At 53.4% G+C, this 55,242-nt stretch carries 50 protein-coding genes and 1 rRNA gene (1 of these 51 running past the window's edge); 16 read left to right on the top strand and 35 right to left on the bottom strand.

Annotated features, from left to right (window positions below):
* Together rrf and JOE09_RS16345 are read left to right on the top strand one after the other, a co-directional pair.
* Window positions 1–89: ribosomal RNA gene (gene rrf / locus JOE09_RS16350) — 5S ribosomal RNA — on the top strand; the annotation flags it as partial.
* 373 nt (window positions 90–462) lie between these two features.
* Window positions 463–1,755 carry an MFS transporter gene (locus JOE09_RS16345; RefSeq protein WP_205066494.1) on the top strand — a complete coding sequence of 431 codons (1,293 nt, stop codon included), beginning with the start codon at window positions 463–465 and terminating at the stop codon, window positions 1,753–1,755.
* On the opposite strand, the gene JOE09_RS16340 is transcribed toward JOE09_RS16345, so the two are convergent.
* The 5 genes from JOE09_RS16340 to trxC all read right to left on the bottom strand — a co-directional run bounded on the left by JOE09_RS16340 (window position 1,756) and on the right by trxC (window position 7,631).
* Window positions 1,756–2,076: a YfiM family lipoprotein gene (locus JOE09_RS16340; RefSeq protein ID WP_205066493.1), complete on the bottom strand. Its 321-nt coding sequence runs from the start codon at window positions 2,074–2,076 to the stop codon at window positions 1,756–1,758.
* A 56-nt stretch (window positions 2,077–2,132) separates the two neighbouring features.
* On the bottom strand, window positions 2,133–3,488 hold the full coding sequence (gene pssA / locus JOE09_RS16335) for a CDP-diacylglycerol--serine O-phosphatidyltransferase (RefSeq protein ID WP_205066517.1): 1,356 nt from the start codon (window positions 3,486–3,488) through the stop codon (window positions 2,133–2,135).
* A gap of 99 nt (window positions 3,489–3,587) precedes the next feature.
* Window positions 3,588–6,257 carry a bifunctional acetate--CoA ligase family protein/GNAT family N-acetyltransferase gene (locus JOE09_RS16330; protein WP_205066492.1) on the bottom strand — a complete coding sequence of 890 codons (2,670 nt, stop codon included), beginning with the start codon at window positions 6,255–6,257 and terminating at the stop codon, window positions 3,588–3,590.
* A 91-nt stretch (window positions 6,258–6,348) separates the two neighbouring features.
* Window positions 6,349–7,077, bottom strand: a complete 729-nt coding sequence (locus JOE09_RS16325; RefSeq protein WP_205066491.1) for a tRNA-uridine aminocarboxypropyltransferase — start codon at window positions 7,075–7,077, stop codon at window positions 6,349–6,351.
* A 134-nt stretch (window positions 7,078–7,211) separates the two neighbouring features.
* Window positions 7,212–7,631: a thioredoxin TrxC gene (trxC, locus tag JOE09_RS16320; RefSeq protein ID WP_105593345.1), complete on the bottom strand. Its 420-nt coding sequence runs from the start codon at window positions 7,629–7,631 to the stop codon at window positions 7,212–7,214.
* Window positions 7,632–7,897: 266 nt separating this feature from the next.
* Between trxC and JOE09_RS16315 the strand changes: the two genes are divergently transcribed.
* Window positions 7,898–8,938: a tRNA/rRNA methyltransferase gene (locus JOE09_RS16315; RefSeq protein WP_205066490.1), complete on the top strand. Its 1,041-nt coding sequence runs from the start codon at window positions 7,898–7,900 to the stop codon at window positions 8,936–8,938.
* A gap of 75 nt (window positions 8,939–9,013) precedes the next feature.
* On the opposite strand, the gene emrB is transcribed toward JOE09_RS16315, so the two are convergent.
* The 14 genes from emrB to JOE09_RS16245 form a co-directional block, all read right to left on the bottom strand.
* The gene (gene emrB, locus JOE09_RS16310; protein WP_205066489.1) at window positions 9,014–10,552 is read right to left on the bottom strand and encodes a multidrug efflux MFS transporter permease subunit EmrB; all 1,539 of its coding nucleotides are present in this window, start codon (window positions 10,550–10,552) and stop codon (window positions 9,014–9,016) included.
* 14 nt (window positions 10,553–10,566) lie between these two features.
* Window positions 10,567–11,739: a multidrug efflux MFS transporter periplasmic adaptor subunit EmrA gene (emrA, locus tag JOE09_RS16305; RefSeq protein WP_105593346.1), complete on the bottom strand. Its 1,173-nt coding sequence runs from the start codon at window positions 11,737–11,739 to the stop codon at window positions 10,567–10,569.
* A gap of 168 nt (window positions 11,740–11,907) precedes the next feature.
* Complete coding sequence (gene mprA / locus JOE09_RS16300; protein ID WP_105593133.1) at window positions 11,908–12,438, bottom strand: transcriptional repressor MprA; 531 nt, start codon at window positions 12,436–12,438, stop codon at window positions 11,908–11,910.
* 82 nt (window positions 12,439–12,520) lie between these two features.
* Entirely contained in the window at window positions 12,521–12,868 is a 348-nt protein-coding gene (ygaH, locus tag JOE09_RS16295; RefSeq protein WP_205066488.1) for an L-valine transporter subunit YgaH, read from the bottom strand.
* Window positions 12,865–13,608 carry an AzlC family ABC transporter permease gene (locus JOE09_RS16290; protein ID WP_205066487.1) on the bottom strand — a complete coding sequence of 248 codons (744 nt, stop codon included), beginning with the start codon at window positions 13,606–13,608 and terminating at the stop codon, window positions 12,865–12,867. The genes ygaH and JOE09_RS16290 overlap by 4 nt, the downstream gene beginning before the upstream one ends.
* Before the next feature lie 139 nt (window positions 13,609–13,747).
* The gene (locus JOE09_RS16285; RefSeq protein WP_105593136.1) at window positions 13,748–14,932 is read right to left on the bottom strand and encodes an MFS transporter; all 1,185 of its coding nucleotides are present in this window, start codon (window positions 14,930–14,932) and stop codon (window positions 13,748–13,750) included.
* 264 nt (window positions 14,933–15,196) lie between these two features.
* The gene (gene proX, locus JOE09_RS16280) at window positions 15,197–16,192 is read right to left on the bottom strand and encodes a glycine betaine/L-proline ABC transporter substrate-binding protein ProX (protein ID WP_200545668.1); all 996 of its coding nucleotides are present in this window, start codon (window positions 16,190–16,192) and stop codon (window positions 15,197–15,199) included.
* Between the two features lie 66 nt (window positions 16,193–16,258).
* The gene (gene proW / locus JOE09_RS16275; protein WP_205066486.1) at window positions 16,259–17,464 is read right to left on the bottom strand and encodes a glycine betaine/L-proline ABC transporter permease ProW; all 1,206 of its coding nucleotides are present in this window, start codon (window positions 17,462–17,464) and stop codon (window positions 16,259–16,261) included.
* Window positions 17,461–18,657, bottom strand: coding sequence for a glycine betaine/L-proline ABC transporter ATP-binding protein ProV (proV, locus tag JOE09_RS16270; RefSeq protein WP_200561512.1), 1,197 nt, complete (start codon window positions 18,655–18,657; stop codon window positions 17,461–17,463). Before proV ends, proW begins: the two co-directional genes overlap by 4 nt.
* A gap of 391 nt (window positions 18,658–19,048) precedes the next feature.
* Window positions 19,049–20,008: a class 1b ribonucleoside-diphosphate reductase subunit beta gene (gene nrdF, locus JOE09_RS16265; RefSeq protein ID WP_205066485.1), complete on the bottom strand. Its 960-nt coding sequence runs from the start codon at window positions 20,006–20,008 to the stop codon at window positions 19,049–19,051.
* Between the two features lie 86 nt (window positions 20,009–20,094).
* Window positions 20,095–22,221 (bottom strand): class 1b ribonucleoside-diphosphate reductase subunit alpha, encoded by a 2,127-nt coding sequence (gene nrdE, locus JOE09_RS16260; RefSeq protein WP_338049365.1) that lies wholly within the window; start codon window positions 22,219–22,221, stop codon window positions 20,095–20,097.
* Window positions 22,218–22,628 carry a class Ib ribonucleoside-diphosphate reductase assembly flavoprotein NrdI gene (gene nrdI / locus JOE09_RS16255; RefSeq protein ID WP_205066483.1) on the bottom strand — a complete coding sequence of 137 codons (411 nt, stop codon included), beginning with the start codon at window positions 22,626–22,628 and terminating at the stop codon, window positions 22,218–22,220. The genes nrdE and nrdI overlap by 4 nt, the downstream gene beginning before the upstream one ends.
* Window positions 22,629–22,632: 4 nt before the next feature.
* Window positions 22,633–22,875 carry a glutaredoxin-like protein NrdH gene (nrdH, locus tag JOE09_RS16250; RefSeq protein WP_105593143.1) on the bottom strand — a complete coding sequence of 81 codons (243 nt, stop codon included), beginning with the start codon at window positions 22,873–22,875 and terminating at the stop codon, window positions 22,633–22,635.
* Between the two features lie 267 nt (window positions 22,876–23,142).
* Entirely contained in the window at window positions 23,143–23,466 is a 324-nt protein-coding gene (locus JOE09_RS16245) for a DUF883 family protein (protein WP_200545662.1), read from the bottom strand.
* Window positions 23,467–23,615: 149 nt separating this feature from the next.
* On the opposite strand from JOE09_RS16245, the gene JOE09_RS16240 reads away from it, so the two are divergent.
* Window positions 23,616–23,951, top strand: coding sequence for a DUF2002 family protein (locus tag JOE09_RS16240; RefSeq protein WP_105593145.1), 336 nt, complete (start codon window positions 23,616–23,618; stop codon window positions 23,949–23,951).
* 79 nt (window positions 23,952–24,030) lie between these two features.
* On the opposite strand, the gene JOE09_RS16235 is transcribed toward JOE09_RS16240, so the two are convergent.
* From JOE09_RS16235 to JOE09_RS16195, 9 genes are all read right to left on the bottom strand, one after another.
* The gene (locus tag JOE09_RS16235) at window positions 24,031–24,897 is read right to left on the bottom strand and encodes a nucleoside-specific channel-forming protein Tsx (protein ID WP_105593146.1); all 867 of its coding nucleotides are present in this window, start codon (window positions 24,895–24,897) and stop codon (window positions 24,031–24,033) included.
* Between the two features lie 413 nt (window positions 24,898–25,310).
* The gene (locus JOE09_RS16230; RefSeq protein WP_239553114.1) at window positions 25,311–26,471 is read right to left on the bottom strand and encodes a DUF4056 domain-containing protein; all 1,161 of its coding nucleotides are present in this window, start codon (window positions 26,469–26,471) and stop codon (window positions 25,311–25,313) included.
* A complete protein-coding gene (locus JOE09_RS16225; protein ID WP_239553113.1) occupies window positions 26,468–27,475 on the bottom strand; it encodes a BamA/TamA family outer membrane protein in 1,008 nt (335 codons plus the stop codon). The genes JOE09_RS16230 and JOE09_RS16225 overlap by 4 nt, the downstream gene beginning before the upstream one ends.
* 131 nt (window positions 27,476–27,606) lie before the next feature.
* Complete coding sequence (locus tag JOE09_RS16220) at window positions 27,607–28,650, bottom strand: hypothetical protein (protein WP_239553112.1); 1,044 nt, start codon at window positions 28,648–28,650, stop codon at window positions 27,607–27,609.
* Window positions 28,651–28,937: 287 nt separating this feature from the next.
* Window positions 28,938–29,504: an RBBP9/YdeN family alpha/beta hydrolase gene (locus JOE09_RS16215; RefSeq protein ID WP_205066481.1), complete on the bottom strand. Its 567-nt coding sequence runs from the start codon at window positions 29,502–29,504 to the stop codon at window positions 28,938–28,940.
* Window positions 29,505–29,565: 61 nt separating this feature from the next.
* Complete coding sequence (locus tag JOE09_RS16210; RefSeq protein WP_105593151.1) at window positions 29,566–30,069, bottom strand: Lrp/AsnC family transcriptional regulator; 504 nt, start codon at window positions 30,067–30,069, stop codon at window positions 29,566–29,568.
* Between the two features lie 7 nt (window positions 30,070–30,076).
* A complete protein-coding gene (locus JOE09_RS16205; RefSeq protein ID WP_205066480.1) occupies window positions 30,077–31,447 on the bottom strand; it encodes an aspartate aminotransferase family protein in 1,371 nt (456 codons plus the stop codon).
* Window positions 31,444–32,511, bottom strand: a complete 1,068-nt coding sequence (locus tag JOE09_RS16200; RefSeq protein ID WP_239553111.1) for a phosphotransferase — start codon at window positions 32,509–32,511, stop codon at window positions 31,444–31,446. Before JOE09_RS16200 ends, JOE09_RS16205 begins: the two co-directional genes overlap by 4 nt.
* Before the next feature lie 35 nt (window positions 32,512–32,546).
* Entirely contained in the window at window positions 32,547–33,212 is a 666-nt protein-coding gene (locus JOE09_RS16195; RefSeq protein ID WP_200545654.1) for a haloacid dehalogenase type II, read from the bottom strand.
* A gap of 535 nt (window positions 33,213–33,747) precedes the next feature.
* Between JOE09_RS16195 and JOE09_RS16190 the strand changes: the two genes are divergently transcribed.
* The 3 genes from JOE09_RS16190 (at window position 33,748) to JOE09_RS16180 (ending at window position 39,072) form a co-directional block, all read left to right on the top strand.
* Entirely contained in the window at window positions 33,748–35,193 is a 1,446-nt protein-coding gene (locus JOE09_RS16190) for a VasL domain-containing protein (RefSeq protein ID WP_338049363.1), read from the top strand.
* Between the two features lie 485 nt (window positions 35,194–35,678).
* Window positions 35,679–36,962: an HlyD family secretion protein gene (locus JOE09_RS16185; RefSeq protein WP_200561527.1), complete on the top strand. Its 1,284-nt coding sequence runs from the start codon at window positions 35,679–35,681 to the stop codon at window positions 36,960–36,962.
* Entirely contained in the window at window positions 36,955–39,072 is a 2,118-nt protein-coding gene (locus JOE09_RS16180) for a peptidase domain-containing ABC transporter (RefSeq protein WP_205066479.1), read from the top strand. Before JOE09_RS16185 ends, JOE09_RS16180 begins: the two co-directional genes overlap by 8 nt.
* Window positions 39,073–39,160: 88 nt before the next feature.
* Here JOE09_RS16180 and JOE09_RS16175 read toward each other — a convergent pair whose 3' ends face one another.
* Together JOE09_RS16175 and JOE09_RS16170 are read right to left on the bottom strand one after the other, a co-directional pair.
* Entirely contained in the window at window positions 39,161–40,615 is a 1,455-nt protein-coding gene (locus tag JOE09_RS16175; protein WP_205066478.1) for a UbiD family decarboxylase, read from the bottom strand.
* Window positions 40,616–40,651: 36 nt separating this feature from the next.
* On the bottom strand, window positions 40,652–41,203 hold the full coding sequence (locus JOE09_RS16170; protein WP_205066477.1) for a non-oxidative hydroxyarylic acid decarboxylases subunit B: 552 nt from the start codon (window positions 41,201–41,203) through the stop codon (window positions 40,652–40,654).
* A 96-nt stretch (window positions 41,204–41,299) separates the two neighbouring features.
* Here JOE09_RS16170 and JOE09_RS16165 point away from each other — a divergent pair, with 96 nt between their 5' ends.
* On the top strand, window positions 41,300–41,761 hold the full coding sequence (locus JOE09_RS16165) for a MarR family winged helix-turn-helix transcriptional regulator (protein WP_105593159.1): 462 nt from the start codon (window positions 41,300–41,302) through the stop codon (window positions 41,759–41,761).
* 5 nt (window positions 41,762–41,766) lie between these two features.
* Window positions 41,767–42,795, top strand: coding sequence for a GlxA family transcriptional regulator (locus JOE09_RS16160; RefSeq protein WP_105593160.1), 1,029 nt, complete (start codon window positions 41,767–41,769; stop codon window positions 42,793–42,795).
* A 33-nt stretch (window positions 42,796–42,828) separates the two neighbouring features.
* On the opposite strand, the gene JOE09_RS16155 is transcribed toward JOE09_RS16160, so the two are convergent.
* The gene (locus JOE09_RS16155) at window positions 42,829–44,217 is read right to left on the bottom strand and encodes an MFS transporter (protein WP_205066476.1); all 1,389 of its coding nucleotides are present in this window, start codon (window positions 44,215–44,217) and stop codon (window positions 42,829–42,831) included.
* A 340-nt stretch (window positions 44,218–44,557) separates the two neighbouring features.
* Window positions 44,558–45,469 carry an aromatic amino acid DMT transporter YddG gene (gene yddG / locus JOE09_RS16150; RefSeq protein WP_105593162.1) on the bottom strand — a complete coding sequence of 304 codons (912 nt, stop codon included), beginning with the start codon at window positions 45,467–45,469 and terminating at the stop codon, window positions 44,558–44,560.
* Window positions 45,470–45,859: 390 nt separating this feature from the next.
* Here yddG and JOE09_RS16145 point away from each other — a divergent pair, with 390 nt between their 5' ends.
* The 3 genes from JOE09_RS16145 (at window position 45,860) to JOE09_RS16135 (ending at window position 49,269) form a co-directional block, all read left to right on the top strand.
* Entirely contained in the window at window positions 45,860–46,759 is a 900-nt protein-coding gene (locus tag JOE09_RS16145; RefSeq protein ID WP_205066475.1) for a dihydrodipicolinate synthase family protein, read from the top strand.
* A gap of 9 nt (window positions 46,760–46,768) precedes the next feature.
* Window positions 46,769–48,271: an aldehyde dehydrogenase gene (locus JOE09_RS16140; protein ID WP_205066474.1), complete on the top strand. Its 1,503-nt coding sequence runs from the start codon at window positions 46,769–46,771 to the stop codon at window positions 48,269–48,271.
* A 326-nt stretch (window positions 48,272–48,597) separates the two neighbouring features.
* Window positions 48,598–49,269, top strand: a complete 672-nt coding sequence (locus tag JOE09_RS16135; RefSeq protein ID WP_105593164.1) for a GntR family transcriptional regulator — start codon at window positions 48,598–48,600, stop codon at window positions 49,267–49,269.
* 30 nt (window positions 49,270–49,299) lie between these two features.
* Here the strand turns inward: JOE09_RS16135 and JOE09_RS16130 are convergent, their stop codons facing one another.
* A complete protein-coding gene (locus JOE09_RS16130) occupies window positions 49,300–50,136 on the bottom strand; it encodes an alpha/beta fold hydrolase (protein WP_105593165.1) in 837 nt (278 codons plus the stop codon).
* A 454-nt stretch (window positions 50,137–50,590) separates the two neighbouring features.
* On the opposite strand from JOE09_RS16130, the gene JOE09_RS16125 reads away from it, so the two are divergent.
* Both JOE09_RS16125 and JOE09_RS16120 read left to right on the top strand, forming a co-directional pair.
* A complete protein-coding gene (locus tag JOE09_RS16125) occupies window positions 50,591–50,938 on the top strand; it encodes a DUF6404 family protein (protein ID WP_205066513.1) in 348 nt (115 codons plus the stop codon).
* Between the two features lie 360 nt (window positions 50,939–51,298).
* The gene (locus JOE09_RS16120; protein WP_105593166.1) at window positions 51,299–51,781 is read left to right on the top strand and encodes an Hcp family type VI secretion system effector; all 483 of its coding nucleotides are present in this window, start codon (window positions 51,299–51,301) and stop codon (window positions 51,779–51,781) included.
* Window positions 51,782–51,803: 22 nt separating this feature from the next.
* On the opposite strand, the gene JOE09_RS16115 is transcribed toward JOE09_RS16120, so the two are convergent.
* Both JOE09_RS16115 and JOE09_RS16110 read right to left on the bottom strand, forming a co-directional pair.
* Window positions 51,804–52,181, bottom strand: coding sequence for a hypothetical protein (locus JOE09_RS16115; protein WP_205066473.1), 378 nt, complete (start codon window positions 52,179–52,181; stop codon window positions 51,804–51,806).
* Entirely contained in the window at window positions 52,162–52,674 is a 513-nt protein-coding gene (locus JOE09_RS16110; protein ID WP_205066472.1) for a DUF2778 domain-containing protein, read from the bottom strand. The genes JOE09_RS16115 and JOE09_RS16110 overlap by 20 nt, the downstream gene beginning before the upstream one ends.
* Before the next feature lie 116 nt (window positions 52,675–52,790).
* On the opposite strand from JOE09_RS16110, the gene JOE09_RS16105 reads away from it, so the two are divergent.
* Together JOE09_RS16105 and JOE09_RS16100 are read left to right on the top strand one after the other, a co-directional pair.
* On the top strand, window positions 52,791–52,988 hold the full coding sequence (locus tag JOE09_RS16105; RefSeq protein WP_205066518.1) for a hypothetical protein: 198 nt from the start codon (window positions 52,791–52,793) through the stop codon (window positions 52,986–52,988).
* Window positions 52,989–53,225: 237 nt separating this feature from the next.
* Window positions 53,226–55,242, top strand: the 5' portion of a protein-coding gene (locus tag JOE09_RS16100; RefSeq protein WP_205066471.1) for an ATP-dependent nuclease. 56 nt of this gene lie beyond the right edge of the window; 2,017 of the gene's 2,073 nt are visible here — the first part of the coding sequence; it begins with the start codon at window positions 53,226–53,228; the stop codon falls past the right edge of the window.

Below are 55,242 nucleotides of genomic sequence, written 5' to 3'. Positions count from 1 at the left end.
CCTGACCCCATGCCGAACTCAGAAGTGAAACGCCGTAGCGCCGATGGTAGTGTGGGGCCTCCCCATGCGAGAGTAGGGAACTGCCAGGCATCAAACAAAGCAGAAGGCCATCCGAAAGGATGGCCTTTTTGCGTTTAGCATTATCAATATTCCTCTGACGAAATCCCCACGGTACAGATAGCCATTTTTTACTATCCGTGTACCTGCCTTCTGCCAGTTCCTAACAACGTTAACCACTCCGAATAAGACATTGTTAGCCAACCGTTTCACCACTCATAACAGTAAAAATCGCTAAATCCACTGTATTAGATGTCCGAATAATTTCCTCAGGTTATGCCATAATCGAACTGCGTATAAAAGGCTGTATGCCATATAAATCATAATGTTATAAACACATCATCATCACTACCAACAGCTTTCTTTGGCACTAAAGTTGGCGAGGAAAACTTACGAGGATTTTACATGGACTCAATTACCGAAAAGCAGCAGGGAGACACGCTGACTGCACGGCAACGAATCTGGGCAATAGTGGGAGCATCGTCCGGCAACCTGGTTGAATGGTTTGATTTTTACGTTTACTCATTCTGCTCGCTCTATTTTGCCCATATCTTCTTTCCTTCGGGCAATCCAACTACCCAGCTGTTACAGACTGCCGGTATTTTTGCCGCTGGATTCCTGATGCGGCCGATCGGCGGTTGGCTGTTTGGTTACATTGGTGACAAGCACGGGCGTAAGACTTCTATGCTGATTTCCGTCTGCATGATGTGCTTTGGTTCGCTGGTTATCGCCTGTTTGCCGGGCTACGATACCATTGGCGTCTGGGCTCCTGCGCTGCTACTGCTGGCGCGTCTGTTCCAGGGGTTATCAGTAGGGGGAGAATATGGTACCAGTGCGACCTATATGAGTGAGGTCGCGGCAGAAGGGCGTAAGGGTTTTTACGCTTCGTTTCAGTATGTTACGCTGATCGGTGGTCAGCTAATGGCACTTCTGACGGTGGTCGTGCTCCAGCAAATTCTTTCCGATCAGGAAATGCGCAGCTGGGGATGGCGTATCCCGTTTGCACTGGGCGCGGCACTGGCCATCGTGGCACTTTATCTGCGTCGTTCACTCAATGAAACCTCAGACAGCGCCTCACGCGAGAGCAAAGATGCCGGATCGCTGAAGGGATTATGGAAGCATCGCCGTGCGTTCATTATGGTACTGGGTTTTACCGCAGGTGGTTCACTCAGCTTTTATACCTTCACCACCTATATGCAAAAATATCTGGTCAACACCTCGGGGATGGACCATAAAACGGCCAGCGGTCTGATGACCGCCGCGCTGTTTGTGTTTATGCTGCTGCAGCCTGCTATCGGCGGCTTATCGGATAAAATTGGTCGCCGGAGCTCTATGCTGATCTTTGGCGGGCTGGCTGCCGTATGTACGGTGCCAATTTTGACTCTGTTGCAGAGCGTACATAATCCAATTATTGCATTTGCTTTGGTGATGTTGGCGCTGGTGATAACCAGTTTTTACACCTCCATTAGCGGTATCCTGAAAGCCGAGATGTTTCCACCAGAAGTCAGGGCGCTGGGGGTCGGGTTGTCCTATGCGGTAGCCAATGCGTTGTTCGGGGGATCTGCGGAATACGTCGCCCTGTCGCTGAAGGCGGTGGGCAGTGAAACCACCTTCTTCTGGTATGTCTCCCTGATGGGTGCTGTGACTTTCCTGGTATCACTGATGCTACATAAGCGGGGAAGAGGTCTTAAGCTTTAACTAGTGGCCGATATTCCATAACGTATAGCCGGTGGCAGCACCGGCTACATCCCAGGCAAAATCCTTCCAGCTCCATCCGGTTCCCCCTTCCCGACTGTCGTACAGCTCTTTCGCGGCTCCAAGGGAGATGGCAAACGTCAGGCCAAAACTGGCACTACGACCTTCGCTCCAGTTTTGTCGTTCACCGTAGGCATTTCCCGCTGCCGCCAGAAAGGCGGAAGAGATAAAATGCTGGGCTTTATCACGCCCGGTCCATTCATCCTGGGCCAGATGAGTGCAGCCGCTACAGCAAAGTAAAACCAGGGGCAAACATATGCGCATCGTTGACTCCGGTTAAAAAAAGCCCCGTAAAAACGGGGCTGTATAACAGGTCAAAACTACAGAATACGACTAATCAGTCGGTCAATACGAATGCGCCGCAGGCGACGGATCAGCTTGCGGACCTTAACCGGATAGTCGGCAATGCTCTCAAGATCGCGGAAGTGCTGAACGACCGTAGTATGCTGACGAATCAGACCCAGCTCACGATCGCGTTGTTCACTTAGTTGCTGAAGAGGATCGTGGATCAGGACCGCGTTTTCCAAATCGAGGCGCCAGGCGCGTGGATTCAAATTATTGCCGGTGACCATAATCCATTCTTCGTCCACCCACAGTCCCTTAAGGTGATAGCTGTTCTCACCGTCTTTCCATAAACGCACCGTAAGCTGCCCGACATCAATGTAATACTGCAGGCGGCTTAAGAAACGGCGCAGGTTGATTTCATACAGGTAAGGAAGCGCACCGATGATTTTAAACGGCTGATCTTCAGGGATATAAAAATCATTCGCCGTCTTATCGCCAATGATAATCTCAACCTCTTTACCCCGGCGCAGCAGCCAGATGATATTCCTCACCAGAATTGCAGGCAGATTGAAATAGGGGGTACAGATTGTCAGCTTACGTTCGGCGCAGGGCATCAGATGATAGATGGTTTTATTCAGCAGACTGCGCTTGCCCAATCCGACCAACGGCGTGACCGCCAGTTGCTCATTATTGGCATTGCCGGTGAACTGATAGTCAAATCCACGCAGATCCTGGCGGAACTGGCGTGTTTCATTTTTGATTTCCGGGCTTTTAGGGCGCTGATGGCGATCGAGGCGATGAACCGCTTCGGCCTGGATCAGATTTTTATCGATCCACTTGAACATCGTATCGGCCAGCTCGCGGTTGGTAATGAGCTGATAGCGGTCATAGCGGTATCGGTCACGCTGATGCAGATAGACATCGTTGAAGCTGGCACCGGTATACAGCACCGTATCATCGATAATCGAACCTTTCAGGTGCAGCACGCCCAGCGCTTCACGGGTATTGACTGGAATACCGTAAACCGGGATCGCGATATCCTCGTTCTGGCTGGCCATTTCACAGTACCAGTCGGCGTTCGTTGCCGAGGCTGCCGCGCCAATTCGACCGCGCTGAGCACGGTGCCAGTCAACCAGTACGCAGATATCCAGCGTGGGGCGCAGGCGTTTAGCCGCGTAAAGCGCTGAGAGAATCGCCTGGCCGCCTTCATCATTTTCCAGATAGAGGGCCACGATGCAGATACGCCGTGTCGCCGTGGCAATTTTTTCCAGCAGCGTTTTGCGAAAATCCGCAGGCGAATACAGCGTCGTGAAATCAGCAACTGACTGAGACAGTTTAGGCAGTTGCGCAAGGTGCTGTTGGTGTTTATTGCGTTTAAAATTTGACAACATCACAGTGCGTTTCTTCTCTGTTCATAGAATGGCCTTTATCCGTAAAATCATGACCCTAACCGAGAATAATACCATTAGTTTGTACGAAAGGCGTTAGATTTACTTTTCATTGCCACCTTCCTGTTCGCCCAGCGACAGCGACAAACCAACAATATCGTCTTCCAACTGCACGTCGACGACAAACCCCAGTTTGCGTGCCAGTGCCAGCATGCCCTGATTACGCGGCATCGTAATACCATTTAACTGCTGCAGGCCGTGATCGCGGGTGTAAACAATCATTTTCTCCAGCAGGCGTCGGCCAAGCCCAAGGCCTTTCAGATCGGAGCGCACCAGTACGGAAAACTCCGCATCGATATTGTCCGCATCTGAAATTGCGCGGGTTACACCGATAATCTCATCCAGTCCATTATGCTGACGGATGGCAACAATCGCCATTTCCCGATCGTAGTCGATTTGCGTCATGTTAGCCAAATCATCATGGGTGAACTCATTGATCTCGCTGAAGTAGCGATAATAGAGATCTTCTTTGGTTACCTGAGCGATAAACTGCTGTAGCAGAGGTTCGTCCTCTGGAAGGATTGGCCTGAAGAGGCACTCTTGTCCATTCTTCAGGACGATTGTCTCTTCCAGCGCATGCGGATAGGGACGGATGGTCAGACGATCTTCCGCATCACCGTGAAACTCCGCCAACTGAAGCGTTACGTCCAGCAGGGTAAACTCGTTGCCTGTGGCCAGCAGGGGGTGAATATCCAGACGAACAATCTGCGGGCAGTCGACAATCAGGTCAGACACCTGAACCAGCACCTGGCTCAGGCCAACTATATCAAGCGGATGCAGCGCACTGCGTCCGCGGATCTTGCCGCTTTTAATCGCCTGAATCACCAGATAGCGCGCCAGCGTCATATTCAGCGGCGGCAGCGCCACCACCGCCTGGCGATCACCCTGCCAGGAGATACCGCCTTCACCCAGCATAATCACCGGACCGAACAGCGGGTCCTGTTCAACCACAATTCGCAATTCCTGCGCCCCGGCACGGTTCGCCATACTTTGCACCAGCAGGCCGTGAATGCGTGCCTGCGGCGAAGTCAGCCTGACGCGATCGATAATCGCCTCGGCTGCCTGCTGCACCTCGGTGGAAGTTCGTAGATACAGCATCACCCCCTGGACTTCGGACTTATGGCGGATATCCGGCGAGCGCAGCTTCAACGCAACCGGATAGCCAATCTGCGTGGCGATCTGTACCGCTTCGCTGCTATCGCCGGCAATCCAGGTCGGAAGCGTATTCAGCCCGTAGGACTGGAGAATTGGCTGTACTTCATGCGTATCCAGCGTGGTGGCACCATTTTCCAGCGCCTGCTGGATCAACTGATGAGCATCGCTGGTATTGGCGGTGAGGTTCGCGGGCAGAGCCGGGGTTTCACGCAGCTGCTTCTGGTTACGCCGGTACTCAACCATATGCATAAAGGCCGTCACCGTCCCTTCCGGTGTACGATAGGTGGGGATACCGGCATCGCTGAACAGCCTTCGGGCTTCCTGGGAAGAGTGTTCGCCACACCAGTTGGTCAGCAGCGTTATCTGCCTGCCGCGCGGATGCTGTTTCACCAGCTCAATCACCCGCTGAGCCGTTAGCGTCGGTGGCGCAACGGCGCTGGGCGCATGAATGATCAGCAGGGCATCAACGTCATGGCTGTCGAGCAACAGCGACAGCGCCTGCAGATAGCGCTCCGGCGTGGCGTCATCTTTTAAATCCAGCGGGTTACCCGGTGTAATCCCTTCCGGCAGCTGCTCACCGAGTTCAGTAAGTAAAGACTCACTCAGCGTTGCCAGTTTACCGTTGCGGTCGTACAGCTCGTCCAGCGCCAGCGCGGAGGGCGCGCCACCGTTGCTGACAATCATCAGCCGTTCGCCGCGCAGCGGGCGCATATGGCTAAGCGTTTCCACCGCGGAAAACAGTTCGTGAGTATCCTGCACGCGCAGCAGACCGGCGCGCTGAATGGCCGCATCCCAGGCGGCATCCATTCCGCCATGGGACTTCAGCAGCTGGTTGGCGTGAGGGCTGCGGCCACTTTTGATCACCAGAATCGGTTTATTACGTGATGCGCTGCGGGCGGCAGAAACAAAGCGGCGCGCATCGCTAAGATGCTCCAGATAGAGCAGAATCGCGCTGGTTTTGCCATCGCGCGCCAGGAAGTCGAGCAGATCGTCGGCATCGATATCCAGGCTGTCGCCCAGTGCGATAAACCAGGAGAAGCCAAGCTGGCGCTGCTGCGCCCAGTCGAGAATCGTATTTGACACTGCCGCCGACTGTGAGATAAAAGCCAGCTTGCCTTTAAGAATCGGCACCGGGGAGAAGCTGGCATTCAGCCCCTGCCACGGGGCCAGCAGCCCAAGGCTGTTCGGGCCAAGCAGGCGGATTTGCCAGCGGCTGGCGCAGGCTTCCAGCTCGGCCAACTGGCTGGCTGGCGCGGAGAGAATAATGCAGGCTTTGCAGCCGCGTTCGCCGAGCGCGGTCAGCAGCTCCAGATTACGCCGGGCGTGAGTGCAGATAATCGCGAGGTCCGGGGAAAGCGGCAGGCTGGCAATATCAGGCCAGGCCAGTACGCCGCAAACTGCCTGATATTTTGGCGTCACTGGCAGTATCGGTCCGCTGAACCCGCCCGCCAGCAGATTACGCATCATCAGATATCCGGCGCGTTCGGGCCGGGTGGAGGCTCCGATCACGGCGATCGATTTCGGTCGCAACAGTGCTTCTAAACCGCGTTGGCTCATCTCCGCTCCCTTCGAGAAATTATCCGCTACCCTGCAGTAACGTATTTTGATTCTACTCCGGGCGGCGAGAAGATGCTGCGCTGCGTATCAGTTAATTGATCGTGGGCAGAATTTGTGATTCTTCATCAACATTCTCAACGGAAGCCTGATGCAGCGGATGATGAGGTTTTCCAGCCAGATAACGCTGGCGGAACAGATCGAAATGGCGGAACAGCGCTTCACCTGCAGCGGTATCTCCGGCCTGTAACAGCAGTTCTGCGGCGACTTCAGCGGTACAGTGCTGGCCCTCGCCGTGCGACTCGCGTAACAGATAGTTTGAAGGACGGGTCAGCGTTAGCGACATCACCGGCAGGTCATCGAGCCACGGACTTTTGCGAAACATTTTCCGCGCTTCAGTCCAGGTGCCGTCCAGCATAATAAACAGCGGCGGCTTGCCGCTTAGCGGCGGAGTATTCAGCACCGGACGACCGGCATCGGCGTAGGACTGTGGGAAAACCACCATTGGCTGGAAGTCGGGATTCTGAACAGCCCGGAGCAGGTCGGGATCGGGCTCCGTGCGTGACCAGCCAAACGCCTCGGTATCCGGCAGGATATCGGCAATCAGCCGCCCGGTGTTGCTGGGTTTCATTGGCTCGCTGTCGAACATCACCAGACAAAAGCGGCTGCGGGCCTGCTGCGGTTCGAGCGTGGCGCACAGGCAGTTCTTCTGCGGCAGCAGGCAGCGCTGGCAGCGTTTGATGCGGTTACCGCGGGCAAGGAACGGGCGGGTGGCGCGGGCAAGTCGCGCGGCGCGCAGGCGAAGGACGGCGTTATCGGTCATCAGAGATCATCAGCAAAAAACGCTATTCTAGCGGATTCTGGCCGGGCGTGCCCGGCCTTGATAACGCAGTAGGGCGAAGACCTAATTACTGGTCCTCAGCGCATCCTTTTTTCAAACAGGATATCGGCACTGGCCTAGATGTTTTCATCAAGCCACTGGTCGAACGGCGCTTTCGGCATTGCGCCGCTGAGCATATCTGCCATCTGGCCCTGCTTAAAGACCATAATGGTAGGAATGCTGCGGATGCGGAAGCGTGCGCTCAGCTGCTGTTCGGCCTCGGTATTCACTTTCAGGAAGCGGACTTTACCGCTGCGCTCTTTCGCTACGGTTTCATAAACCGGTGCGAAGTTCACGCACGGCCCGCACCAGGGAGCCCAGAAATCAATGACTACCGGCAGATCGTCCTGTAGATATTTATCCAGCGTATCGGCAGTGGCATTAATCACCTGGCCATCAAACAGCGGGTCACCGCAGCGACCGCATTTCGCACCATCGGTAATACGTTCTTCAGGAACGCGATTGGTTGCCTGGCAGGATACACAAACTGTATTCATCATTTACCTCGCAGATCGGCGAAAGGGTAAGCGTTCACTTACCTCATTGATCGTTATAGTCCTGTCATTATGCGGGGCGAGAATCCTGGCAACAAAGAGATTTGTTCAATGGATATAATAGGCAATGTCTCATACGCTTTAGGATGCAAAATGCACGGCTGCGCGGGTGATATTTGCCGAACGTCGGCTTTTATTGGAAGTTGATAGCTAACTGTTGCCACATCAGGTAATCTGCGCGCTTCGCGCTCAGCCCAGGTGGAGGAAAAATGAACGACGAATCGAAAGGTAAAAGCAGCAAGGTTAAAGTGATGTATGTCCGCAGTGATGATGAAGGCGGCGGCAGCAAGGGTGGATATAATCCTCGCACCGGTAAAGGCCCTCGTCAGGATGACGCGCGGCGTCCATCTCGTCATGCTGACAGTAAGCCACGCGGCGGGCGCGATCGCAGCGAAGGGCGTTCTGACTCTCCGTGGCGCACCGTTTCCCGTGCACCGAGTACCACGCCAGATGCGGATAAACCGGATCACGGCGGTATCAGCGGTAAAAGCTTTATTGATCCGGAACAGCTGCGCCGGCAGCGTATGGAAGAGACTCGCGTGTATGGCGAAAATGCCTGCCAGGCGCTGTTCCAGAGCCGTCCGGAGTGCATCGTACGCGCCTGGTTTGTGCAGAGCGTCACGCCACGCTTCCGTGATGCATTAAAGTGGATGGCGGCAAATCGTAAGGCTTATCACACCGTTGATGAAGCCGAGCTGCAAAAAGCGTCCGGTACTGAACACCACGGTGGCGTGTGCTTCCTGATCAAGAAGCGCGTTGGCACGCCGGTGAGCGAGTGGCTGGCTAAAGCCGATGAAAAAGATTGCGTGCTGGCGCTGGAAGGCATCGGTAACCCGCACAATCTTGGTGGCATCATGCGTAGCTGCGCGCACTTCGGTGCAAAAGGCGTGCTGGTGGACGACGCGGCGCTGCTGGAATCCGGTGCGGCAGTGCGAACCGCCGAAGGCGGCGCTGAGCATGTGCAGGCGATCACCGATGAGAGCTTTGCCGCGGGTCTGGATGCATTCCGCCGTGCAGGCTATACCATCGTTACCACATCCAGCCATAAAGGGACTTCCCTGTCGCAGGCAGAACTGCCGGCGAAAATGGTACTGGTTCTTGGTCAGGAGCGTGATGGTCTGTCAGACAGCACTTTCCAGCAGGGCGATCTGAGCGTATCGATCGGTGGAACGGGCAACGTGGAAAGTCTGAACGTTTCCGTAGCAACTGGTATTCTGCTTGCCGAATGGTGGCGCCAGAACAAGGCGTGATGCCATAAAAAAGGCGGATAGTCTTATCCGCCCTTGAAATATCGCTGAAGGCGGCCGGTTTACCGGCCGCCTTTTTTAATGCGCACCGCCGCCGCCGCCTCCGGCACCAAACGGAGGGCGGGCAAACCACACCAGCACTAGCAGGATCAGGAACACGCCCGCCGAGGCCCAGAAGATCTCATTGGCGGAGATAATCAGTCCCTGGTTAGTGATCTGCTGCGCCAGATACGCCGAAGCCTGATCGTGGCTCATCCCTAGCTGCTCCAGCTTGCTGTACATCTCCTGAGTATTGGCGCTGTAGGGCGTCACGGACTCGGTAAGATGGGCATGGTGCAGCGATTCCCTGTCGGTCCACATGGTCGTGGTGATCGATGTACCAATCGAACCGGCCAGCGTACGGGTAAAGTTAGACAGGCTCGATGCCGCCGCCAGCCGTTCCGGCGGCAGGCCGGATAAGGTTATCGTGGTGAGCGGCATAAAGAAGCAGGCCACGGCGAAGCCCTGAATAAACTGCGGCCACGCCGATGCGGCAAAATCCATCCCCGGCTCGAAAGTGTACGCACGCCAGTAGAAGCATATCGCGTAAACAATAAAGCTGAAGGTCACCAGCCGTCGCATATCCAGCTTATGGGCGAAGCGGCCGATAATCGGCGACAGAATCACCGGGATGATCCCAACCGGGGCCGACGCCAGCCCTGCCCAGGTGGCGGTATAGCCATACACCTCCTGCAACAGCTGCGGTAGCAGGACGATAGAGCCAAAGTAGAGCATATAGGCGAGGCTGATCGACAGACAGCCAATGGTGAAATTGCGCGACTTAAAGAGCGACAAATCCACTATCGGGTGATCGTCGGTCAGTTCCCAGACCAGCAGCACCACGATCGCGACCACGGCGACCACCGTTAGCGTTATGATCTCCGGTGAACTGAACCAGTCCAGTTCCTTACCGCGGTCCAGCATCACCTGCAGACAGCCGACGCCGACAACCAGCAGCACCAGACCGACAGTATCAATCGGCCGGATCACCGTTGGCGTCTCGCGGTTGCGCAGCGTTTGCAGCGTCAGAACCACTACCGCAACGCCAATCGGCACGTTGATAAAGAAGATCCAGCCCCAGTGGTAGTTATCGCTGATCCAGCCGCCCAGAATCGGGCCGCAGATCGGCGCGACGATCACCGTCATCGCCCACAGCGACAGTGCAATACTGCGCTTCGCCGGAGGGTAGTTGCTGAGCAGCAGGCTCTGCGATAGCGGAATGAGCGGACCGGCCACGATCCCCTGAATCACGCGGAAGAAGATCAGCATGCTCAGGCTTTCCGACATGCCGCACAGCCACGAGGCGACGGCAAACGCCACCGTTGACCACAGGAACAGTTTCACTTCACCGATGCGCTTTGCCAGCCAGCCGGTAATCGGGATCGAAATCGCGTTCGCCACGCCAAACGAGGTGATAACCCACGTTCCCTGGGAGTTTGATGCCCCCAGGTTACCGGCAATCGTTGGAATGGCCACGTTTGCAATGGTGGAGTCCAGAACCTGCATAAACGTAGCCAGCGACAGCGCAATGGTCATCAGGACCAGTGGCGCGCCCTCAAGCGGTTTTTGTGCCATCACAGCCTCCCGCTGGCTTAGTTAGCATTCGCGCGGATGATATCGGCAATCAGGGCGTTAGCCGGGGCCAGATCCAGCGCCAGCGCATCACTTTCGTAAGCAGGTTTACTGCGCACGCTGGTGGCCAGAACCGCGCCGTCACGATTGCTGGTATCAATTTTCACCAGTGTTGACAGACCGATACGCAGCGGATGTTTTGCCACTTCCTGCGCATCCAGTTCAATACGCACCGGCAGGCGCTGAACCACTTTGATCCAGTTACCGGTGGCATTCTGCGCTGGCAGCAGTGAGAACACGCTGCCGGTGCCCATATCCAGGCCGACGACCTTACCGTGATAGACCACGTCATCACCGTAGATATCGCTCACCACGGTAGCTGACTGGCCAATACGTACGCCTTCCAGCTGGGTTTCTTTAAAGTTAGCATCCACCCACAGATTATCAGCAGGGACCACGGCCAGCAGCGGTGTAGAACTGGTGATCTGAGAACCCACCTGTACGCTGCGGCGTGAAACATAACCGTTAATCGGGCTGATTACGGTGGTACGCTGCAGGGCCAGCCAGGCATCGCGCAATTCTGCTGCACTCTGCTTAACGGCCGGCTGATTTTCCAGTGAGGTATCCAGAATCATCGCCTGATTGGCATTGTACTGCTGGGTTGCCACGTCAAGCTGAGCCTGAGCAGTAGCCACGGCATCACGAGCGTGTTGCAGGTCTTCACGACCAATCAGATTGGCGGCACCCAGCGGTTCGCGGCGCTTTAAATCCGCCTGCGCCTGCACCAGCGCGGTTTTTTGCAGCGCAATGGTGGCCTGATACTGCTTACCGTTGATAATGAGCTGATGGGTTTGCCGCACGCTGGTTGCGAGTGCCGTTTGCGCTTTTTCAAACGCCTGCTCGGCATCGGTACGATCCAGAGTGATCAGCACGTCGCCTTTTTTCACATAATCGGTGTCATCAAACCACACTTTATTGACGCTGCCTGAAACCTGCGCCATAACCTGGGTCTGGTTACCGGCAACGTAGGCGTCGTCCGTTTCCTGATAATGACGTAATACCAGGAACCAGTAAGTCAGATAGGCTACCCCGATAATAACGAACAGCACAGCCAGAAAAATCAGCGCGCCTTTACGCGTCTTTTTTTTATTTTTCGGCTGCTGCGGGTCCTGCGTGACCGCGTTTGCACTCATGTTTTTCTCCACGTTCTCTTGCCATTCAGGTTCGCCGGACATCCTGTCAGCAACAGCCTGAGTCTAAAATGCCAGCGGGATTAGCGCTGGCATGAGTTTATTTTTGGATGCTTAAAGTAACGATTCCCTGATGCGGGTGTGTCGCACAATATGCTATTAGTGGTTCAATTAACGAGAAAGTGAGGCGATAACCTGTTCTTCATCCATTTTATCAAGGCGATTTAATAATTTACGGATAATGCCTTCCAGCTGAGATTTTTCGGAATCATTCAGCGATGACCACAGAAGCTGCAGACTCTGATGCTGAGGTGGCAGCAGCTGACGCAGGAAATCATTGCCCTTTGGCGTAAGATGCAGGTGCAGACAGCGGCGATCGTTATCGCTCTCACGGCGCTCAATCCATCCACGTTTTTCCAGTTCGTCGGCGATACGGGTCGCGTTTGTGCGGGAAGACCCGAGAGCTGAACTCAGCTCGGAAGGTTGAATGCTGTGATCTTCCTGCGCATCCAGCGTGATCAACGCCATGAACAGCGTCTCGTTAATTCCCTGTGCCTTCAGCATCTTGTTGCGGTTTTCCAGTAGTTTGCTCTGCATATGCATACACAAACGGGTCAGCATGATCTCCTGTAGCGGGAAATCTTTCTGACGGTTCGCTCGAAAATTAAGCATCTGTTCAATGGGAGAAAACGAACTTTCCATTATAAAGGGACCTCATTAATTGAAACTGGTGTCGTAACGATGATGGCATTTGAGAAAGATCGCTTTCCCGGTTGGTGGCTGTTCACAAAGCCGCACTCATCATCAGTAATTTCCAGGTCACTCCATAACCCAGGGCGCTGAGCAGCGTTGATAAAACAATGCTGCGCGAAAAATAGAACGTCATACACAGCACGGCGAAACCGAGCAGCGTAGGAATTAATCGGTCAGGATGCCGCAAGATATCGGGCAGGCTGGAGACAATCAGCAGGGCGCAGATAGAGGCAATGCCGATGCTGTCTAACAGCAGACCGGCCATGCCACGCTTGATGCTGGTGGCCTTGTTCCTGCCGTGCAGGCGCAGAGGCAGATAGCGAAACAGGAAGTTCACCAGGCCTACCAGCACACCGAGTATAAGAATTTGTGAGCTCACGGGCGCTCCCTGCTGCCCGGTGGCGGTAGCAGTCCTGCCAGGCAGCCGGCAACAATGCCGCTGAGAATGGCAACTGGAATAGAGAACAGCATCATGCCGGCCAGCGCGCCCGCCAGCGCGGCGATAACGGTAAAGCTCTGTCGGCGCTGGAACGAGGCCAGCAAAAAGCTGAGGAACAGCGCGGGTAGCATAAAGGTCAGCGCGCCTTCAACGGCGGGGTAATCATCTAAAAGGCCGTTACCGGACCACGCCCCTGCAACCGTGCCGGCAACCCAGGAAAGCCAGGAGCAGAAGGCAATACCCAGCATCCAGTTTTCGCTCCAGCCACGGTTGTCTCGGTAGAGTTTTGCGGTCGCTGCGGCGAAGACTTCATCAGTCAGGCCAAATGCCCAAAAAGGTGTTTTACGTGGGTTAAGTTTTTGGGTGATGCGCTGGCGCAGGGAAGGACCGTAAAGAATGTGTCGCACATCCATCGCCATCACGGTTAGTGCTGCGATCCACAGGGAGGCCCCGGCGCTGAGCAGTGCGGTAATCACAAACTGGCTGGCTCCGGCATAGATAATGCAGGAAAAAAATATCGCTTCTAACGGCGTAAAGCCCAGCTTTGTTGCATTCAGTCCAAACGCAAATGCAACCGGCACGTAGCCAATAACGATTGGCAGACTGTCGATAACACCTTCGCGCCAGCTGGAAGGTGGGAAATCTGTATTTTCCGAAAGATAATTTTGTTCAGCTGTCATAGCCCGTATCGCTTGTGTTGCTGAATAATTGCATGTGAAAAAATAACCAGCTTGAATAAATCGCGTCTAACATTACCAGAGTGTGAAATCTGTTAACAGGCCGTCATACTTGAAAAAACTTCATTTTTGACTCAAAAAATCAGCCTGAAGCAGACTCATGCTTAGAGTTTCGCCACCAGTTGAATAGATTAACGACGGTTAACAGAGCGCCACAAACGCAGACGCCATACCAGCCTGCCATCTGATAGGCCGATGCGGAAAGCAGTGAGCCCGCAGCACCACCAATAAAGTAGCAGGTCATGTAACCTGAGGTCAGGCGGTTGCGCGCTTCCGGCATATGGCGATAGATCACGCTCTGGTTGGTGATATGCACACCCTGAACGGCCAGATCGAGCAGCAAAATGCCAATAACCAGTGCGATAAGTGAGTGAGCGCCAACTGCTGTGATTCCCCACGACAGCAGCAGAAGTATCAGCCCTACGCTGGTGGTCAGCCGGGCTTTACCTTTATCGGCCAGCGCACCGGCCTGGCGTGCTGCCAGTGCCCCCGCTGCACCGACCAGTCCTAACAGACCGATTTCTCCCTCAGAGTAGCCCCATTCGGGCGAAGAGAGCAGAAACGCCATTGAGGTCCAGAGTACGCTGAAGTTAGCAAAAATCAGGCAACCGGTGATGGCCCGGGTGCGCAGAATGGGGTGCTGAGCAAACAGTGAGAAAATCGAACCCAGCAGCTGGCCGTAGTTCAGCGAAACCGATTGCTTATAGCGCGGCAGATAGCGCCACAGGGCCAGAGACATACAGACCATCAGCACGCTGGCCACCCAGTACACGGTACGCCAGCCGCCCAGCTGTGCCAGCCCGCCCGCAACGGTCCGCGCCAGCAGTATCCCCAGCAGCAGCCCGCTCATCACCGTGCCAACAACCCGGCCGCGTTTTTCCGGTGCAGCCAGCGTAGCGGCCAGAGGAACAAGGATTTGCGCCACCACGGAAAACAGTCCGGTGAGAACGGTTCCCAGCAGCATCAGCGGCAGCGTGGGGGAGAGCGCGGTAATGACCATCCCGCCTGCCGCCAGCAGACTCATCGTGACAATTAAACCACGCCGCTCAAGCATGTCGCCCAGCGGCACCAGCAGCAGCAGCCCGGCGGCGTAGCCAAGCTGAGCGGTGGTGACGATAAAACCGGCCTGATGGAAAGAGAGATCGAACGCCTGGGCAATGGTTGCCAGCAGCGGCTGAACATAATAATTACAGGCAACGGACAAACCGGTGGCGACAGACATCAGCGCAACCAGCGCCGGATTCAGTCCGGTATGGGGGGATTTCATAGCAGCCAGAACAGGGGTAAGAAATATCTCATAGGCTAATAGTAACCTAAAAAACTATTTCACTCACAGAATAATTAACAGGACAAACCAGTTCGCCCGGAGCTTTCCACGCGGTGAATACTGCCCTCAATGCGGACTTTTACAGCCTGGGAGGAGTGCGAGATCGGGGGGGATGGCGCGATCGAAATAAAAGGGCCGTTCGTCGAAGACGAGCGGCCCTTGAAAACGGATTGTCGGAATTATTGCTCTGCGGCTACTGCGCCTTTATTTCGCCGCGGCCAGTGCGTCTTTCACCCAGCCATCGAACAGCGCCTGGTGCGCCTTGATCCAGCCATCTACGTGGGCGTTGATATCGGCTTCTGAAGCCTGGCCGCTGTGCATGCGCGCGTTCTGCGCATTGATATCCGCAATCGGCAGCTTCATTTCCGAGAACAGTTTCGCCGCGGCAGGGTTTTTCTCCGCCCAGGCTTTGTTAGCAACAATGTGCATGGTGTTCACCGGGAAGCCATAGTTCGCGCCGTTAGGCAGCTTGGTATCCACATCTTTCTGCTCGCCCGGCATGGAGGAGAACGGAACCTGTAGCCACACCACATCACGGCCAGGAATCAGCACGTCGCTGACCCAGTACGGCGTCCAGGTGTAATACAGGATCGGTTTACCTTCCTTAAAGCGGGTAATGGTATCGGCGATCATTGCCGAGTAGTTGCCCTGATTATGCTCAACGCTGTTGCTGAGATCGAAGGCTTTAATCTGGTGGTTAATCACCGCTTCACAGCCCCAGCCAGGCGTACAGCCGGTCAGATCCGCTTTGCCGTCGCCGTTGGTATCAAACAGCTTCGCCAGCTTCGGGTCTTTCAGCTGATCGATGCGGGTAATGTGGTATTTCTCGGCGGTTTTCTTGTCGATCAGATAGCCCTGAGCAGCGCCCTGGACGTAAGTACCTTCACGGTAGAATTTTGCGTCGCCGCCCGCGGCTTTGTACATATCGTCGTGCAGCGGCTGCCAGTTAACGGCGGTGAAGGTGGCATCGCCGGAGGCAATCGAGGTGTAACCCACGTTGTAATCCACCTCGCTGGTGCTGTCTACGGTGTAGCCCAGTTTTTCCAGCGCGCGGCTGACCAGCTGCGTCTGGAAGCTCTCTTCACTGATGGTGCTTTGAACCGGCTTAACGGTAATACCTTTACCCGGCAGATCGGCGGCGGAAACCTGAGCGGCGGCCAGCGTAGTTAACGCGGCGGCCAGCAGTGCGGTCTTGCGCATAGTAACTCCTGGTTGTCATTAATTGTGGGGAGGTGAGCGGCGGCACGATTTCATGCCGCCGAAAGCTTATTTGATAAACGGACGGGTCAGCAGACCGAGTGGCCCGGTGGCGTACCAGCGGCGGTTACCCCGGCTGCGAACGTCGCGGCCCAGTGACTGGGTCAGACGGTCGAGGATAATCGCCAGAATCACAATACCGACGCCGCCTACGGTAGCCAGGCCCATATCAAGTCGACCGATTCCGCGCAGGACCATCTGGCCCAGACCGCCGACGGCAATCATTGAGGCGATCACCACCATCGACAGGGCCAGCATCAGCGTCTGGTTCACCCCGGCCATAATGGTCGGCATTGCCAGCGGCAGCTGCACTTTAAACAGCATCTGGCGCGGGCTGGCGCCGAACGATTCCGATGCCTCAATCAGATCGGCAGGTACCTGCTTGATGCCGAGAATGGTCAGACGAACGATCGGCGGCAGAGCAAAGATAATCGTCACGACTACGCCAGGGACGTTACCGATACCGAACAGCATGACGATCGGCACCAGATAAACAAAGGCCGGTGTCGTCTGCATGGCATCCAGCAGCGGACGGATAATTTTTGCCGCTCGTTCGCTGCGTGCCAGCCAGATCCCCAGAGGCAGCCCGATGACGATGCAGAACAGCAGGGCGGTCAGCACCAGCGCCAGCGTTACCATCGCCTGCGACCAGGCACCAATAGCCCCGATGGCGACCAGTGAGATCAGCGTGGCGATACCCATTCCCAGGCCTGACATCTGCCAGGCAATCAGCGCAAACAGCACGATGGCCACCGGGGCGGGCATGCCCGTTAACAGCTGCTGAAATCCGCTCAGGATGTAATCCACCGGCAGACGGATACCCTGGAACAGCGGACGGAAGTGAGAAACTACCCAGTCGATGCCGTTTGTCACCCAGCTATCAAGTGGGATCAGCGTTTTGTGAAATGGATCGAGAATATTGAAGTGTTCCACCTGCGGAGCGGGTGCGCTGTTCAGCCAGTCGCTGCCGCCGCTGGCTGCTGCATGACCACCGTCCGGCGCACCCCAGGCATCTCCGCCCGCTGCGTTGCCGCCGTCGGCAGGGGCAGCACTGCTGCCAGACGTTGCACCGCTATCGGCAGGTGCTGCCGCACTGCCACCCCAGGGATCGCTGCTGGCGGAAGCGGTATTGCCGTCAGCCGGTGCGGCCGCTGTATTGCCGCCATCGGCCGCGCTGGTGGAGGTGTCCCACGGATTACTGGTTTGTTTGCTCATGGTTGGCCTCCATCACGATCTAATGCCTGTAGTAACATGCCCTTGGAAATAATACCGATGTATTGACCCTGTTCGCCGGTAACCGGAACCGCGCAGGGAGCCTGCGCCACATGGGACAGCAGATCGCTTAACGAGGTATCGCCCGGCACCGCCGCAGGATTTTCCAGTAGTGCATGATTCAGCCCCTCTCCGGCGGCGAGAGCTGCTTTCAGGGAATCGGTGGAAACTACGCCAATAAATTTTTCTTTCGCCAGCACGTAGCCGTACTCGCGGTCGTTATCCTGCAGCAGCTTGATTGCTGAACGCGGGCCAAAGCCCGGAGCCTGACGAATTAGCGCTGCGGCGCTGCGGCGGGCAATATCTTTTGCGCTGAACACCTGGCTGATATCCACGCCGCGGAAGAAGGTGCGGACATAGTCATTGGCCGGGTTATTGAGGATCTCATCCGGCGTGCCGACCTGCACCACTTCACCGCCCTGCATAATCGCAATACGGTCGCCAATGCGCATGGCTTCATCAAGATCGTGGGAGATAAATACGATAGTGCGCTGATGTTTCGATTGCAGTTTTACCAGCTCATCCTGCATCTCAGTACGAATTAATGGATCGAGTGCAGAGAACGCTTCATCCATTAATAATATATCCGGATTAATCGCCAGAGCGCGGGCTAATCCAACACGCTGACGCATACCGCCGGATAGTTCATCAGGATAAGAATGCGCGTAATTTTCCAGCCCGACCTGACGCAGGGCTTCCAGGGCTTTTTCCTGTCTTTCCTGCAACGGCGTTCCCGCTAATTCCATACCGAAGGCGGTATTATTTAATACCGTCATATGCGGCATTAGCGCGAATGACTGGAATACCATGCTGATCTTATTTCGGCGAACCTGGCGCAATTCACTGTCAGATATTTTGGCAATATCTTCGCCGTCGATGATGACCTGGCCGCGGGTGGGTTCAATCAGACGATTGAGAAGGCGAACCATGGTGGACTTGCCGGAACCGGAGAGCCCCATGATGACGAAGATCTCGCCTTCTTCAATGGCCAGACTGGCGTTCTTAACGCCAAGAGACAGTCCGGTTTTTTCCAGAATGGCCTCTTTGCTGAGCCCTTTATCAATATACTTAAATGCCCGCTCGGGATGTTCCCCAAATACTTTATATAAATTCTTAACTTCTAATTTAATTGCCATGCATTAATTAATTCCTGGTTGATTAATTTTCTTATAGGGGTTCTTCTTTCAGTTTAGTTATTAACGATATATACCGTAGCACACTGAGACTGAGAGGCAACCCTTGAGGCGGCATTTGAAAATGATCGGGGAGATGTCAGTATCAAAGAATGTCAGTGCTGGTAAGGGATTGCGCGGCGTTGAGCTGCGGTGAAAAAAATCAATATTTACCTAAGAAACATCCCTGTGTTGCGGAAATATGAACCCGCCTGAGGTAAATATAAGGATAATCGGAGCAACCTGGCAGGTGATTATTGAAAGCAAAAAATCAGCCGATTGGCTGATTTTTATTAATAATTTCGCAGGGGACTATTATTAGTGGGGACCCGAAGAGCATCCCCTCATGAAGCGATTAAAAATCCCAGTCTTCGTCTTCGGTATCAACCGCTTTACCCATCACGTAAGAGGAGCCAGAGCCCGAGAAGAAGTCGTGGTTTTCATCCGCGTTAGGTGACAGCGCGGAGAGGATCGCCGGGTTCACGTCGGTCATTTCCGCCGGGAACAGCGCCTCATAGCCCAGGTTCATCAGCGCCTTGTTGGCATTGTAATGCAGGAACTTCTTCACATCTTCCTGCCAGCCGACGCCCTGATACAGCGCATCGGTATATTCCACTTCGTTTTCATAGAGTTCCAGCAGCAGGCCAATGGCGAACTGTTGCAGGTCTTCTTTACGCTCGGCGCTCTCACTTTCCAGCGCTTTCTGGTACTTATAGCCAATGTAGTAGCCGTGCACCGCTTCATCCTTAATAATCAGGCGGATAAGGTCGGCGGTGTTGGTCAGCTTACCGCGGCTGGACCAGTACATCGGCAGATAAAAACCGGAGTAGAACAGGAACGATTCCAGGAACACGCTGGCGATTTTCTTCTTCAGCGGGTCATTTTCGTAGTAGTGCTGCAGAATGATGTCGGCCTTACGCTGCAGCGGCTCGTTTTCCTCGCTCCAGGCGTAGGCGGCATCCACATCGCTGGTGTGGCACAGGGTGGAGAAGATCGAGCTGTAGGAGCGTGCATGCACCGCTTCCATAAAGCTGATGTTCGACATCACTGCTTCTTCATGCGGGGTCAGCGCGTCGGCCATCAGCGCCGGTGCGCCCAGGCTATTCTGAATGGTATCCAACAGCGTTAGTCCGGTGAACACGCGGATGGTCAGCTGTTGTTCATCGGCATTAAGGCCGTTCCACGCCGGAATATCGTTCGACAACGGAACCTTTTCCGGCAGCCAGAAGTTACTGGTCAGGCGGTTCCACACTTCCAAATCCTTTTCGTCTTCGATTTTATTCCAGTTAATAGCGTGAACTTTCTTCAGTTTCATAGTGATATCGTGAGTTCCGATTCGGCACCGGCCGGTAGAAAAAAAGTTGACGGGCCGGAAGATCCGGCCCGCGATTTAATGTGCTGTTACAGCGAGCAGGAAACGCAGCCTTCGACTTCGGTTCCCTGTAGCGCCATCTGGCGAAGACGAATGTAGTAGAGCGTCTTGATGCCTTTCTTCCACGCGTAAATCTGCGCTTTGTTAATATCGCGAGTTGTCGCGGTATCGCGGAAGAACAGGGTCAGTGACAGGCCCTGATCGACATGGCGTGTGGCTTCGGCGTAGGTATCGATAATCGCTTCCGGCCCGATGTCGTACGCATCGCGGTAGTAGTCCTGATTATCGTTATTCATAAACGGTGCCGGATAGTACACGCGACCGGTTTTACCCTCTTTACGAATCTCAATCCGCGACACAATCGGGTGAATGCTCGACGTTGCGTGGTTGATATACGAGATCGAACCGGTTGGCGGGATAGCCTGCAGGTTCTGGTTATACAACCCGTCCTTCATCACCGCCGCTTTCAGCGCCTGCCACTGCTCCTGGGTTGGAATTTCGATCCCGGCATCGGCAAACAGGGCGGCAACGCGAGCGGTGCGCGGCTGCCAGCTCTGCTCAACATACTGGTTGAAATACTCACCGCTGGCATAGCGTGAATCGCTAAAGCCGCTGAAGGTGGTCCCGCGCTCGCGCGCCAGCAGGTTCGAGGTGCGCAGCGCGTGATAGGTGACGGTATAGAAGTAGATATTGGTGAAATCCAGGCCTTCTTCACTGCCGTACTGAATGCGCTCACGCGCCAGATAGCCGTGCAGGTTCATCTGCCCCAGGCCGATAGCGTGCGACAGCGCGTTACCCTGCTCAACGGAAGGTACCGAGCCGATGTGGCTCTGATCGGAAACCGCCGTCAGGCCGCGCACGGCGATTTCAATCGTCCGCGCGAAGTCTTCTGAATCCATCGCATGGGCGATATTCAGCGAGCCAAGGTTGCAGGAAATATCCTTGCCGATGCGGCGATAGCTGAGATCGTCGTTGTATTCGGTTGGCGTATTGACCTGCAGGATCTCCGAGCACAGGTTGCTCATATTAATCCGGCCGTGGATCGGGTTAGCGCGGTTGACCGTATCTTCAAACATGATGTACGGGTAGCCGGATTCAAACTGGATTTCCGCCAGCGTCTGGAAGAATTCGCGCGGATTGATAAAGGTACGACGAATGCGCTCGTCGGCCAGCATTTCGTCATATTTCTCGCTGATGCTGATATCGGCAAACGGCAGGCCGTAGATACGCTCCACATCATACGGCGAGAACAGCGCCATCGGCTGATTATCTTTCGCCAGCTGGAAGGTCACATCCGGGATCACCACGCCGAGCGACAGCGTTTTGATACGGATTTTTTCATCGGCGTTTTCGCGCTTGGTATCGAGGAAGCGCAGGATATCCGGGTGGTGAGCGTTCAGATAAACGGCACCGGCACCCTGGCGTGCGCCCAGCTGGTTTGCATAGGAGAAGGCATCTTCCAGCATCTTCATTACCGGAATAACGCCGGATGACTGGTTTTCAATACGCTTGATCGGTGCACCCGACTCGCGCAGGTTGGAGAGCAGGAATGCCACGCCGCCGCCGCGCTTGGACAGCTGGAGCGCCGAGTTTACCGCACGGCCAATCGACTCCATATTGTCTTCAATACGCAGCAGGAAGCAGGAGACCAGCTCGCCGCGCTGCTGCTTGCCGCAGTTCAGGAAAGTTGGCGTAGCGGGCTGGAAGCGTCCGGCAAGGATCTCATCGGTCAGCGACAGTGCCAGCGCCTGGTCACCCTGCGCCAGGGTCAGCGCCACCATGCACACGCGCTCGGTAAAGCCCTCAAGGTAGCGCTTACCGTCGAAGGTTTTCAGCGTGTAGCTGGTGTAAAACTTCCAGGCACCGAGGAAGGTCTGGAAGCGGAAGCGGCGCGAATAGGCCTGCTGGAACAGCGCGCAGACGAAGTCGAACGGGTAGGCGTTCAGCACATCGGCTTCGTAGTAGCCTTCGGCAACCAGATACTGCAAACGCTCGGCCACGGAGGAGAACTGCACGCTATTGGGAATCACGTGCTGAATAAAATACTGACGCGTGGCTTCGCGATCTTTTTCGAACTGGATGTTGCCTGCGGCATCATACAGATTCAGCATCGCATTGAGCGCGTGGTAATCAGGTGCGGCCGCTGCGGCCTCTATGAGGGTGCTGTCTGTCGCTGCCAAAATTCGGTTACTCCCTTGTAAACGTTAGCGATATCGTCTGCGGTGCCCATTAGCTCAAAGCGATAGAGATACGGCACCTGACATTTACGCGCAATAATATCGCCAGCGAGGCAGTAGGCCTCACCGAAGTTCCGGTTTCCGGCGGCAATCACACCGCGGATAAGCTGACGATTATTGGTATAATTAAGAAATTGAATCACCTGCTTAGGTACCGCGCCATGACTGGTGCCGCCGCCGTAGCTGGGCACTATCAGAATGTAGGGCTGGTCGACCTGCAGGCGCTGAGCGCTGTCTAACGGAATGCGTCGCGCCGGCAGGTTTAAGCGGGTGATAAATCGATGGGTGTTTTCCGACTGGCTGGAAAAATATACCAGCGTAGTCATCGCCTTAACCCCGGACGGCTGCCAAATGGCTCAGTGCCTGAATCTTGTCAGGGCGGAAGCCGCTCCAGTGATCCTGTTCGGCCATCACGACCGGGACCTGGCGATAACCAAGAGATTTAAGAGTTTCTACGTGAGCAGGTTCGCTATCGAGGTTGATCAGCTGATAGTCGATCCCTTTCTTATCCATCGCATTTTTTGTCGCGTTGCACTGGACACAATTATTTTTAGTGTAAATAATAATGCGCATGATTCGTATTCACCTTACGGGCTGGTTAACTGAGTATCTGGCGCGGAAATTACTGCCCGACTCGCGCCGCCACTGCCACACCATGTTGCGTGGTCTTGATGAAGTGAATACTAGATATAGTGGCCTTAAAAAGCAACCACACAAGATATAGGAAAAGCGTATTTATTTAGTCAACATGCTCACAAGCCTTACGCCACAAGGTTTTGTGCAGATAAAAAAAATGCCCGCACTGTGATCTGCGAGCATTTGTTCAAAAAATAAACGGTACTAACGGCGGGTTGTGCTAGTGGTGATTAATGCGCCGATCAGCACGCCGAGAGCGGTACCGATCCCCACGCCGTGCCAGGGTTTATCACGCACGTAAGTATCAACCTGAGCGCCTGCATCTCTCGCTGCCTGAGTCACCCGATTATGCCCCTGTAGTTTGGCACGAGTCTCTTTTAGCAGTGTTTCAGCACGGCTTTTGGCACCTTCCACGTCATCCTTAGCTTTACTGCCGTAGGATTTCAGCAGGTCATCAAGCGTATCTGCCAGCAGTGATACATCTTCACTCAGATCAATATCGTTATTTTTCGCTGTCCGATTGAACATTTTTGCTCCCTAATTCTGAAATGTACTATTAAGTATAGGACAGGCTAAAAATCGGCAACGCTGAAAACCTGCGTTTTGGATTATTCCGAAAGCACTGACTATGTGGCCTGAGGTAAGGTTGCGGGGTTTGCAGACACAGAGGAAAAAGCATGTATTTACGACCTGATGAGGTAGCTCGCGTACTGGAAAAGGCGGGATTTGAGATGGATACGGTCACTGCCAAAAGCTACGGTTACAGTCGGGGTGAAAACTACGTCTATGTTAATCGTGAGGCGCGTTTAGGTCGTACGGCGCTGGTTATCCATCCGACACTGAAAGAGAAAAGCCAGGCCATTGCGGTACCGGCATCTGATATAAAAACCTGCGAACATTACGTCCGCTTTCCCATGTATCTGGTGGGCGACACAAACGATCACTACGGAATTCCGTACGGCTTCAGCTCGCGCGCCGCGCTGGAGCGCTATCTGGAACGCATGTTTGACTGATTTCCCCGCCGGATGCTGAAATCACGCAAAAAAAATGCGCCCGCAGGCGCATTCGGAATTCAGTACGTTTTTGCCACAATCAGAAGTTGTAACCCACAACCAGGTAGTAGCCAAAGCCGTTAGATTTGACGTGGAACGGACCGTTGCCGAAGTTCAGCTCGGTGCCATCGTTCCACTGGCCGCCGTTGTGGAAGTAACGCGCCACGAACGAGTAGTGCCAGTGATCGTAACCCAGTGACAGAATATGGCTGGAGGCGATGGAGTTGCTGGTACGCGCAGGCGCGGAGTTGTCGCCCAGATCTGAACCCCAGTCAAAGTTGGTGAAACCGATATAGCTCAGGTTGCCGCCCCACAGACTGGTGATCGGCACAAAGTATTTCACCTTGAAGCGATAGCCATCCCACTCATTTTCGTTCGCGGCACCGTAGTTCGCCCACTGATATTTTGCGTAAACGTTCAGTGACAGGCCAACATCTGAATGCGTATCGATATCGGTACCCAGACCCATATACCAGGTGTTCTGGCGGTTTGCGCGGTTGTCGCCCATATCGTAGATATAGTTGTTCGCGAAATACCACTCTTTAAACGGACCAAAGCCCAGATTAACGCCGGTCAGCTTATCGATAGAGAAGCGCGGCTCAATTTCCATAAAGAATGGAGAACCGTTATCCCAGGCACCTTTATCGTTGCCGTTGCCCACGCCGAAGAATTTAGGCACATCGATATAGCCGTAGAAATCAAACCAGTCTTTTTTCGCGAAGGCTTCATATTCCAGGTAAACATCGTTGTTCAGCTGCGGTCCGAAACGGGTGTGGTAGCTGCCAACAACGTTAACACTCTGATGCCACCAGTCGGAAACGTATTCAGGGCTGCTCGAATCAGCAAAAGAGACGTTGGTATAAGACAACGCTGCCAGCGCACCAGCCATCATAATTTTATATTTCATTATATTACCACATGCTCAGAGACCATCCTCCGCAGCCAGCGCGAGGGTCAGGTTGGGTTAGTAAAGCCTTCAAAACGGGTGCCGCCGCAATTGACGAAAATCCCCATCAGTAATGTTGCGGCAGTGTGCCGTTATCCGGCCATTAGGAAATAGAGATTGCTCACACTTGTCAAATTCTGTTTCATTTCAAGTCAGCTAAAGTGTGATGAATGTCACATAAATGTGTGTGGGATTAGGGAACTTTACGTTTTAGTGCCAATTTGCTCATTAAATCAGCAGTTAAACGTTTGCCTGCGGCGAGTTTTACAAAAGGGGATCGCCGGTAGAAAAAAAGGCTGATGTGCTGAGGTTAAAAATTGAAATGAAATATAACTTTTGATTATGGCTTTTCGGCGTGAAAGGTGGTTTTTTGCTCAGTTGCAGCGGTAATGTAAGTTGGCCAAATGCTGTAAATCGGCTTTTTTTGCCTCCCCGGCCAGTGCGGGAAAATCAGAAAACAGGTAGCGTGAAACCGGTGCAGGCAGACCAGCCATTGAGCGGCCGGGTCGTATTTCAAGGCGGCCAAAGCGGGAAAGCTCAACGCCGTTAAAGCGATCGGGCAACGTCAGCCAGAGAGGAGGAACACTTTCCGGTGCACGTGACGGCAGCCGTCGTTCGCTAACGTCATAATTACGGTAGCGCAGCAGAAATTTATCCGGCAGGCGACAGGCGCTGTTCCACCACAGACGATCGAGCATATCGAAGTGAAAGCGCGTCCCTGCGGGAGACTCTGCCTCAAGCTGCTCCAGCGCCTGCGGGATCATCGTGCGCATGGCGTGCTGATAGCGAGACAGTGATGCGCCACCTCCCGCATTGAGTAAATCGATCGCCACGCGGGCACCGAGCAGATTGGAATAGAGGTCTTCCGGAGAAAAAGCGGAAACGCCTTCGGAAAATCCCTTCACTGATTCAAATCCGTACCACTGCGCCACCTCGTGCCATGCGGCAAGTTCAAATGCCAGATGCGCTGCCAGAGATACCGCCAGTCTGTAACGCTCAGTGGCACTGGCCGGTGGAGGATAGGAAAACAGCTGGATTTCGCGCTGACCTAACTCATCGCCCAGTTTCAGCGTTGTTGCCTGTCCTATCCGGGGCCAGATATGGCTGAACAGCCATAGCGTGTTATCAGCGCTGTCGCGCAGATGTGCCAGATCGATGAAGCCCCCCCGCCGCGTGTAGACCAGGCCGTTATGTTCGCTGTTCAGGCCACTCAGCGTGCTCAACATGTCCATTACACCCGGATTGAAGTGGTGCTTGCCGGTGTCTGTCGGGGCAACCACGTTATCCACCTGATACCACGGCACCGGCACGCCAAAAAGTTTCACTTTAAGACTGTAGCCGAAAGCACAGCATGGCCTCAGGCCGTTTGGCTGCGGCAGTGGTCGCGTCAACAGCCATACCTGCGGTGACTGACCTGCCGGAAGGCTGAGATCGGCCACGGGGATTATCGGATCATCAGGTTGCTGAGCCTGGCCGTTAGCGAATGAAATGAATGGCAACAGCAGCAGTAACAGGCCGATAAAGCGGAAGATCAAAATGCCTCCCCGACCTGGAAGTAAAAACCTGAACTGTGTTGGCCAAGGCCATAATCAAGGCGGATGTTCATATTTTTCTTAAACTCAAAGCGGTATCCGGCCCCGACAGAAGGCAGCCAGTGCCCGTCAAGAACCTCACTCGGTTTGTCCGACATACTACCGGCACCCAGCCATGCCACAACGCCGTGACGCCAGCTGAGTTTTTTGCGCCATTCCAGCTGGCTGGTCAGCATATTACGATTGCGATATCGCCCTTCGTAGTAGCCGCGCAGATGATGGCTGTCCCCCAGCAGCGACTGCATCGTCCAGGGGACGTGTCCGCTGGTAAAACGACTGTAGACCTCCCAGGCCAGCAGGTTGGTGCTATTTATGGCATGGTAAAGGTTGTACTGCGCGTCTAAAGCATCAAAACGATTATCGCTGGCAATCGCCGGGCTGTAGCGGGTCCATGACAGGTTCAGCACCTGGCCGCGCGACGGATTCGCCACAAAATCGCGTGAGTCATAGCTAAACAGCACGCTGGCTCCTGAGCTGAAGATATGGCGTGACTCATCCTGATGATAGAAACTGCCGTTGGTTTTGTGCTGTAGCGATGAAGCGCCTTCATAGGAGAAGGACCAGCCGATACCGGCATAGGTATGGTTAGCCAACTGATAGAGTATGCGTGGCACGCCGCTCAGTTTTGTTGAGTCGTAGGACTGCTTTCCACGCTGTTTTCGCCCTGCACGGTATCCCTCTCCCCAGTAGTGCAGCGGTCTGCGGCTGAGGTCGCCGGACAGGTAAAAACGCCAGCTGTCATTTTCTAAAAACGTGTAGTTTTCATAGCCCACGCCAAAAGCCCCGGTTGAGCTGGCAAATCCGGTGAAAGAAAGGGAGGAGAGCGGCGTATGATGCTGATGCTCATCGGGGCGATAAAGTCCCACTGCGGCAACGCCAACCCCCACACCGAGCTCGGGCGTGTAGAAAGGTCCGGGGACAACTCCCCAGTCAATCGTCTTACTCATGTCGGCTTTACGATCTGCGCCTAGTGTGTTCAGAAAACGATCGATGGTTTGCCTGTCGGGAATAACGGTGGCCTGACCCATTTGAGAAAAAACTATCAGGCCACAGAGAAGCAATATCTTTAACCCCATGTCTAGAAGCGGAACTCTCCGCCGACCATAAAGCTATTGCGGTTGGAAAAGCCAACTTCCGAGGTGATATTGAAGTTACGGGTCAGCTCATACTGGCCGCCGACCAGGATATTCCACGGTGATTTAAGGTGCTGCTTCACCCGGAAACGCCCCTGGTCGTCTCTGTTGACCATATTGACCAGCGTGCTCAGCCCGGCAGGCATATGTAGATCGCTGATATTTCCTTTGAAGTCCTGATCGACATCCTGATACATGGTGCCGACCCACAGGCTGGCATGGGTGACAGGAATGGAAAAGCGCTCGACGCCAGGAACGGTAAAGCGATAACCGACACGTGGAGTGAAGGTAAAGGCGGAGATATTACCGTCAAGCACGTCGAAATGCGTTTCGGTATAGTTGAAATCCATCGTACCGAACCAGTCATGATAGCCGTAGGCCAGCGTTGTACCGCCACCCCAGGTGGTGCCTTTAAATTTCAGCGTAAAATCAATGTCTTTAAGCCCGGGTAGGCATCCCCTTCCTGTTATACAGGCACTAATATTGGAAACCGACCGCCCTCGAGTATGCCCGACAATCCCGTAGACGTTCATAAACGGAAATAACCAGGTATCCAGCCTTGCGGTATCCGTTTTACTTTTTTCCCTGGTGTGGCCGACGAGAATATTAAACATATTATCGACAGGGATAGAGCCTATTCCTGGAACGGGAAATTTCAAGTTGGAAAAATTAATACTTTTAACTTTAATATTCTGATGGATATCCATATGGGTATAGCCAATACCATATGGATCTGGCAAGTCGTAGCCGCGTTCTCTGGCTTCCTTGCCAAAAAAAGGCAAAGGCCCCGTGGTTTCACCGAAGAGATCCGGTGATTTCTCTTTGGGAGTAATAGTTGCCGCAGAGGGATCAAGCGGGTCGCTGTGATAATCGTAAGAAGGTGATTTTTTTTGCATATTGGGAATCGCTGCCTGCACCGTCAGTGCGGGTACCATGCATAACAAAACACCGCAAAGCGTAAATGCTTCCCTGCAGTAAACCTTTTTCATTATTCCATTCCATGTCAGGCCATACGTAAAGATGCGTATGATAATTGTAGAAGGCGTGTTTTATTAAGCCAGAAAGTGCTGCATATTATAATTTTATAAGTTCAATCGTAACTAAAAATAAATGGGGTGTTGTTTGTTTCTTTAATTCTTTTTGATTAGGCTTAGTCCTAATTTGTTATTTGATAATGCGATAAATAATGTTTTTTATTGATTTTTTATTATTTTATTTTTTACGTTCGATTGTACCGGGATAACTTAATTTTTTGCTATCCCGGCATAAATTGAATTTAAGCAGTAATAAACTGACGCAATAGCTGTAGAACCAAAGGGAGTTCGGTAATACCGTGACGGCCGAGAAAATGTCCGTAGTCCGGTAGTGCGTAGAAAGGTGCGTTCAGCTGCTGGCTCAGGCGTAGCGATAGCGCAGGCGGCACGATATCGTCGTTTAGGGAGGCGATAACGGCGCGATGCGGCAAACGCTGTATGATGCTGGTGGCATCAAACGGTGCGGACATAAAAGTATCCAGCTCAGGCAGCGGTGGGACGTTTTCACTGAAGCCAGCCACCATTATCACGCCAGCGGCATTCCGGCCTACGGGCTGGTGATTCAGGTAGCGCAGGGCGGTAATGCAGCCCAGGCTGTGGCCAACGAACCAGGTTTGGTTGTCCACCTCGCCGACACATTCCGCCAGTGCGGCCTGCCATGCTTCATTTTCTGGATGCTGTGAATCCGGTAGCGCCGGTACGGTAACCGCCATTCCCAGCGCTTCCGCTTCCGCTTTTAGCCAGTCAAACCAGTGGTGGTGCGGGCCTGCCGTGTAACCGTGAATAATAAATAAGCGGGGTGATGCCATTAGCTTTTTGCTCCTGAACGGTGGAATTCGTTCTACAGCATAGCGAGATAATGTAGCGAACTCACTTCCAACTCGATTTACCCTTCGCAATCACCAGCAATGGTTCAGCACGTTGCTGATAAGGCTGGCGCAGGACAATGCGGCTGGCGAACTTATCAATGCCGATTTCATCCTCGAGCAAACGATCCATCAGATCCTGAAACAGGGCAATGTTAGGCGCGATGATCTTCAGCAGATAATCGTAACCGCCACTCACGTTGTAGCACTCCACGATTTCCCGATACTTGCTTGCGCCCATCTCGAACTTTCGGAAGTCAGCGGGGTAGTGGCTGCTGAGGGTGATCTCAGAAAACACCACGACGTTGCTGCCCAGCTTATCCAGGGCGATTTTAGCGCTGTAGCCCGTGATAACGCCGCTCTGTTCCAGCCGTTTGGTCCGCGTTAAACACGGGCTGGGGCTGAGGCTTATCGCCTCAGCCAGCTCCAGGTTCGAACAGCGTCCCTCGCGCTGAAGATGCTCGAGTATTCTGAGGTCGGCGAGGTCCAGGGATTTTGAATTTGACATAGAAGGACTATACCACAGGATTTAACTGCCCGGTGCGAGCGGCAGCGGCTTCCGTCAGCGCCTGGTCAAGCGCCCTGATGACCATGGCCGCCTGCTCCTCGCTCAGGATCAGCGGTGGGCGAATTTTGAGCACGTTGTGCCCTTTTGCGCAGGCGCTTAGCAGTATCCCCTGCTGGCGCATCCGGTTCACTACCTGGCTGGTCAGCCAGCGATCCGGGGTACGCGCGAGGCGATCGGATACCAGCTCCACGCCGACGAAAAGACCGGCGCCACGTACGTCGCCAATTGCCGGATGCCGCGCCTGAAGTTCGATAATACCATCCAGCAGAACCTTACCCACCTTGCGGGCATGGTCTATCAGCCCCTCACGTTCGATGGTCTGTAATACGGCTAAGGCCGCAGCGCAGGAGACGGTATTGCCTGCAAAGGTATTGAAGTATCGGGAGCGCTGGCCGAATTCTTCCAGCACGTCGGCAGTGGCCAACAGACCGGCAATCGGCTGGCCGTTGCCCATCGGTTTGCCCAGGGTAACGATGTCTGGAATAACGCCGTGGCGCTGGAAGCCCCACATATGTTCACCCGTTCGTCCAAATCCAGGCTGTACCTCGTCGGCAATAAACAGACCGCCAGCGCGTTTAATCGCCTCAACGGCACCTTTCAGAAAGCCTGCCGGACCCGGAAGAATACCGTCACTGGTGAAGAGCGAATCGACAATCAGCATAGCGGGCTTAATACCGTGGCGCTGCAAATCGGCGATGGCGGCTTCAACATCCTGCGTGAAGCGTTCATTCAGATCGACGCCTTCAGCATGATAATGGCAGGGGGCGGGGATCAGCCGTACGTGAGGGCCGAGGTCAACCGAGGTGCCGAGCGACGGTGAGAACTGAGAAACCGCGTCGGTAATGCCATGGTAGGCCGTTTCGGTGACGATAATCCCGCTGCCGCCGGTGCGCATCTTAGCGATGCGGTACGCGAGGTCGTTCGCTTCGCTGCCCGTACAGGTCAGCATCAGGTGAGCCAGTGAGGTTTCTGGAACCGTCGCCAGCAGACGCTCGGCCAGTTCAAGGATCGTGTCGTGCAGATAGCGAGTATTGGTCGCCAGGGTCTGAACCTGCCGGCAAATCGCCTCGCTGACCGCAGGGTGGCAATGGCCCAGTGAGGTCACGTTGTTGTAGACGTCCAGGAAGCGGCGGCCATCGGCATCAATCAACCATGCGCCTTCGCCGCGCACAATATGCAGAGGATGTTCATACATCAGACGGTAGGCCGGGCCCAGTAGCGCATCACGGCGCTGGATCATTTCGGCGGTCAACGCGCCGACGTCAGCACGACCGGGGATGTACGCATTCACCATATTCAGATCTGTGGTGCTTTTCATTTATTTCTCCCATTTCGAATTTCAGACAGCAGCCGATCGCGCACGCTATTGCGGGAAATCTCTGCCATTTGTGCCAGGGCTTCCCAGGCGGCGGGATTGTGGCGCAGGATATAGTCGCGATTATGGGGGTAGCGCGCAGCGCGCCACTCCGAAATCAGGGCGGTAATAAGATGGCGGGTTGCCATCAGGTCGGTCACGATCTCCTGCTCAGGCTCGGTAAGTGCCAGCGTGCGATGATAGGCTCCCACGAATTCGGCAGGCCCTTCGAACGGATCGGCACAGCCCGTCATATGGAAAGCCGCCGCGGTAGCCACTTCGCCAACCAGCGGCGCGTATAACAGATCGCCGAAATCAATAATCCCGCTGATGCGATCCGGCTCTTCCGGGGCGACGAGGACGTTATAGAGGTGGAAATCGTTATGTATCACCTGAGATCTGAGCGCGGGAAGAGAGGGCAGAACATGCTGCTTAAAACGCCTCATAAACTCTTCGGCAAGCCTGCGGCGATCGGGATGGATGACGCTTTCCAACTGCTCGTTGAGGCGATGAGCTGCCGAGACGTTCCACAGCAGATCGTGGCTGGCAGCAGAATGCGAGAATCCGTGCAAAGCCAGATTGAGCTGGGCCAGGCAGGTTGCCATGGAGCGACGCTGCCCGGGCGTACGTTCCGTTTCCTTTATCTGTACCCCATCCAGATAGCTCAGCATGCGTACGAGGGTAATCGATCCGTCACGCCACGTTACATTTTCACAGGAACGACCGGCCAGCGTCGGCACGACGCGCGGGATGGGCAGATCCGGTGAGGCGCCTGCAATATGGTTTAAGGCAGCAATCTGGAAATCTACAACTGATGCAGATTCAGATGGATTGCTGATCTTAAAGACATAGCGGTTCCCGTTTTCCTGTTCGATGCAGCAGTTCTGATCGCGTTCGGCGGTCAGTAACCGGGCCGTGCCCTCGATACCATACCGAGCAGCCACCACCGACTGTATCTCTGAAAGAGAGACGGCGGGCGCTGCAGTATTGAGTGCGGCAGCCCCGGTCGAATGTTCTTTCAACATCATATTCCTCTCTTCGCCATACGGTTTCCCGGTAAGGATCACAGGCCCAGCAGGCCAGCAAGCTGACGGAAATCGGTTATCCGGCTGACGTCGTAACCGTCAACGCTGGGTTCATGTCCGCGATCGATAAATGCCTTCGCCATAAAGCCAAGATCGCAGGCCGTCATCAGGTCATAGCGGAAGCTGGAAGAGCAGTGCATCATCTCTTCCGGCCCACAGCCCAGCCGATCGAACATGTATTCGAAGATCTGCGCGCGCGGTTTGTAGGCACGCGCCTCTTCTGCGGTATAGACGGCGTGGAAGGGGGCTTTAAGGTGGGCGATGCTGTGTGGAATAAGGTCGACCATCGAATTCGACAGGATCACCAGAGGGATATGCCGGGCAATCCGCTCCAGCGTTTCGACGACGTGAGGATGAGGCTGCCAGGTTTTCACCGCGTTATACAGCGCCAGCGCGTCGGAGGAACGGTATTCAACGTTATGCGCCCGGCATGCCCGCTGGATGGCATTTTCGACCACCTGCAAAAACGGCTTCCAGTCACCTAACACTTCATCCAGACGATAAAAGCGGAAGCTGTCGAGAAAGGCGGGCATCTGCTGCTCCGCAACGCGCCCGGCAAAAAGTCCCTTTGCGGTCGGCCCCATTTCAAAATTAATAAGCGTGCCGTAACAATCAAAACTGATAAATTTTGGCTTAAAAATCATTGTATTAACCCTGTTGTGTGTTCGATTAAAAAAGTATATCGCTCCGTCCGAACACAAAAATTCATAAAATCGCAGAAATCGGGCAAGAAATTCTCCATTCTCAGCCACTCTCAGCATTTTTGATTTTCGTCATTATTACATTGTTGCATCGGGAGTATTGAACCGGCATCTGTGGCGGTTGTGATGGCGCAATTCAGCCAGACGTTCGGGTAACGTTGCTGGATTAAGTAGAAACAGAGGGCAATAAGAAAGGTGGCGATGAATGAATATGAAAATAGTGCGGAGGTCAGTCATTTGGCTTTTCAATTTTCATTTATCGATGTGGAATTATAGCCATCTAAAACAGGGTGTGTTTTTGTCTTCCTTATCACAATAAATATTAGCCATCTTATTCCGGTTCGTTATTGGAATGTTACCGTGGCTTAAGACTTTTTACCGGTGGCAGCAAATTCGAGCATTGCCAGATTATTGATGTTAAATTAATCCAGTAGCAACCCGGCTATGAATCCTCCCTATATTTGATGGAACAAAACTGGTGAAAAAGGACAAACATCTCAGAACAGGCAGCGATCCGCGTGCGCTTTCGGATTATATTTCGCTGCGTGAAGAATTAATGAAGCTGTCTCATCCCGCCCGGCCCGATGTGGACTGGAAATATGCGGAATCCCTTTGCCTGAAACTGTTCGAAAGCAACGGTGTTGAACTACAGACTGCCGCCTGGTATCTGTTGGCACGAACGCATCTTGCCGGGCTGGCGGGCATGAATGAAGGTCTGGCGCTGATAAATGCGTTAAGTACCTATCAGTGGTCAGTGATGTGGCCCGGCAGCACACATAACCGGATGGAAATAATTACCGCGATGAATCAGCGATTGCAGAAAGCCTTTCGAACGCTGCCGCTGGTGGATCGCGACGATTTGCCTCTGCTCTATCAGACCGAAAAAAGCCTGAACGCACTGATGGAGGTGCTGGCGCGGCATGAGCTGAAGCAGGCCAGCCGGCTGGATGCCTTACAGCAGCTGGTCGGGCAGGCAATTACCCGTCTTGAGAATGCGCCGCATGCTGAAATCCCCGAGTCGCCGGTGATACTTCCTCCGCAGGCTGTTATTTCAGAATCGATGGAGAGCCTTGCCGCATCCGGTCCGCGTATTTACGTCGTGCATCCAGCGCCTTCTGAGGCCGCTGGCTCGGCAGGTGAGCGCTCAGATACGTATCCGGGCGCTTTGAATGGCACATCAACTGGCGATTCCGGGCCGCTCCCCGTCGCCTTGCGCCCTGACGGTAAGCTGTCCCGAGGCCGCTCGCGGCGCGCATTTCTCGCCGGGATGGCCAGCGCGCTGCTGATAGGTGGGCTGCTGCTGTGGGGCTGGCACAGTTTTACCCGGCCTTCTGCGGCACATCAGCAATTCTCAGTCTCGTTGACGCCATTGCCCGAGCGGCTGACGGAGCAACAGCTGAGTGAACTTCGGCAGTCCGCGCCGCAGGCGGATCGCCATACGGATAAGATGCAGAAGCAGCTTAAGTGGTTAATGTCGCTGCCGCCGGGCTGGCCGGAGCAGTACAGTCAGCAATTAATGACTGAGGGCTTGGCGCTGTGGCCGGGTAATCCTGCGGTGTTACAGATGCAGCAGACGTGGCAGCAGCAGATGGAAAACAATGCGGTACCGCTGGCGGCGCTGAGTAACTGGCATCAGGGAATGCTCAAGCTGCAGCAGTTGGCCGAGCGGCTGAACGGTCTGGATGAAAAGCGCGGTAAATACATGACCGTCAGCCAACTGAAATCAGACGTTTTTGCCATCACTCAGGATTTTAACCGCGTACCGCCCGTTGAGGAACTGCTGCGCCAGCTTGAAGCGGATTCGCCGGATTTACAGCACAGGCAGGTTGAGATGGCCCTCGATCGGCTGCAAAAAAGATATGTTTTGCTTAGCGGAAAAGCATCCCAGGCGCGGCAGATTAAGCCGACAGCAAAAGGGGAGTAACCGTTATCCATTGTGGCGAATACCATTATCCCAATTTCATCCTCTGATGAATTGGGATAAATCTCACGAGGTTTTCGATGTTTTACCTTAATTGTTAACAATGTGTTTTTTGCGTTAATTAAAAATCTGCGCAGGTGTTTCTAACCGTCTCGTTCAATAGCGTGTTTATGGATATATTATTATTTATGCAGAAGTATTTTTGCCTGACTTGTAAACGGGGGAAGGGAGGCATATCATTCACGCCCCACAAAAACTGAACCATACGATGTCCTTATTCAAATGAACGATTTTTAAATCTTGTGGAAGGGATGCATTTCTATTTGCTAGTCAAGTTAAATATAATATTTCGGTAAATTAACCATCCTGAAGCAGGCGTTAATTGGCTTTTAGGATGCTTTTTTGATGGGGAAACTACTGTGTTATCCGGTTAATATTGACTGCAAACCGAAGGATTCGGAAATTCTTAAAATCAAGGTTGAGTGTTAATGAGTCGAAAATTATTCAGGCAGGAAGCCGTAGACCACCAGAAAAGTTACTGGAACGGTCGGGTCATTTTACTGAGGGGCGTTTCATCCGTTGTTATTACCGCGTGCTGCCTGACATTTCTGGCACTTGCGATTGCCATACTGTGTTTCTTCAGTTTTACCCAGCGTATTGATGTTGACGGAGAGGTCATTACCTTACCCCATCCGTTGAATATCTCTTCACCGCAGCAGGGATTCATCCTGCGACAGTTTGTTCAGGTAGGGGATACCGTCACCAGGGGAACCGTGCTGTTCGAGCTGGATGTATCCAGGACAACCAGCGTCGGTAACGTTAGCGATGCCAGTATTTCCATGGTGCAGGAAAAGATCACCAATGCGGAAGAGATCATCGGGAAGCTGAAAGAAAATAAGGAAGATTTTCTTAAAACCACCCAGCAGCAGATTACGCGTTATGAAAATTCACTCAAAGAGACGGATGATATGCTGGTGGCGGCAAGGCGCGGCCTGGCGGATATGGAGCGCACGCTGGAGGGCTACAGCGGCTATCTTAAACAGGGATTAATCACCAAAGATCAGTACAACGGTCAGCACTCGCTGTATGTCCAGCAGCAGAATACCTACCAGTCTTTGTCCTCGCAAAAGATGCAGCTGGAATTGCAAATCACTCAGTTACGCAGTGACCTGACGGTGAAATCGTCGGATATCGATAACCAAATCTCCAGCCAGTACAATCAGCTGAATGACTATCGTACCCAACTGGTGGAAAACAGCGCCAACGGTACGATTATGATCAAATCCTCCATTGATGGTCGTCTGGAGTCGATTGCCGCCACGCCAGGACAGATGGTAGAAGCCGGCAGCAGCCTGGCACAGATTAAACAGACCCACGGCGTGAAGTATTATCTGATGCTGTGGCTGCCTGATACCAGCCTGCCGTATGTCAAACCCGGGGATGTGGTCAATATCCGCTACGACGCGTTCCCTTCCGATAAATTCGGTCAGTTTTCCGGAAAAATCATCTCGATCTCGTCCATGCCCGCCACCCGCAGGGAGTTAAGCGATCTCAATAATCCTGCCGCGAACTCCGATTCCCCGGTCACGCTGTATAAAACCATCGTGGATATTAAAGACAAAGAGTTTATCTATAAGGAAAGAAAATTAGTGCTCGCCAACGGCCTGAAGGCGAGGAGCGTGGTGTTTATGGAGGAGCGCCCGCTCTACATGTGGTTGTTCTCGCCAGTATATAAAATTGTGCAAAGCCTAAAGGGACCGGGTGATGAATAAAAACGTACTTGATCAGATTTATAAACGCATTAATTTTTCAATCCGCAGTAAGGTTCCGGTGATTATTCAGTCCGAGGCCACGGAATGCGGTAATTCCTGTCTGGCAATGATTTGCGGCTACTACGGTAAAGATATCGATCTGTTTAACTTCCGCAATCGCTACGGATCTTCCTCGCAGGGAGCCACCCTGAACGTACTGGATAAAGTTGCCCGCGAGGTGGGGATGAAAAGCCGCGCGCTGTCCCTTGAGCTGGAGGAGATAAAAGAGCTCAGGCTGCCCTGCGTGCTGCACTGGTCGCTGAATCACTTTGTGGTGCTGGTGGCGGTAAAAGGTAATCGCTATGTGATTAACGATCCGGCGATGGGCAGACGAGTGGTGCAGAAGAAGGAGATGTCCGAAAACTTTTCCGGCATCGCCTTAGAAGTCTGGCCCGACAGCCACTTTAAGAAAGAGACGCTGCGATCGCGGATCAGTCTGGCGGATCTGATGCACAGCATCGTCGGGCTGAAGCCGGCGTTAACCAAAATTTTTATGCTGTCGATCGTCATTGAAATGGTTAACCTGCTGCTGCCGATGGGTACTCAGATGGTCACCGACCATGTGATCCCGCCCCGCGATCACAACCTGCTGCTGGTGATCTGTATCGGGCTGATCTTCTTCACCATCTTCAAAACCTTTGTCAGTATGATCCGCGCGTGGGTGTCGCTCAAGCTGGATACCTATACCGATATTCAGTGGAAGACCAGCTTCTTCGATCACCTGCTTAGTCTACAGCTCTCGTTCTTTGAAAAGCGGAAACTGGGGGATATTCAGTCGCGCTTCAGCTCGCTGGATACCATCCGTTCAACCTTCACCAGCAGTATTGTCACCGGCATTATGGATACCATTATGGCTGTCGGACTGCTGGTAATGCTGACCCTGTACGGCGGCTGGCTGGTGCTGGTGGTGCTGGGTTTTACCCTCTGCTACATCCTGATCCGCCTGTCGACCTACAAATTCTATCGCGCGATCAACGAGGAGCTGATCGTTAAGCGTGCGCGCTCAGGATCGCATTTTATGGAGTCGCTGTACGGCATTGCGACGATCAAATCCCTCAACCTGAAGCACCGGCGTTCTCAGCACTGGCTGAATACCAACATTGATGCCAGTAACGCCACCTTACGGCAGACGAAATTCGACATGATGTTCGGCGGGGTGAATAGCTTTATCAACTCCCTCGATCAGGTGGTAATTCTGTGGCTGGGGGCGATGATGGTGATAGAGAACAACATGACTCTTGGGATGTTTATGGCCTTCAACGCCTACCGCGGGCAGTTTGCCGATCGGGCCTCATCGTTGATTAACCTGACTATCCAGCTGAGGATGCTGTCATTACATAACGAACGTATTTCCGAAATTGCCTACAGCGAGCCGGAAAAAGAACTGCCGGCGCGCAAAGTGTTTGACGAGAACGTTGGCGTCTCTCTGGAGATTAAGAACGTCAGCTATCAGTACGATGCACTGTCAAAACCGATTTTCTCCAATGTGAATATCGCCATTGCCCCCGGCGAATCCGTGGCGCTGATCGGCACCTCCGGCATTGGGAAAACCACCTTGTTAAAAGTGATGTCTGGCCTGCTGCAGCCGGACAGCGGCGAAATATTTATCGGCGGTTTTGACGTGAATAAAATCGGTATCAATAACTTCCGCGCCAGTACCGCCTGTGTTCTGCAGGAAGACCGCCTGTTTTCCGGCTCGATAGCCGATAACATTGCCGGTTTCGATGATGAGCAGGATATGGAACTGGTGATGGAGTGCGCGATGAAGTGCAATATTCACCATGAAATCATGATGATGCCGATGGGATACGAAACGATGATCGGCGAGCTGGGGGGCGGGATCTCCGGCGGCCAGAAACAGCGCCTGCTGATTGCACGCGCGCTGTACCAGAAACCCAATGTGCTGTTTATGGATGAAGCGACCAGCCACCTTGATGTTAATAACGAAAAGATGATTAATGCGTCGATCGTCGCGCTGAATATCACGCGTATCATCGTGGCGCACCGTCCTTCGACCATTGAAAGCGCCGACAGGATTATCGATCTTTCCCAGCCAATGACGGCTGAGTAAATTAACCCGCGGCGATTTCGTTGCCGCTGGGTAAAGGCTGCTGCTCCCGGCGAATCATGCCGGGAGCAGGTTGAACACGCGTCAGAACTTACCAGTTATCCAGAATGCGCTGGCGCACTTCCTGCGGATAGCCCTGTTCGAACGAGGCGTGCAGATGGCGGGTGGTTTGCAGCGTATCGAACACCACCTTGGCACCTTTACCCGCCACGTACTCCTCTTCTTCATAGCACTGCGGCAGGCGGATGACGCGCTGATCTTCAAACACCGCGCGGCGGCCCACCGGATGCACGCGGGTAGACAGCACCCATACCACCTCACGCAGATTGGTCGGATCGAAGTCGTCATCAACCACGTAGACCTTCGGAATAAACACCATCGCGCTGGTTTTAAACAGCACTTCACCAATGCGCTGTGACAGCTCTTCGCTGGAGACACCCGGCAGCAGCTCGCGCCAGTTTTCCGGCATAACAATCAGCAGCAAGTGCACCGTTGAATCTTCCGGAATCCAGGCCGCTTTGACCGGCAGTTCCGCTTCTCTCAGATAGGTCAGCGCATCGGCCGCCAGCCCCATCGCCCACAGCGTGTGGGATTCATCGGTTGGACGGCCGGTGATCGACATCGGCCAGATCGGATCGTCGCGGTAGGTAATGGTTTCCACATGGAAGGTGGGCTGGGCGGAAGAGCCGGAGCCAAGGTAGCCGCCGTACTCGCCGTACGGGCCTTCCTGACAGTCGCGGGTAATTGATACGTGCCCTTCAATCACAATCTCAGCGGTGGCCGGTACATCGAGATCGATGCTGACCGCTTTCACCACTTCGACGGGCGCACCGGCCAGCGTGCCAATGTAATCCGCTTCGTCGGCGTGTGCCGGGATCGGAATACCGGAAACGCAGGAGATCGCCGGGGCAGGGCCCTGTACCAGTGCGTATGGCATCGGCTCACCGATCTTCACCCACTCCGCCCAGATCTGGCCAATATGCTGGCTGGGAACGATCAGACCGACCATTCTTTTCCCGTCAACCTTCATCACGCGAGCGATGGACCAGTTCACCCATTTCCCGTCCGGGGTTTTCACAATCAGCGTGCCCCATGTATTGGCGTAGCGACCGCCGTCTTTGTCGTGGGCAAACGGAATGGGGAAGCGGTCGAGGGTGGCGTCTTCACCGCGCAGGATATTCTGCTGGCACGGCGCGGCGGCGGATTCCACGCGCACCGGCGGAATGCCAGGCTTGTGGCGGGCGGCCGACAGCGCTTCAACGATCTCCAGGCCGGTGGATTCCGGCGCAAGGCCCAGCGACATCGCCACGCGGGCATACGGCATATCGCTGCGTGAAGAGAGCGATGCCGGTGCGCCAAACAGGCGGAAACCGGATTCTACCCCAGTGATATGATGAAACAGCGGAGCGGGGGACTGGATTTCGTAGCTACGGCGGGTGATGGCGCTTGGCTCAAAATCGCAGTCGACCTCGCGGGTCACATGCATAATGTCGCCCATGGCATCCAGCGCGTCGATAAAACTTCTTAAATCATCGTAATACTTCATCCGGCTCTCCTGATTCGTAGCGGAAGATGGCGGGCGTTAGCCCCAGCGTTTTGTGAGATCGTTATCAAGACCGAACTGATCGAGAATGCGCGAGACAAAATGATTGATAATGTCATCAATGCTGGCCGGATTGTTATAGAAGGCGGGCATGGGCGGCAGCATCATCGCGCCGGCGCGCGACAGCGCCAGCATATTTTCCAGATGGATCACGTTCAGTGGTGATTCGCGTGGCACCAGTACCAGTTTTCGCTGCTCTTTCAGCGTAACATCAGCCGCGCGGGCGATAAGGCCATCGCCGTAGCCGCCGCGGATGGCGGCGAGGGTTTTCATACTGCAGGGCACCACCACCATGCCGTCGACGCGGAAGGAGCCGCTGGAAATCGCTGCGGCCTGGTCGTGTTCGCTGTAAGTCCTGGAGGCGAGGGCGATAACGTCCTGTACACTGTAGGGTGTTTCCATTTGAATCGTGGCGCGGGCCCACTTGGAGATCACCAGGTGAGTTTCCACGTCCAGGTCTTTCAGTGCGCTAAGCAGGCGAACGCCAATTGCCGCGCCTGTAGCACCGGTCATGCCGACAACAAGCTTCATGTGGTTCTCTTTTGCTAAACTTTTGGGTTATAGTTTGAGTATAAACAGTTTGAGTTCGAACTATAAGATTATCGTTTTAAGGAGTCAAGACGGTCCATGTCACAAAATCCTGACTTAATTGTTGCTGCTCCTCTGTGGCCGCACGGCGACAGCTCGCTGATGCACCTTGTGCGCCGCGCCGGGCAGCACTCCACAACCTGCTGGGCTCAGTGCGTTGATACCGGTTTATCCGCCGTGCAGTACGCCATTCTGGTCGTGCTGGCGGAAGAAACCTGCTGCGATCAGCAAACGCTGGGAAACCGCGCCGGGTTTGACAAAGCAACGGGCACGTATGTTATCGACCGGATGACCAAAAGCGGGTTAGTCAGCGTCGTCGTCGATCCGGATAACCGCCGCCGTAAGCTGGTGTCGATGACGGCTGACGGTGAAATCATGCTGGCACGGATGGTGGAACAGGCAAAAAGCGCAGAAAAAACCATCGCTTCCGGTCTGAACGAACAGGACATTCGCGATCTGAAGCGCCTGCTGAGCAAGCTGGGCGGATTACAGGAGCCCTGAGAACCATGCAGCAACAGATAGCGCCTGAACAAAACGGTGAATCCAAGCCCGATCTGACCATCGGCTTTCTGCTGATGAAACAGTTCACTCTCGCGTCAGTGGCGGGGCTGGTAGAGTCGCTGCGCTTTGCGGCCGATGAATCTTTCTCCAGCCGCCAGATTTTCTGCCGCTGGGAATGGATGACCTGCGATGACCAGCCGGTCACCGCCAGCTGTGGACTGCCCGTGTCACCGACGGCGGCGCTGGATTTTTCTCGCAACTGGGATTACTTCGTGGTGGCCGGCGGGCTGCTGGAGGAGACGCGCCAGCCGCCGCAGTGGCTGCTGCATGCGCTCAGAGAGATCCATGCGCGTAATATCCCGATCATCACCCTGTGCAGCGGGGCGTTTGTGGCGGGTAATGCCGGTCTGCTGGACGGGCGACAGTGTGCGATTCACTTCACCACCCGCGATGAGTTTCGCCTGCGCTTTCCGAAAGCGATCCCGGTGATCGATAAAACCTACATCAAAGACGGCGGCATTATCTCCTGTCCGGGAGGAACGGCTATCGATCTGGCAGCCGATCTGATCCGCCAGCACTGCGGGCTGGTGCGATCGCAGAAGGTGCTGAAGTACCTGCTGGTGGACGACACCGCGGTGCCTGCCAGCCGGGCGAAGCAGAAAGAGAATCAGAACCCGCCGGACGTCTATGAAAATGACGTGGTTAACAAGGTGATCGAGCTGATGAAGCACCACCTCGATTCGCCGGTTCCTCTAGCCGAAGTGGCTGCTTTTGCCGGAGTCACGTTCCGTCAGCTGAACCTGATTTTTACCAAATGCACCAGCTATTCGGCGGCGGTGTACTGGCGACGGATGCGGCTGGAACAGGCGCGCAAGCTGATGGCCGACTCCAGCAACAGCATCAACGCCATCGCTGCCGCCACCGGCTTTGCCGATGCCTCTCATCTGATCGCCTGGTTCCGCAAGCAGTATGGTGAAACGCCCAGCTCTTACCGAAAACGCCGCAGGGAAGTGGAAAAGCTGATTAAACCGTGAAAGCAGGGGCTGCGATGCAGCCCCGAAAGGTAATTACCAGGCGTTATTCTTTGACAGTTTGCCAGCGGAAGATGCAGGCGCAGAAGCCGTCTGGTCAGCCTCCAGCGAGGCGGCGTCCTCCAGGCTGCGCGAGGCGGTTTCCGGTGCCAGGAACCAGGAAACGATCAGCCCGACGGCGGTGATCCCGGCAGCGATGTACATCGTTGCGCCAATGCCGATCGTCTGTAGGGAAACCGGGATCAGCCAGGTGCCGATCGCCGCCCCAATCCGCGACATCGATGTACCAATCCCCACCGCACCGGCACGGATCTCCGTCGGGAAGATCTCATTTGGATAGACCAGCTGCAGCACCTGCGCACCGCCGATAAACAGCGCGTAGGTGCCGAACAGCAGCAGGATCACCGGTGATGGCCCGTCGCGCAGCAGACCAAGCAGCGCCAGCGCCAGGCCGGACCACAGGAAGCTTTGCAGCAGCAGTTTACGGCGTCCCAGCGTGTTCACCAACCGGGTGGCAATAATACAGCCCATCACAAACAGCAGCGTAATGGCTACCGAACCGTATGAGGCCCAGTTGCCGCTCAGATGCAGGGCATCCAGCACTTTCGGCGCAAAGGCGTAAACGGCGAACACCGGGATCACCGAACAGGTCCAGAACACGGTGATAAACGCCATGCGCTTGCCGTAGCCGGAGTGCAGCAGGCTCCTGAACGACAGGTGCTTATTTTCCGACTGCGCGGGCAGATTTTTCAGGCTGAAGTTGTCGCCGTACACCTGGCGAATAATGACTTCGGCTTCGGCATGGCGTCCTTTACTGATCAGCCAGCGCGGCGATTCCGGCGTGCCTAAGCGGATCAGGAACAGCAGCAGGCCAATCACTGCGGTGCTGGCCAGTGCAATGCGCCAGGCTTCAGCGCCGCCAAAGTAGAGAATCGCTTCGCCGGTCATATAGGCGGTGGCGGCACCGGCAAACCACAGGATGGTCAGCGTTGCGAGGCACGGGCCACGGTATTTTTTCGGCAGAAACTCCACCAGAAACGCGGTGGCTACCGGGTATTCAATCCCCACCGCTACGCCGCTGAGCAGGCGCAGGATAAACAGCATTTCGCCACTTTGTACCCAGAACTGGGCCAGCGAACAGAGGATAAACAGCGTGGGGCCAACGAAATAGATCAGGCGCCTGCCGAGGCGATCGGTCAGTACGCCACCCAAAAAGCCGCCAAAGAAGATGCCGATCAGCGCCGATGCGGCAATCAGCCCTTCCCAGAATGCGTTGAGCCCCAGCGCCGGGGAGACTTTGGTCATGGCGATGCCGATGATGCTCAGCACGTAGCCATCGACAAAGGAGCCGCCGCCGGAGCGAACGGTCAGTAATCGGTGGAAGCGGCTCAGCGGCACGTCTTCAACAGAAATATGAGCAGACATGGTAACTCCTGTTTTTTCTCCGATACCGTTGAATAAAAAGCACAACATAATGACTGTAATAAACATGAAAGCGAGGGATGCTTATTACGGTCACGGGGTTTATTACTTTTAATCACAGCATTAACGGGATTATTTTAAACCAGATGAATCCACCAGAATGTTATCCGGAGCAGGTTGTTTTCATTAATTGATTAAGCAGGTGAACGGTTATTATCAGTTTTTTTATATTCTATAAACTCTCCTTCGGTTAAAGACGATAGAACAGGAATTGTTTTTGTTTAAAATTAAGTGAGTACGATGTGTCGAGGTTGGGAGGAGAGTACTCCTCCCGGGGTAAAAGCTAAGAGGCCTTACAGGAGAGCTTTTTTTCAGCCACCGTGCGGGTTGCCCACCAGCAGGCGAGAGAACCGAGACTGACCATCGCGGTGCCCTGCCAGAAGGAAACCGAAAGCTGCGAATTGAGCATAAACGCCGCCAGAACCGCAGAGATAATCGGAATAAAGTAGGATGCCGCCGCCAGAATGGTGACGTTCCCGTGCAGAATACCCACGTTCCAGGCTGCGTAACCGAAGCCCATCGCCATGGCCGCCAGCGCCAGATTAATCCAGACTTTCGCCGATAAAACAAACTCGGGCTGCGGCGACAGCAGGAACTTCACCCACAGGGTTAGCGCGGTTAAAATAAAGAACAGCGTAATGCCGTTGCTGCCCTGAGCAATTCTTTTCGTTACCACACAATAGATTGCCCAAATAATCGCGCCGCTAAAGGCCAGTCCGTAGCTGAGCGGGTTATCCATTATATTACTGGCCATTTCGCTCAGAGAGAATCCGCTGTCGCCACCCAGCACGCGGCAAATTCCCATGACTGAAATAATAACCCCAGGAATAATTAACAGACTGGTTTTCTGTCGGTTAACAATAACCGATAAAACAATGGTCATGCTGGGCCACAGATAATTCACCATACCGACTTCAATCGCCTGGCGGCCGGAGTGGGTGAACCCCAGCGACAGCGACAGGCACAGCTCGTAGCAAACAAACAGCACGCTGCCGATAATCAGATAGCTGCGTGGAAACTTGCGGATGTTGGGGAAGCCGATGGTGAACAGCAGCAGCACGGCGCTGCAGGTGTAAATCAGCGCCGCGCCGCCAATCGCACCAAATCCTTCACTGACGCTCTTAATCAATCCCACAATCGCGCTCCAAAGCAGGATGGCAATCAATCCTGTGAGCGTCGCTTTGTTCTGGGGCATAGCCTTCTACCTCTGTTTACGGTGTTCGCCAGCGAACCGGACGGATATCTGTTAAAACCTGGTTAAATGCAGCATCAAAATTATGCTTCCTGAACGAGGCTGTAAATATGCCAGATAGCGTAATAATCTCATAATGTGATCGTTATCGGAAATCATGTAGAAAATTTTTCCTATTTGAAAATAGTTTTAATTTGCTGATTTTTAACATTTTAAAAAAATTAATTTGTATGAACGTACCATTCATGCGAATTTTTTTTGTATTTTACTCGTATACAAAAAATCCCCCTTCATTGACCTGTCAAACCGGGCTGTGCAAATTGTTAACAAACGTCGCCATTTTCTGCCGCAAAGCGGGTGATTTTGGTCCTGATTTTCCCTCTGGAGGTTAACGTGTTGACATTTGATGGTATCTTCACCCCGGCAATTACCCCTTACGCCGCCGATGGCAGCATTGATTTTGCTCGCTTTGCCGACGTGCTGGAGTCGCTGATTGAAGCCCGCGTACACGGCATTATCATCGGTGGTTCTACCGGTGAGTACTACGCACAAACTACCGAAGAGCGCCTGGCACTAGTGGAACATGCGCGCAAGGTGATCGGCAACCGCCTGCCGCTGGTGGTGGGTACCGGAGCTATCCGCACGGAAGATGCCGTTGCCTTTGCGCAGCACGCTCGTGAACATAAAGCCGATGCCATTCTGGTGACCTCGCCGCCTTACGCGCTGCCGACTGAACTGGAAAATGCCCACCACGCGCTGACCGTGGATAAAGCCGCTCAGCTGCCGATCATGCTTTACAACTACCCCGGCCGTATGGGTATCAGCATGGGGGAAACCTATTTCACCGAAGTCAGCAAATCGAAAAACGTGGTGGCGATTAAAGAAAGCTCCGGCGATCTGAACAACCTGCATCTGCTGGCCATCAAATACCCGAACATTGCGCTGTCCTGCGGCTGGGACGACCTGGCGCTGGAGTTCTTCGCCTGGGGCGCACGCAGCTGGGTTTGCGCTGGCTCTAACTTTATTCCACGCGAGCACGTTGCGCTGTACGAAGCCTGTGTCATTGAGAAGGACTTCGCCAAAGGGCGTAAGATCATGGCGGCGATGATGCCGCTGATGAACTTCCTCGACGGCGGTAAGTTCGTGCAGTCCATCAAGTACGGTTGCAATCTGGCCGGTCTGACCGCAGGCCCGGTGCGCGCACCGCTGCTGGCGCTGGATGAAGAAGAGAAAGCGCAGCTGCAGGCTGTGATTGAAGGCGTGAAACGCAACGTCGCTGCGGTTACCGGGTAAGGGGATAGCATGAGCCAGATTCAGACATTAAATGATGTGGTCGCTGTGGTTGAGGGGCTGAAATTTGCCGATAAGGCATTTATCAACGGTCGCTTTGTGGCGGCAGCCTCCGGCAAAACCCTGCCAACCACCAACCCGGCGACCGGCGATAAGCTGGCCGATCTCGCCGCGTGCGATACTACCGACGTGAACAACGCCGTTGACGCCGCGCGCGCCGCATTTGACGCCGGTAGCTGGAGCCAGCTGCCGCCGGGCGAGCGTAAAGCGGTGCTGCTGAAACTGGCGGCACTGATGGAGCAGGAAGTCACCGAGCTGGCGGTACTGGAAAGCCTCGACAGCGGCAAGCCGGTCAGCGAATGCCTGGCGGTAGACGTGCCGGAAACCATTCACATTATTAAGTGGTACGCGGAAGCGATCGATAAGCTCTACGACCACACCGCGCCGGTGGGCAACGGCGCAATGGCGCTGGTGGTGCGTGAACCGATTGGCGTAGTGGGCTGCGTGCTGCCGTGGAACTTCCCGCTGCTGATGCTGGCGTGGAAAATCGGCCCGGCGCTGGCGGCAGGCTGCTCGGTAGTGGTGAAACCCGCCGAACAGACTTCACTGACCTCGCTGCGCGTGGCGGAACTGGCCTTTGAGGCGGGCGTTCCGGCGGGCGTGCTGAATATTGTTACCGGCACCGGCAAGGACGTGGGCGAGCCGATTGGCCTGCATGCAGATATTGATATGGTGAGCTTTACCGGTTCTACTGCCACCGGCCGCCGTTTCCTGCACTATTCGGCCGACTCTAACCTGAAAAAAGTGGTGCTGGAGTGCGGCGGTAAAAACCCGGCGGTGGTCTTTGATGATGCTGAAGATCTGGCAACCGTGGCCGGGCACGTGCTGAACGGCGCGTTCTGGAACATGGGTGAGAACTGCTCTGCCACCTCGCGCCTGCTGGTGCAGGAAGGGGTGAAGGATCGCCTGCTGGCGCTGATCGCCGAACAGATCGGCAGCTGGCCAATGGGCAACCCGCTCGATCCGGAAAACCGCCTGGGCACGATGATCTCCGCCGATCACTTCAGCAAGGTCAGCGGCTATCTGGAAACGGCGCGCCAGGAAGGGCTGCGCATTGTGCAGGGCGGCGACACCGAAAACGGTATCTACGTCCAGCCGACGGTCATCGATGGCGTGACGCCGCAGAGCGCGCTGTTCCGCGAAGAGATCTTCGGCCCGGTACTGTGCATCACTACCTTTAAAACCGAAGCCGAAGCGATTGCGCTGGCCAACGACACCCCTTACGGGCTGGCGGCATCGGTTTACACCGGCAAGCTGAACCGCGCTATTCGCGTCTCCCGCGCCGTGCGTGCCGGTACGGTAACGGTGAACTGCTTCGGTGAAGGCGACGCCACCACGCCGTTTGGCGGCTACAAGCAGTCCGGCTTCGGCGGGCGTGATAAATCCGCCTTCGCGCTGGATCAGTACACCGAGCTGAAAACCATCTGGATTGATGTACCGGGTGCCGACAGCTAAGTCTTAGCTTTGACCCTCCGCTGCCCGCTATTCCCGGCGGGCAGCGCTTACTCTGCCAACATTCCCAGTCCAGAGAGGGCAGGGTATGCCTCTTTTCCCACCAGAAACGCTCTGCTCTAGTGTTAAAATTTTCTCGCGATGAATTTCGTTACCTGTTGATAATACGTAAGTCTTAGCTGATTGATGAAAGTGTTATGTCGATCCAGGTATCGCATGAAATATTTGAATTATTTTTGCTGTATACGCACTTTTTCTGTAGGTTAATCGGCATGGGATAGCGCGTTTCTCGCGCAAACATTGAAGATGATGGCGTTCAGGAGGCAACATTGAGATCGGGTAAAGCTGCACTATATGAGGATTTAAAACGTCTCATTTTAACCATGGAACTCGATCCCGACGAGCTGCTGGATGAAGCCAGCCTGACGGCACAGTACGGTTTATCGCGCACGCCGGTAAGAGAAGTCTTCCAGCGGCTGGCAGGTGAAGGCTATCTGGAGATTGTGGAAAAACGCGGCGTGCGGGTGATCCCAATGAGCCACTCCAGCCTGCGCAATTTCTTCCTCGTTGCCCCCATGATCTATGCCGCCACCGGGCGCCTGGCGGTGCAGAACTATAAGCCCTCGCAGATGAAGGCGCTGAAGGAAACGCAGAAGCGCTTCCGCAAAGCGGTACAAACCCGCGATGCCGAAGCGCTGGCGCTGGAAAATAACCGCTTCCATGAAATCATGGGCGAGATGGCGGCCAACCCCTATCTGCAACCCAGCCTGGGCCGCCTGCTCATCGATCACTGCCGTATTGGCCACACCTTCTTCCGCCCGCAGAATGCCGATATGGAACGCCGCCTGCAGCTCGCAGCCGAGCACCACGACGCGTTTATCGTCGCCATTGAAGCACGCGACGAGCAGGCCGTGGTTGACCTGGTGTTCGAGCACTGGGAGCTTTCCCGCGAGAATATGGAAATCTTTATTGCGCCGCAGGGGCTGAAGGCGGACTTTTAGCCGCCTTTTATAACGCGTAATTACTAACGATTAATCACGAATAAAGGCCAGCAGGTCGGCATTGATCACATCCGCATGTACGGTATGCATGCCGTGTGGGTAGCCCGGATAAATGATCAGTTTGCTGTTGGCCAGCAGTTTATCCTGCAATACCGCTGCGGCTTTGTAAGGCACAACCTGATCGTCGTCGCCCTGCATCACCAGCGTTGGTACGGTAATGGCTTTTAAATCTTCGGTCTGATCGGTTTCAGAGAAAGCCTTGATACCTTCATAATGCGCCTGAGCGCTGCCGGTCATGCCCTGACGCCACCAGTTCTGGATGGTGCCTTGTGACACCTGTGCACCGTCACGGTTGAAGCCATAAAATGGACCTGATGCGACATCCAGGTAGAACTGAGCACGGTTGGCAGCCAGACCTGAACGGAAGCCATCGAAAACCTCCAATGGGGTGCCTTCAGGATTGTCAGCGGTTTTCAGCATCAGCGGCGGTACAGCGCTGATCAGTACGGCCTTAGCGACGCGGCCCTGCGGCTGGCCATACTTCGCGACGTAACGAGCCACCTGACCACCACCGGTAGAGTGACCGATATGAACCGCGTTCTTTAAATCCAGATGCTCAACCACTGCGGATGCATCGGCTGCATAGTGGTCCATGTCATGGCCTTCGCTCACCTGGTCAGAACGTCCGTGGCCACGACGATCGATGGCGATGACGCGAAAACCTTCTGCCAGGAAGAAGAGCATCTGGCTGTCCCAGTCATCTGCACTCAGCGGCCAGCCGTGATGAAACACAACGGGCTGCGCATCTTTAGAACCCCAGTCTTTGAAATAGATATTTACACCATCATCAGTCGTTACAAATGCCATGAAGCGTACTCCTTTATGAGGAAAGATCTTTTTCTTCTACAGAATGTGCATTCCGGAAGACTTTAGGCAGGAACCATTTCAATATCATGAATATATTATCAATGGGTTATAAACGTATTAGTGGTTGCATTAATTGCTAATGTTTCCAAAACTATAGTAGATAAATATTCTCAATATTTTTTGCAAACTATGCCATTTGGAAAAGTTAGGTCATGAGTGGAGCCCGGCCCCTGCTTCTTCTCCATTCAGAAACTGAATGCTGGCGTGATAATCACACCTCGGAACTGAGTTTGCGGCAGCTATGTCAGAATGCGAACGGGGCCTTGTCTCTGGAGGATGCCGGGTGCAAAATCGAGGTATGGCTCATACTCTATAAGCAGAGCCCTCCCCATTCTGCTCTGGGCTGAATGAGACTCTCCGAATTTTAAAGATATCCAGTGAAAGGATTCAGATGATGACGTTTGAAGAAAAGAAGCAAAAGGCAATCGCGCTGATGGAAGAAAAAAAGATGTGGCGGAGTAACTATGCGCCACCGATCCTGCGCTTGTGCTGGAAACTTGGGGCTAACGTACCGCCCTCACCATTTGCCCCTTTCTGGCTGAATACGTTGTTATATACCGCCTGGTTCGGCCCTGTTTGGGGCGTTTGCATGTGGTTTAGCCGCTGGCAAAATCAGGACTTCAGCGTGTTGCGTGCGGTGTCTACCGCCCTGATTACCGGTTTGCTGTTTGGTATATCCATGGCGCTATTTCACTATTGGGGCAGGTGGAAAAACAAGCTGCCTGACTGGAAGAGTCTTTGATAGGGCGGTGCTCTAAACGACATGAGCTGGTGTTTGATGAATCGGGATTTGCGTATGACGATCTCCTGATAGGGTATATTCAGTGTGTCGGGGGATCTCTGAAAGTGAATGGTTTTTTGGCGGGATAATTGCAATACCATCTATATTATGCGGCGGAAAGCACTAAGCCGCCAAACAGACCCAGAGGGCTTTTTATCTTCTTGAGAAGTTACCAGGCATCCAACACAAACTACCTGATAGAACTTTCTTCAAGGCTCAGCAAAAAAATGATAAGAGAGATTTATTCCATAAAATAACTGCGTGTAACTATATTGTCTGATGTATATTGCTGAAAGGATTAACAATAAAGGACGATGTAAAATGCCAATTCCAGCTTATCTGTGGCTTAAAGATGATGGCGGTGCGGTGATCAAGGGAAGTGCGGATGTGCAGCACCGGGAAGGTAGTATTGAAGTTGTCGGGTTTTCTCATGCAATAACGCTTCCGGTTGACTCCCAGACGGGGAAAGCTACGGGCAAACGAAAGCATGCGCCTATCTCATTCGAAAAAGACTTTGATTCTTCCAGCCCCTATCTATTCAAAGCCGTGACAACGGGCCAGAAGCTCATGTCAGCAGAGTTCAAATGGTATCGTATCAACGATGCTGGTCAGGAGGAGGAGTACTACAACATGCTTCTGGAAGGCGTGATGGTGATCTCCTTCAGCCCAGGCATGCCCAACACGAAAATCGCTGGTCTTGGCGGCATTAATCACAGCGAATCGGTGTCATTGATGTACGAGAAAATCACCCATAAATACTGTGACGGGAACGTGCAGCACTCGGATGCCTGGAATGAGCGGTGACACAAGGGGCAGGTGCCCCTTTTTAAGGCGCAATGTAGGCAATAAGGTAAATGACTGCTATCACAGCTGTAACAGTCAGGACGGTTTTAAGTAGTTTATTCAGAAACACTCTCATATAACTGTTTTGTAATTCCGGCCTTTTCATCAGACAGGGGGCCGTCATTATTGCTGAATAAACGGGAGTGGTTAACAACAGATCCAAGTAAATATTTAATTCGTCAAATATCATCACGGTCTGCTCACTCATGCCCGCAACGCCCCTCCATCCTGATACGGTATAAACGAACTCCCAACTGATAACGCGCTCACCAAGTGAAAAATAGCCATCAGTCATAACGACTGCAATAAATGAGGCAATGAAAATCGCAAACCCCATAAGCTTACGGGCAGCTTGTGCCATTAGCGATAACCTCTATTTTTCCGTATGCCCGCAATTTCGAATTGGGAATATCACATTTTACCGTATTTAGAATGATCTCCCGCAACCTTAGAAAATCAGTCCGGTGCACCAGAGTAATACATCCTTCTGAAATACTGCCGGGGTGTAGCCTGAATCCCCCCCTTTCGACGCCCTCGATAAAGGTTGTGTCATCAATACTCCCATCAGCACGAAAAAGCGCAAACCATTCATAATGATTGATGATGGAACGGGTTTTGATGGATTTATAAACGTCTATCCCCGCTGCCCGGACCCTATTTTTCCAGTCTCCGGTAGGTCTGTCTACGATGTAATAGTTGCCGGGAGGGATCGGGCCCAGCTTCGACATGTGGCCGCACCCGCCTTTGTTCATGTAGAGCTGCTGCCCGGAAAACGCCATGAAAGTGCCAACGCCGTAGATCGTTAGTGGCGCAATATCCGCACCGTTTAGAATAAACTTCCCCTGTAATGCCATCCGTGAACGCTCCATATAGTAAACCATGTGTATTATATGGCTTTTGGGGGCTAATAACAGATAACATTCGAAGAACCTGTGGAGTTTCACATGATAAATGTCAGAATGGTTGTGAAATGATCATTATTCCTTTGTCCGGTGAATGGGAAGGCGGTAAATCATCGAGAATTTACCAGATCCATATTGATGAATGGGCGCACTGGTCTAAAGCTAAACGCACCGTGATTCGTAAGAAACTGGAGGCCACTCAAGAAAATGAGCAGCAGAATAAAGTCTGGATCTTTTCCATGGGTGAACAAGGCGTTGATAATTAGGAGATCTTTTATGTAACCGACTACCGATTAATCTGTTATATTACGGGGTATATTACTTATTCCTGAAGAGAAAATCTGCTTTGAAAATGATTGTCGGAAAACAAGTTAACCAACACTAGAATGCAAGACTCCGACATTATCTGTCGAAATAGAACGTCTGGATTGAGTAAGGTCACCTATTTACACTTGAGGTTTCATTATTATCTTTGATAACTGAATTCGCAGGGAGTAGAGCATATGCTAGTTAAAAATATTGAAATAGAAAATTTCCGGCTCCTAAAAAAAGTATCTCTTGGGCTTGAAGAAAAAATTACGCTAATCGTCGGTCGTAATAATAGTGGTAAAACTTCAATTGCTGAATTATTTCGTAGACTTTTATCCGATAAAGGCCCTTCGTTCAGACTTGAAGATTTTTCGCTTGGAAGCCATGAGGGATTTTGGTCTGCATTTGAAGCACTGCGAGCAGGAGAATCACGTGAGGATATTTATCATCATTTGCCGTCAATTATAATTAACCTTGATGTAGAGTATGACGTTGAGTCCCCGGACTTAGGGCCAATAAGTGACTGCATAATCGACCTTAACCCTGATTGTAACTTTGTACGCTTGACTCTCACTTTTGGACCTAACTCGGTAGCCACTGAATCGCTTTTTGCTGACGTTACTACCCCCCCTGGGGGAATGAATATTGAGCGTGCATCTCTATTCCGCACAGTCGAGGAGCGTTTACCCCAATCGTATGAATGCAAGCTTGAAACTGTTGATCCAAATGATTCTACCAACCGTAAAAATCTTGACCTAAAAACGATTAAGATTTTGATTAATGGTGGATTTATTAATGCTCAGCGTGGTCTGGATGACGATACTCACCGTGAACGCGATGTACTAGGAAAGATTATTGAAGTTCTTTTTCAATCAGCTTTAACTGATCCTATAGATAGTAATAAACGTACGACTGCGGCACAACTCAAAACTGCTGTTGAGCAGATTCAGACAGAGCTTCATGTCGGTTTCAATGAAAAACTGACCTCCCTATTACCCACATTTGATTTATTTGGATATCCTGGCTTAGCTGATCCTGGGCTTGTAACTGAGACCAGCTTTGATGTCGATAAGTTGCTAAATAATCACACGAAAATCCGCTATGTCGGTGTTAATGGGATCACTCTGCCTGAGACTTATAATGGGCTCGGAATGCGTAACCTCGTTTATATTTTGCTCCAACTTCTGCGCTTTTTCCGAGAATATCAGGCAACTCCAACCGCTGTGGGAGTGCATCTCATATTTATTGAGGAGCCAGAAGCCCATATGCATCCGCAGATGCAAGAAGTCTTTATTCGCCAACTGAGTAAAATAGCAAAAGCTTTCGAAACACAGCTCAATGAGAACAAACCCTGGCCGGTTCAGTTTGTCATTAGCACCCATTCGCCACATATGGCGAATGAAGCACGTTTTGAGTCAATGCGATATTTTCTAACTCGGGAAGGCAATGATGGTTTCAGACAGTCGGTAGTCAAAGATCTGCGTAAGGGGATGGGGAATGCACCTGTTCCTGAACGTGATTTTTTATATCAATATTTGACTTTGACTAGATGCGACTTGTTCTTTGCAGATAAAGCCGTCTTGATTGAGGGCACTTCTGAACGATTGCTATTACCTGCGATGATTCGTAAAACTGATGCTGCAGCTCCAGGAGGAGCACAACTTGGTAGCCAGTATTTGACAGTGATGGAAGTTGGAGGGGCTTACGCACACCGATTTTTTGACCTCTTGTCCTTTCTCGAATTACGCACGCTGATTATCACCGATATTGATTCGGTGAAGCGTAATGCAAACAATAAACGTATTGCAACACCTGTTGCAAGTGGTGAATTCACGAGTAACAGCTGCATCAAAGCTTGGTTCTCCAATAATGATATTACACCGACTCAATTATTAACTCAGTCTCATGTGAATAAGATTGTTGATAGCCGTCGCCTTGCATATCAAGTACCTGAAATGGATGGAGGGCCATGTGCGCGAAGCTTCGAAGATGCTTTTATTTTAGCTAATTTCGAAAGTTTCGCACTTGGCGACGGTGATCGTGCAACACTTGCTTACGAACATGCCGCTGATCAAAAAAAATCAACATTTGCATTGACCTATGCAATTGAAAATAGCACGTGGAATGTGCCGCGCTATATTTCAGAAGGTTTAAGATGGCTTGCCGAAGGCAATCCAGTCATAGTGATACCACAAGTTACACCATCAGATA

The sequence above is a fragment of the Pantoea coffeiphila genome, assembly GCF_016909495.1.
GTDB classification, from domain to species: domain Bacteria; phylum Pseudomonadota; class Gammaproteobacteria; order Enterobacterales; family Enterobacteriaceae; genus Erwinia; species Erwinia coffeiphila.
This window is presented reverse-complemented; position numbering and strand designations above follow the sequence as displayed.

What these genes read in the sequence shown, in the direction of transcription:
- JOE09_RS16345 (WP_205066494.1), top strand. Translation starts at nt 463, where the DNA reads ATGGACTCAATTACCGAAAAGCAGCAGGGAGACACGCTGACTGCACGG.
- JOE09_RS16340 (WP_205066493.1), bottom strand. Translation starts at nt 2,076, where the DNA reads ATGCGCATATGTTTGCCCCTGGTTTTACTTTGCTGTAGCGGCTGCACT.
- pssA (WP_205066517.1), bottom strand. Translation starts at nt 3,488, where the DNA reads ATGTTGTCAAATTTTAAACGCAATAAACACCAACAGCACCTTGCGCAA.
- JOE09_RS16330 (WP_205066492.1), bottom strand. Translation starts at nt 6,257, where the DNA reads ATGAGCCAACGCGGTTTAGAAGCACTGTTGCGACCGAAATCGATCGCC.
- JOE09_RS16325 (WP_205066491.1), bottom strand. Translation starts at nt 7,077, where the DNA reads ATGACCGATAACGCCGTCCTTCGCCTGCGCGCCGCGCGACTTGCCCGC.
- trxC (WP_105593345.1), bottom strand. Translation starts at nt 7,631, where the DNA reads ATGAATACAGTTTGTGTATCCTGCCAGGCAACCAATCGCGTTCCTGAA.
- JOE09_RS16315 (WP_205066490.1), top strand. Translation starts at nt 7,898, where the DNA reads ATGAACGACGAATCGAAAGGTAAAAGCAGCAAGGTTAAAGTGATGTAT.
- emrA (WP_105593346.1), bottom strand. Translation starts at nt 11,739, where the DNA reads ATGAGTGCAAACGCGGTCACGCAGGACCCGCAGCAGCCGAAAAATAAA.
- mprA (WP_105593133.1), bottom strand. Translation starts at nt 12,438, where the DNA reads ATGGAAAGTTCGTTTTCTCCCATTGAACAGATGCTTAATTTTCGAGCG.
- JOE09_RS16290 (WP_205066487.1), bottom strand. Translation starts at nt 13,608, where the DNA reads ATGACAGCTGAACAAAATTATCTTTCGGAAAATACAGATTTCCCACCT.
- JOE09_RS16285 (WP_105593136.1), bottom strand. Translation starts at nt 14,932, where the DNA reads ATGAAATCCCCCCATACCGGACTGAATCCGGCGCTGGTTGCGCTGATG.
- proX (WP_200545668.1), bottom strand. Translation starts at nt 16,192, where the DNA reads ATGCGCAAGACCGCACTGCTGGCCGCCGCGTTAACTACGCTGGCCGCC.
- proW (WP_205066486.1), bottom strand. Translation starts at nt 17,464, where the DNA reads ATGAGCAAACAAACCAGTAATCCGTGGGACACCTCCACCAGCGCGGCC.
- proV (WP_200561512.1), bottom strand. Translation starts at nt 18,657, where the DNA reads ATGGCAATTAAATTAGAAGTTAAGAATTTATATAAAGTATTTGGGGAA.
- nrdF (WP_205066485.1), bottom strand. Translation starts at nt 20,008, where the DNA reads ATGAAACTGAAGAAAGTTCACGCTATTAACTGGAATAAAATCGAAGAC.
- nrdI (WP_205066483.1), bottom strand. Translation starts at nt 22,628, where the DNA reads ATGACTACGCTGGTATATTTTTCCAGCCAGTCGGAAAACACCCATCGA.
- nrdH (WP_105593143.1), bottom strand. Translation starts at nt 22,875, where the DNA reads ATGCGCATTATTATTTACACTAAAAATAATTGTGTCCAGTGCAACGCG.
- JOE09_RS16245 (WP_200545662.1), bottom strand. Translation starts at nt 23,466, where the DNA reads ATGTTCAATCGGACAGCGAAAAATAACGATATTGATCTGAGTGAAGAT.
- JOE09_RS16240 (WP_105593145.1), top strand. Translation starts at nt 23,616, where the DNA reads ATGTATTTACGACCTGATGAGGTAGCTCGCGTACTGGAAAAGGCGGGA.
- JOE09_RS16235 (WP_105593146.1), bottom strand. Translation starts at nt 24,897, where the DNA reads ATGAAATATAAAATTATGATGGCTGGTGCGCTGGCAGCGTTGTCTTAT.
- JOE09_RS16225 (WP_239553113.1), bottom strand. Translation starts at nt 27,475, where the DNA reads ATGAGTAAGACGATTGACTGGGGAGTTGTCCCCGGACCTTTCTACACG.
- JOE09_RS16220 (WP_239553112.1), bottom strand. Translation starts at nt 28,650, where the DNA reads ATGAAAAAGGTTTACTGCAGGGAAGCATTTACGCTTTGCGGTGTTTTG.
- JOE09_RS16215 (WP_205066481.1), bottom strand. Translation starts at nt 29,504, where the DNA reads ATGGCATCACCCCGCTTATTTATTATTCACGGTTACACGGCAGGCCCG.
- JOE09_RS16210 (WP_105593151.1), bottom strand. Translation starts at nt 30,069, where the DNA reads ATGTCAAATTCAAAATCCCTGGACCTCGCCGACCTCAGAATACTCGAG.
- JOE09_RS16205 (WP_205066480.1), bottom strand. Translation starts at nt 31,447, where the DNA reads ATGAAAAGCACCACAGATCTGAATATGGTGAATGCGTACATCCCCGGT.
- JOE09_RS16200 (WP_239553111.1), bottom strand. Translation starts at nt 32,511, where the DNA reads ATGATGTTGAAAGAACATTCGACCGGGGCTGCCGCACTCAATACTGCA.
- JOE09_RS16195 (WP_200545654.1), bottom strand. Translation starts at nt 33,212, where the DNA reads ATGATTTTTAAGCCAAAATTTATCAGTTTTGATTGTTACGGCACGCTT.
- JOE09_RS16185 (WP_200561527.1), top strand. Translation starts at nt 35,679, where the DNA reads ATGAGTCGAAAATTATTCAGGCAGGAAGCCGTAGACCACCAGAAAAGT.
- JOE09_RS16180 (WP_205066479.1), top strand. Translation starts at nt 36,955, where the DNA reads ATGAATAAAAACGTACTTGATCAGATTTATAAACGCATTAATTTTTCA.
- JOE09_RS16175 (WP_205066478.1), bottom strand. Translation starts at nt 40,615, where the DNA reads ATGAAGTATTACGATGATTTAAGAAGTTTTATCGACGCGCTGGATGCC.
- JOE09_RS16170 (WP_205066477.1), bottom strand. Translation starts at nt 41,203, where the DNA reads ATGAAGCTTGTTGTCGGCATGACCGGTGCTACAGGCGCGGCAATTGGC.
- JOE09_RS16165 (WP_105593159.1), top strand. Translation starts at nt 41,300, where the DNA reads ATGTCACAAAATCCTGACTTAATTGTTGCTGCTCCTCTGTGGCCGCAC.
- JOE09_RS16160 (WP_105593160.1), top strand. Translation starts at nt 41,767, where the DNA reads ATGCAGCAACAGATAGCGCCTGAACAAAACGGTGAATCCAAGCCCGAT.
- JOE09_RS16155 (WP_205066476.1), bottom strand. Translation starts at nt 44,217, where the DNA reads ATGTCTGCTCATATTTCTGTTGAAGACGTGCCGCTGAGCCGCTTCCAC.
- yddG (WP_105593162.1), bottom strand. Translation starts at nt 45,469, where the DNA reads ATGCCCCAGAACAAAGCGACGCTCACAGGATTGATTGCCATCCTGCTT.
- JOE09_RS16140 (WP_205066474.1), top strand. Translation starts at nt 46,769, where the DNA reads ATGAGCCAGATTCAGACATTAAATGATGTGGTCGCTGTGGTTGAGGGG.
- JOE09_RS16130 (WP_105593165.1), bottom strand. Translation starts at nt 50,136, where the DNA reads ATGGCATTTGTAACGACTGATGATGGTGTAAATATCTATTTCAAAGAC.
- JOE09_RS16125 (WP_205066513.1), top strand. Translation starts at nt 50,591, where the DNA reads ATGACGTTTGAAGAAAAGAAGCAAAAGGCAATCGCGCTGATGGAAGAA.
- JOE09_RS16120 (WP_105593166.1), top strand. Translation starts at nt 51,299, where the DNA reads ATGCCAATTCCAGCTTATCTGTGGCTTAAAGATGATGGCGGTGCGGTG.
- JOE09_RS16115 (WP_205066473.1), bottom strand. Translation starts at nt 52,181, where the DNA reads ATGGCACAAGCTGCCCGTAAGCTTATGGGGTTTGCGATTTTCATTGCC.
- JOE09_RS16110 (WP_205066472.1), bottom strand. Translation starts at nt 52,674, where the DNA reads ATGGCATTACAGGGGAAGTTTATTCTAAACGGTGCGGATATTGCGCCA.
- JOE09_RS16105 (WP_205066518.1), top strand. Translation starts at nt 52,791, where the DNA reads ATGATCATTATTCCTTTGTCCGGTGAATGGGAAGGCGGTAAATCATCG.